We start from the raw sequence: 56,265 nt of genomic DNA, 5'->3' as shown, positions 1-56,265 counted from the left end.
AGCCTTGACCGTAACGAGGAATGTTGGACGACTGATGTCAGTGAGCAAGTCCTATTGCAGCAGACTATTTCGGGATAATGAATCGGATCCGTCCGAACCTGTAAACTGACCCCATGCATCGCATTACCGTCAGTGCTCGCGTCAATCTCGGCCACCTCTTCTGGTTGCGCAGCCTTGCCATTCTCGGCCAGCTCTGCACGATCGCTTTCGTGCAGTTCTTTCTGGGCGTGCATCTGCCCATTCCCGCCATGCTGTTCGTGATCGCCATGGAAGTGGCGTTCAACGGCGTCACGTGGATGCGCGTCGCGCAGGACCGTCCCGAATCGAATCTCGAACTGTGCGGCCAGATCTGGGTGGATCTCGCCGCGCTTTCCGCGCTGCTCTATCTTTCGGGCGGCACGACCAATCCGTTCGTCTCGCTTTATCTGCCGTCGCTTGCCATCGCGGCGGCCGTGCTGCCCTGGTATCTCACGGGCTGGCTCGCTACCTTCGCGGTGGCCTGCTACGTGTTGCTCGGCTTCGACAACGTGCCGCTCAACATGGAGAACCCCGCCAACCTGTTCATCTACTACCGCGCGGGCATGTGGGTGAACTTCATGGTGAGCGTGGGGCTGATCGTGTGGTTCGTCGCGCGTATGTCGCGCGCGCTGCGTCAGCGCGATACCGCGCTCGGCGACGCGCAGCAGCGCCTGCTGCGCGACGAGCGCGCGGTGGCGCTGGGCGTGCAGGCGGCGACCGTCGCGCACGAGATCGGCACGCCGCTCTCGACCATCGCGATGCTCTCCGAAGAACTGCGCGACATGGCGCGCACGGACAAGGCCCTCACCCCCTATAGCGCCGATCTCGACCTGCTCGAGCGGCAGATCTCGCTGTGCACGTCGGCGCTGGCGCGGCTGCGCAGCCGCGCGTCGTCGCAGGGCGGCCGTCAGGCAGTCGGCGAATGGCTCGGGCCGTTCGTCGAGCAGTGGCGGTTGCGCCATCCTCAGGTCAAGTTCGAGCAGATCGGCGATCCACCGGCCGAAGCGAGCCTCGACGATGCCGTCGCCGTCGGCCAGATTCTCACCATCTTGCTCGACAACGCCGCGCGCGCGAGCCGCGACCATGTCACGCTGCAGGCTTACCCGTCGCCGCGCGCGGGCTATATCGACTTCGAGGTGTGCGACGCAGGACCGGGGATTCCGGCCACGCTGCGCAACGCGCTCGGATCGGTGCCCGTGGAAAGCACCCAGGGCGGCCATGGCGTGGGCCTCTATCTCGCGTTTTCGTCGGCGGCGCGGCTCGGCGGCTCGATCGAGCTGACGGATGTGGCCGGGGCGGCTGGGGTAGCCGGCGAGAGCCGGGCGGCGGTCGCGGGCGATACGAGCGCGTCGGGCAACGCAGGCAGTGCGGCAAATACAGGCAGCGGGAGCGTAGCTGCCCGCGAGCGCAAGCCGCGCGGCACGCGTGCCGTGCTGCGCGTGCCGGTGAAGATGGGCAGAAGCGCGGCGGCGGTAACCGCGCGCGCGGACGACACGGCGGCGCACGACGCGGGTGCCGATAGCGGATCAGGCACGAGCCGGCCGGGCTCGGTGCCGCCTAACAACACGGAGAAGCAGGCATGAGCGAAATGAGTTTTCTGGTGATCGACGACGACGAGGTGTTCTCCGATATCCTCACCCGCGGTCTGACGCGGCGCGGCTATCAGGTGCAGCAGGCGCACAACGCGGAGGAGGCGATCCGTTTCGCGAACCAGCAGAAGTTCGCGCAGATCACGGTAGACCTGCATCTGGGCAGCGACTCGGGCCTGTCGCTCGTCGCGCCGCTGCGCGAGTTGCAGCCCGATGCGCGCATGCTCATCCTGACTGGCTACGCGAGCATCGCCACGGCGGTCCAGGCGGTGAAGGACGGCGCCGACAACTACCTCGCGAAGCCCGCGAACGTCGAGATGATTCTGGCGGCGCTGCAAAACGACGCGAGCGCGCTACAGGCGGACGCGGCCATCGAACATCCGGCGCCGCTCTCGGTGGCGCGGCTCGAATGGGAGCACATCCAGCGCGTGCTGGCCGAGCACGGCGGCAACATTTCCGCTACGGCGCGGGCGCTCAACATGCACCGCCGCACGCTTCAGCGCAAGCTCGCGAAGCGCCCGGTGCGCCAGTGAGTGTCAGTGAGCCGTGAGAAGCACTTCGCTTCCAGCATGAAAAAAGGCCCCGCAACCTGCGGGGCCTTTCGTAGGCATCGCGGCGAGGCCGCGCGCGTTACAGCACGTAGCGCGACAGATCTTCGTCCTGCGCGACTTCGCCGAGCGCGCGATCCACATACGCGGCATCGACCGTCACGCTTTGGCCCGCATGATTGCCGGCCGAGAACGACACTTCTTCCAGCAGCTTTTCGATGACCGTATAGAGGCGGCGCGCGCCGATGTTCTCGGTCTTCTCGTTCACCGAGAAGGCGATTTCCGCGAGGCGCCGGATACCGTCGTCGGCGAAGTCGATCTGCACGTCTTCGGTGGCGAGCAGCGCCTGATACTGCTTGACGAGGCTTGCGTCGGTGGCCACCAGAATCGATTCGAAGTCCTTCACGGAGAGCGAGTCGAGCTCCACGCGAATCGGGAAGCGGCCCTGCAGTTCGGGAATCAGATCGCTTGGCTTGGCGAGATGGAACGCGCCGCTCGCGATGAAGAGAATGTGGTCGGTCTTCACCATCCCGTACTTCGTGTTGATGGTCGTGCCTTCCACGAGCGGCAGCAAATCGCGCTGCACGCCCTGGCGCGAGACTTCGCCGCCGCCGCTGCCTTCGCTGTTGCGCGAGGCGATCTTGTCGATTTCGTCGAGGAACACGATGCCGTTCTGCTCGACGTTCTGCACGGCTTTCTGCTTGACCTCTTCGTCGTTGAGCATCTTGCCCGCTTCTTCGTCGGTGAGGACCTTGAGCGCTTCCTTCACCTTGAGCTTGCGGCGCGTCTTCTTGCCGCCGCCCAGATTGGCGAACATCGAACGGATCTGCTCGGTCATGTCTTCCATGCCCGGCGGCCCCATGATGTCCATGCCGACCTGCGGCAGCTCGACGTCGAGCTCGATATCCTTGTCGTCCAGCTGGCCTTCGCGCAGGCGCTTGCGAAAGGTCTGGCGCGTGACGTTCTCACTGTCGCCGTGGCTCGCGTCCGCGAAGCCCACCGGACGTGCCGTGGGCAGCAGGATGTCTAGGATGCGGTCTTCGGCGAGATCGGTCGCCTTGCTGCGCACCTTGCGCATTTCCGACTCGCGCGTCTGCTTCACCGAAATCTCGATGAGGTCGCGCACGATGCTGTCCACGTCGCGGCCCACGTAGCCCACTTCGGTGAACTTGGTCGCTTCGATCTTGATGAAAGGCGCATCCGCAAGCTTCGCGAGGCGGCGGGCGATCTCGGTCTTGCCGACACCCGTCGGCCCGATCATGAGAATGTTCTTCGGCGTGATTTCCTGGCGCAGCGGCTCGGCCACCTGCTGGCGGCGCCAGCGGTTGCGCAGCGCCACGGCCACGGCCTTCTTCGCTTTCGCCTGGCCGATGATGTGCTTGTCGAGTTCCGAGACGATCTCGGCGGGGGTCATGGTGCTCATCCTGATTCCTTCTCGTCTGTCCGGCGGGTTACTCGATGGTTTCGATCACGCGGTTGTGATTCGTGTAGATGCACATGTCGCCGGCAATCTCGAGCGACTTTTCGACGATCTCGCGCGGCGACAGGTCGGTGTTCTCGATGAGCGCGCGGGCCGCCGCCTGGGCGTACGAGCCGCCCGAGCCGATCGCGCAGATGCCGCCTTCGGGGTCGAGCACGTCGCCGTTGCCGGTGATGACGAGGGTCGTTTGCGCGTCGGCCGCGATCAGCATGGCTTCGAGGCGGCGCAGCATGCGGTCGGTGCGCCAGTCCTTCGCAAGTTCGACGGCGGAGCGGGTGAGGTTGCCCTGGTGCTTTTCGAGCTTGGCTTCGAAGCGGTCGAGGAGCGAGAACGCGTCGGCGGTGCCGCCGGCGAAGCCGACCATGACCTTGCCGCCGTAGATGCGCCGGACCTTCTTCGCGCCACCCTTCATGACGATGTTGCCGAGCGTGACCTGGCCGTCGCCGCCGAGCGCGACCTGGTCGCCGCGGCGCACGGAGACGATCGTCGTGCCGTGAAATTGCTCCATGTGGGTTCCTTTTACCGTTGATGCCGGGTGTGACGGACGGGCGCGGCGCCGGCGGGGCCGCAAGCCCCAGAAATCGGGAGCGCGCCGGGCAGCGCCTCTACGGGGCGAGCCTGCGACGCGTTGTCGGTAGAAGTTTAGGGCGCCCGCAGGCAGTTCAAGGGCCGGTTTCTCAGAAAAGCCGGCGCGACAAAAGCGATAAGAACGGTATGCCGGCTGCGCCGAAAAAGCGGCGGCGCAAAAACAAAAAAGCGCACGGGACTCCGTGCGCTTTCACGTGAAAGGCGGCAATGCCGGGCGCGCAGTCCGGGAGCGGGCGCGCCGGCGGATCGATCAGTCGCCGAACAGCTTCTGGCGCAGCTCGCGGCGCTCCTGCGCTTCGAGCGACAGCGTGGCCGTGGGCCGTGCGAGCAGACGCGGAATGCCGATCGGCTCGCCGGTTTCCTCGCACCAGCCGTATTCGCCCGAGTCGATGCGTGCGAGCGATTGCTGCACCTTCTTCAGCAGCTTGCGCTCGCGGTCGCGCGTGCGCAGTTCGAGCGCATGCTCTTCCTCGATGGTCGCACGGTCGGCCGGGTCCGGCACGATCACGGTTTCGCGCAGGTTCTCGGTGGTCTGGCCCGCATTGCGGAGGATTTCCGCCTGCAGCTGTTCGAGCCGGTTCTTGAAGAAAGCGAGCTGATCCTCGTTCATGTAATCCTTGTCGCTCATCTTCAGGATTTCGGCTTCAGTCAAGAGTCGTTTCGTCGTCATCTGGCTTGCTTCTTCAATGAGTGAGGCAAAACTTGCACATATTGCCTGCACTTTTGTGTTGCCCGCAATGGCCTTGTACCGCGCGCCTGTTTCGAGCCGTTGCGCTGGCGGACACGGACGATGTGCTGTCGTGATGCCCGAAGCGCCGCTGCGGGGCCGAACTCCTCTGGAAACCGGTCTTCAGATGCTCCTGAGGCATGTTTCGTACCGGCCGCGCGCCGCGCTGCGCCGCGTCGTGCTGCCGGTGGGGCCAGACCATCCGGACCGGATTTTCCGAAGGGCCGCCCGTCTTCCGTACTCGTTGTACTTTCCGCACTGTCGGCACGGCCGTACGCCCTTGCCTGCCCGGCCCCGGCGTGACGTCCCGGGACGGTGGCTGCCTGCTTTCCAGTGGGGCCGTATTGTAACTGAATCGCAAACTCGCGCCGCAAGCGGGAATTCCCGTGCTGTGAGCGCGTGCGTCAGTCGATATCCAGAAAATATAACGCGCCAATCGCGAAAAAGCGATGGTCGGGTACGTTATTTGGCCGGGTAGCCCACGTAGGCGGGCAGATACTAGCGGCGCGGCCGGCGGGATGATGCCGGCCGCATGTCGGGCGCCTAGACGAGGCAGGCGTCGAGGCCGTCGGTGATGAGGTCTTGCGGCAGTTCGATGCCGATGAACACCATCTTGCTGTTCTTCTTTTCGGCCGGCAGCCACTTCGCCGCGAGGTCGCTGCCCATCATCTGGTGGACGCCCTGGAACACCACCTTGCGGTCCACGCCCTTCATGTAGAGCACGCCCTTGTAGCGCAGCAGGTGCTCGCCGTAGATCTGCAGGATGCCGCCGAGGAAGTCCTCGAGGCGGTTCGGGTCGAACGGACGGTCGCTGCGGTACACGAACGACTTGATCTTGTCGTCGTGATGCGCGTGGTGATGGCCGTGGTCGTGGCCTTCGTGATTGCACTGGCCGTGATCGTGGTCGCACCCGGCGTGATCGTGATCGTGCGCGTGATCGTGCGCATGGTCATGATCGTGATGCGCGTGGTCGTGCTCGTCTTCCGCGAGGAAGTCCGGGTCGATCTCGAGCTTTGCGTTCAGATTGAAGCCGCGCAGGTCGAACACTTCCTTGATGTCCGCCACGCCGAAATCCACCTGGCGGATCTGCGCCTTCGGGTTCATGTGCAGCAGGCGGTGGCGCAGGTCGGCGAGTTCCTTTTCGTCGACGAGGTCGGCCTTCGTGATGAAGAGGCGGTCGGCGAAACCGACCTGGCGCTGCACCACTTCGTGTTCGTCGAGCTGATGGTTGCCGTGCTTGGCATCGACGAGCGTGATGATCGCGTCGAGCAGGAATTCGTCGGCGATCTCGTTATCCATGAAGAACGTCTGCGCGACGGGGCCCGGATTTGCGAGGCCCGTGGTCTCGATCACGACGCGGTCGAAGTCGAGCTTGCCGTCCTGCTTTCGCTGCGCCAGATCGCTCAGCACGCGCGCGAGGTCGCCGCGGATCGTGCAGCAGATGCAGCCGTTGCTCATCTGGATGATCTGCTCGTTGCTGTCCTGCACGAGGATTTCGTTGTCGATGTTCTCTTCGCCGAACTCGTTCTCGATCACGGCGATCTTCATGCCGTGGTTCTCGTTGAGGATGCGCTTGAGCAGCGTGGTTTTGCCGCTGCCGAGGAAGCCGGTCAGGATGGTGACGGGAATCATGGTTGCCATGCTGGATGCCTGTTCTGTGCGGTGCGTGGATCGGAACCGGCCGCTCTCGCTTTGCGTGTGCCTGCCGGGACGCGGCGGCCGTGGTCCGGTGTTACAAGATAACTCTGGCTATTGAAACATATCTGCGGGCCGGGCGCTTGCCGGGGCCAGGCGGCCTGGGCCGGCGGTTTGCCTCGCGGCGTCCGCGCCGGTTCGCTGCAGACGCAATACGGGGCGCGATCGCAGGCGCCGGGCGCCTGCGCGAACAAATGAGGCTGCTTACGCGATTTGCAACAACAGGCCCTTCAGGTACTCGCCTTCGGGGAACGCCGTGAGAAGCGGGTGATCGACGCCGGCGCCGAGGCGCTTGAGGATGCGGGCGTCCACGCGCGCGTCAGCGGCGGCGCCGGCGACGATCTTCTGGAACAGATCCGCGTCGATCGCGCCCGAGCACGAATACGTAAACAGCAGGCCGCCTGGGCGCAGCAGCTTGAGGCCCGTGAGGTTGATGTCCTTGTAGGCGCGCGCCGCGCGGTCCACGTGCTCGCGCGAGGCGGCGAACTTGGGCGGATCGAGCACGACGAGGTCGAAGCGCTCGCCCTCTTCGTGCAGGCGGCGCAGCGTCTTGAAGGCGTCGGCGTCGAGCCAGGCTGCACGCGCCGCGTCGAAGCCGTTCGCCTCGACGTTCTTTTGCGCGGTGGCGAGCGCGTCACCCGACGAGTCGATCGACACCACGCGCTGCGCGCCGCCCTTGAGCGCCGCGAGCGAGAAGCCGCCGGTATAGCAGAAGCAGTTGAGCACGTCGCGCTCGCGGGCGAAGGTCTGCACGAGCGCGCGGTTGTCGCGCTGATCGACGTAGAAGCCCGTCTTGTGGCCGTTGCGTACGTCGACGTGATAACGCACGCCGTTTTCGCTCGTGATGAGGGTCTCGGGCGGCTCGTCGCCGGCAAGCAGGCCCGTGATCTGCTCGAGCCCTTCCTTCTCGCGGATCGACACGTCCGAGCGCTCGTACACGTTCGGGCAGCCCGTGGCCGCCGTGAGCGCGCCGACGATCGCCTCCTTCCATGCCTCCACGCCCGCGGCCATGAACTGGCAGACCAGCTGGCCGCGCCCGCTGCCGCCGTCCTCGACATAGCGATCGACGATCAGGCCCGGCAGGCCGTCGGCCTCGCCGAAGATCAGGCGCACGGCGCCGGTGCCGCTCACCATGGCGTCGCGATGCGCGACGGCGCGTTGCACGCGGCGCTTGAAGAACGCGTGGTCGATGGGTTCGTTTTCGTCGAAGCTCCAGACGCGCGCGCGGATCTGCGAGTGCGGGCTGTACGCGGCGCGCGCGAGGAAGCGGCCGTCGTGCGCGCGCACGACGACGGTGGCGCCGACGGCGGGCTTGCCCTCGACGCGGTCGATCGCGTTGGCATAGACCCACGGATGGCGGCGCAGCAGGGATTTTTCTTTCGACGGTTTGAGCGTGACGATATTCATAACGGGTTCAGTACAGAAAAGCGCGGCGCGACGCGTTCGGTGTGGGACTGCCCCGGGCGGGGAGCCCCGGGCGGGTTGCCCTCGCGGGGAGCCCCGGCCCGCGCCGCAAGGCATCAATCGCGTTTTTTCGCGCGCGGATGCGCGGTGTCGTAGACCTTCGCGAGATGCTGGAAATCGAGCGACGTATAGACCTGGGTGGCCGCGATGCTCGCGTGGCCAAGCAGTTCCTGCACCGCGCGCAGGTCGCCGCTCGACTGCAGCAGATGGGTGGCGAACGAGTGGCGCAGCACGTGCGGATGGACGTTCGCCGGAATACCCGCCGTGAGCGCCGCGCGCTTCACGCGCTCGCGCACCACGCCGGGCGCCATGCGGTTGCCGCGCACGGAGAGAAAGAGCGGGGCGTCGTCGTGTTTGACGAAGGCATCGCGCACGCCGAGCCAGGCGTCGAGGGCGTCGAGCGCCTTGCGCCCCACCGGCACGACGCGGTGCCGGTTGCCCTTGCCGTGGACTTCGACTTCGGCGGCGTCGCGCTTGAGCCAGCCCGCGGATTCGTAGCCGTCGCGCCGCACGTAGCGCGCGTCGAGCCCGACGAGCTCCGCGAGCCGCAGCCCCGACGAGTAGAACAGTTCGAGCATCGCGCGGTCGCGCAGCGCCTCGGTGCTGGTGCCGTTCGCGCCGGCGGGCAGCGGCGCTTCCATCAGATGCTGGGCATCGTCGACGGAGAGCGCCTTTGGCAGCGTCTTGGCCTGCTTGGGCGCGCGCACGGCGGCCACCGGATTTGCTTCGAGTTCGATGCGGCCTGCAAGCCACCGGTAGAACGCGCGCCACGCCGAAAGCCGGTGCGCGATCGAGCGCGCCGACAGGCCGCCCGCGTGCGCGCGCGCCACGGCGCCGCGCACGTCGGCGGGAGCGATGGTCTCCAGCGCCCGGCCGTTCGCGAGTTTCTTCAACTCGTCGAGCTCGTGCGTATAGGCGCGCAGCGTGTGCGCCGAAAGCCGCCGCTCGTGCTCGAGGCTGGCGAGGTAGTCGGCAATCGGGTCGGTCGGGTTCACGGTGTCGGCGCCTGGGGCTTGAGCGGTGGGCCGGGCTCAGTGCGGCAGGAGGCGCGTGAGCGCCGCGCTCGCGAGCGCGCCGATCTGGGTGAGAAAGTCGGTGGCCATGCCGTCGTGAAAGCGCCGCGGATCGGGCGATCCCATTACCAGCAGGCCGAACACGTCGCCCTCGGGCTCGCTCTTGCCTTCGGCGTTGGGCGTGCGCAGCGCGATCAGCGCGACCGACTGCGGCGCGCCCTGCGCTGCGTCGAGCCACTGCGCTGCCTCGAAGCCCGAGTTCGCGCCGCAGTAGGGCACCGCGAGACTGCCGGCGAACAGACGCACTTCCTCGCCGGTATGGCGCGCGAAGTCGGCCTGGGTGTAGGCCTCGGCGACGTCCCAGATGCGCAGCGCCGCCTGCGGCACGTCGAAGACGTCAAGCAGGTTCTCCGTGATCGTGCGCGGCAGCGCGTACGGATCGCGCTCGGCGATCACGCGCTGGGTCCAGCGGCCGAACTTGGTCGCGATGCTGTCGTTCTCGTGACCGTAGCGCAGCAGCTCCGAAAGACGGCGCTCCAGATGCTTGTTCTTTTCGCGCAGCATTTCCATCTGCCGCTCCTGCAGCGACACGGCGGCCTTGCCGTGCGGGTTGCCGAGCTTGATCGTCGAGAGCAGTTCGGCGTGCTCGACGAAGAACTCGGGATTGGCAAGCAGGTAGTCGGCGACTTCGCGATCGTTCATGTTGTTGGCGCGTTGTGAGCAAAAGGCGCGCGGGGCGCACCGGCTGGACAGCGTGAAACGGTGAATCGGATGCCGGCCGCTATCAGCCCCTATACGCCGCCAAAGGCCGGCTCAGGTCGTAGCAAGCCGCAGCAGGTCAGTCGGCCAGTTCGATTTCGCCTTCGAAAACGGTGGCGGCGGGGCCGGCCATGGTGAGCGCGGCGGATTCGTCGCGCGCGCCGTCCCAGGCGATCGTCAGCATGCCGCCGTGCGTATGCACCTTGACGGGCGAATCGAGCAGCCCGCGGCGGATGCCCGCGGCCACCGCCGCGCAGGCGCCCGTGCCGCACGCGAGCGTTTCGCCCGCGCCGCGCTCATACACGCGCAGCTTCACTTCGTTGCGCGCGACGATCTGCATGAAGCCTGCGTTCACCTTGTGCGGAAAGCGCTTGTGCGCCTCGACGACGGGACCCTCGGCCAGCACGGGAAACGCCTCGACGCCGTCCACCACCTGCACCGCATGCGGGTTGCCCATCGAGACGGCCGAAATCCAGCGGGTCTGACCGTTCACGTCGAGCGGCCAGAGCGTGTCGTTGCCTTCGCGGCGGCCCTGCAGACCGCTTGCGTCGAACGGCACGCGCGCCGGCTCGAATACGGGGCTGCCCATGTCGACGATGACTTCGCCGTTCTCCTGCATCACGAGCGTAAGCGTGCCGTTCTGGACCTGGACGCGCACGCGGTTCGCGTCGGTGAGCTTCCGGTCGCGGACGAACTTCACGAAGCAGCGTGCGCCGTTGCCGCAGTGCTCGACCTCGCCGCCGTCGCAATTGAAGATGCGATAGCGGAAATCGACGCCCTCGACGGTGGGCTTTTCGACGACCAGCAGTTGATCGGCGCCGACGCCGAAGTGCCGGTCGGCGAGCGCGCGCACGCGCTCGGGCGTGAGCGCGAGGGGCTGGGTGTAGCCGTCGAGCACGACGAAGTCATTGCCGGCGCCGTGCATTTTGGTGAATTTGAGCTTCACGCTTTCCTTCTATTCCTTGCCGCATAAGGCTTCTGTGATTCACTAAAGCCCGGAAATTCCGTCTGGCTACCCGTCTGGCTACCCATTTGAGGTGCGCTGGGCTGGTATCGAATGATACACGGTGATAGTCCCGGTTTCGCGCTCGCGCAAGTGGGATATGCTGCGGCGGACCTGAACAAACCTGAACATCGGGGCAGCGGTCGGGTCCGGGATGCGTTGGGCCGAAGACGCACACCGGACTGCACGCGAGCAGGGCGGCGGCTGGCGGATCAGGCTCAAGACGCGGCCGACGCGTGCGATTGCCCCCGGCGGTGCTGCCTGTTCATCTGCCTCCCGTTGTCCGTCGGTTTTCCCGTCTAACCGTCGACTGTCCATAGCCGTGCGCCTCAGCTTCTTCATGGCCGTCCTCTCATCGGCCAGTGAACGGAACTTTGTTCAGAGGAAGCCCGAAAATCAGCTATCGCCCATTTCATACCCTTGTAGTCGCTTGTTAGCCTGGCCCCACTGTATGGGCCGGATCAACCTGATGGAGCACGAAGCGAAGGCTGGGAATCAGATCGGCGGCCATACGCTGTTGAAGCACGTTGGAAAAGATAAGGCATGGCTGCAAGCAAGACTGGCGCGCGAACCCCGGCTTGAAATGGTTACCTCATTCCATAATCGGGAAATGGCAGAGTGGGCTATTTCTCAGGTGATGCAGCAAAAGGCAGTGGAGATCAGGGCATGGGCACAAGCGAGCAATGGAGCAAAGAGGCTTCCCTTGGCTGGTGAGACTGGACGCGCTGCAGGCCACGGATTGGTCAGAGAGACGGGACAGATGATTGAACCAAGTAAGGTTCAGATGTTCTTGAGGAAAGAGCAATATAACGGTATGCCGTATTACCTCATCACCGCTTACTTGATTAAATAGGCTTTCATGGAGCAGGAAGACAAATACCCGGAATTATCAAATTTTATTCAGATTTATTTCGGAGAGGATTTCGACCTGTGGGGGAATACCATGGAGGAAATCCTTGCTTTATACAGAAGCGAAAGCGATCCGGTAGCGCGTGGAACGTTGCGAAGTGAAATCGATCACTTCCGTCACGACAATTCGTTCGACCTGGATGCTTCTTTTAAGGCTGCCTACGGACTTTTCGTTAATCCCGTATCGTGGGGCCACACGACTGCCTCGTTCCTTGACGAGCTAAAGCGTTTTTTGAGCGAGTAATCCACTTGTCACCAGGTCTGGACGGCCCCCGCAAGATGCAGAGATAGCGGGCACCGCGCTTTAGCACCGCGGCGCCTGCCCGCATCCCACCCCGCTCAATACACGCCCGGCTCCCCCGGTGGCCGCGTCTTGAACCGCTTATGCACCCAGTAATACTGTTCAGGAATACGCGGAATCTGCTCTTCGAGGAACGCGTTCATGCGCCGTGCGTCTTCCTCGTCATTGCCGGTCGGATAGTTGTCCCAGGGCTTGAACACCTTCAGCCGGTAGCCCTTGTAGTTCGGCAGCACCTCGCCGATGAACGGCACCACCTGCGCATGTCCCACCTTGGCGAGGCGCCCCACGGCCGTCAGCGTGCAGGCCGGCACGCCGAAGAACGGCACGAACGTCGAATTGCGCATGCCGTAGTCCATGTCCGCGCCGAGCATTACCGGCTTGCGGTCGCGCAGCCAGCGCAGCACGGCGCGCGCGCTATCGGCGCGGCTCACCATTTCGGCGCCGAAGCGGCTGCGCCCGGCCTTCGCGGCGCTCTCGAATTCGGGGTTCGAGAACGGTTGATAGAGCGAGCCGCAGGGCCGGTGCAGAGAGTAGTTGAGGAACATCGACCCCGCCTCGATCCCCACGAAATGCAGCCCGAGGAACAGCGTGGGCGGCAGGTCGGGATCGCTCAGATCGATTTCGCTGTCGAGCTGGACGATCTTTTCCAGCTTCTTTGCCGACCCGAACCACTGCACGCTGCGCTCCATATAGCTGCGGATCGCGTGGCGAAAGTGCTGGCCCGCCACTTCCTCGCGCTTCTCTTCGCTCCACTCGGGGAAGCACAGCTTGAGGTTGGTGTGCACGACGCGCTTGCGGCTGCTCGGAATCTGATAGAGCAGCCAGCCGAGGCCGTCGCCGAGGCGGGCGACGAGCCCGTAGGGCAGGATCGCGAACAGTTTGAGCAGGCCGATGGCGAAACGGGAACCGAGCTTGCCTAGCATGCGGCGCCTCCCGCGAACGTGACGACGGCAGCCGCGACTGCGGCCGGCGCCAGGACGGCGGCAAAGGCAGGAGGGGCGGAAACGGGGACGGTTGCGAAAGACAGCACGCGGCGGAACTCTGCGACAAATTAGGGAAGTCGCTATAATACGGGCTTCGCCGAGTTAATAGACAACTTGCGGGGCGAAGCCGGCAGCCGCCGATCCTGTGGATTCCTCCACGATCGTTGTGGCACCGGTCAGGAAATCCGCTAAAGCGTCGCCGCTTCAAGGCTCCCGAAGCTGGCTACGTGAACTCAACCGTCACCAGCTACAGGAGTTTCAAGCGTGGCAAACGATTATTTCTTCACCTCCGAATCCGTCTCCGAAGGCCATCCGGACAAGGTCGCCGACCAGATCTCGGACGCGATCCTCGACGCCATCCTCACCCAGGACAAGTACTCGCGCGTTGCAGCGGAAACGCTGTGCAACACGGGTCTCGTCGTCCTCGCCGGTGAAATCACCACGACCGCGAACGTCGATTACATCCAGGTCGCGCGCGATACGATCAAGCGCATCGGTTACGACAACACGGACTACGGCATCGACTACCGCGGCTGCGCGGTGCTCGTCGCCTACGACAAGCAGTCGCCGGACATCGCCCAGGGCGTGGACCGCGCGCACGACAACAATCTCGACCAGGGCGCCGGCGACCAGGGCCTGATGTTCGGCTACGCGTGCGACGAAACGCCCGAACTGATGCCGCTGCCGATCCACCTCTCGCACCGCCTGGTCGAGCGCCAGTCGAACCTGCGCCGCGACGGCCGCCTGCCCTGGCTGCGCCCGGATGCGAAGTCGCAGGTCACCGTGCGCTACGTCGACGGCAAGCCGCATTCGATCGACACCGTCGTGCTCTCGACGCAGCACGCACCGGACATCGACCTCGGCACGCTGCGCGAAGCCGTGATCGAAGAGATCATCAAGCCGGTGCTCCCGGCCGACCTCGTGAAGGGCGAGATCAAGTTCCTCGTGAACCCCACCGGCCGGTTCGTGATCGGCGGCCCGCAGGGCGATTGCGGCCTCACGGGCCGCAAGATCATCGTCGATACGTACGGTGGCGCGGCGCCGCACGGCGGCGGCGCGTTCTCGGGCAAGGATCCGTCGAAGGTGGACCGTTCGGCGGCCTACGCGGGCCGTTACGTCGCGAAGAACATCGTGGCCGCCGGCCTCGCCTCGCGCTGCCTGATCCAGGTGTCGTACGCGATCGGCGTGGCGCAGCCCACTTCGGTGATGGTCAACACGTTCGGCACCGGCAAGGTTTCGGACGCGACGATCACGAAGCTCGTGCGCGAGCACTTCGACCTGCGTCCGAAGGGCATCATCCAGATGCTCGACCTGCTGCGCCCGGTCTACGAGAAGACGGCCGCCTACGGTCACTTCGGCCGCGAAGAGCCGGAATTCTCGTGGGAAGCCACCGATCGCGCACTCGTGCTGGCCGAAGCAGCCGGCACCGAGCCGGTGGGCGCGCTGGCCTGATCGCCGTCAGGCATTGCCAGGGGCGGCGCATCGCCGCTCCCTGAAGCAAAAACCCCGCAGGGCCTCTGGCCCGTGCGGGGTTTTTTATTGCCGCTGTCCTTGCGGCTTAGCGCATCGCGAACGCAAACCACCCCGTGCTGCTCGCCGACGTGCGGCGCGGCCGGCGCGCGCCGCCGCTCGTGGTGCGGTTTGTGGCCGAGGCCGAGCCGGCGGCCGAGCTGCCGAGCGCGCGCAGCGGCGTATTCGGCCGGTACAGGAGCGTGCGCAGCGAGAAGTGGCGCGCGCCCGAGCGCACGCGCAGCACCGAGAAGAACGAATGGAACCACGCGCGCATGCCGTCGACGGGCTTCGCCTCGCGCACCTGCGAGGCCAGCGCGCGCGTGCGCGCCGCATGGTGCCGCAGCGCGCGCATCACGTGACGGCGGGCGGGGCGGGCGGCCTTCAGGGCGGCACGCGTGAGTCGACGGGTATCGAAAAGGGTAGGCATGGTGTGAGCAAAATCAGATGCGGAGGGCGCCTCGCGCGGCGCCTTGCTTGCAGCAGCAAACGTGCCTGTTTCGACCATGACGGGAAACGACAGTTGCCGCGCATCGCGTAATCGATGCGGCGAAGGAAGCAGCGGAACAGGTCTGCGTTCTGTGACGGGCCTCGCAGCGAGTGCGGGCCACCCGTCCGTGCGGGTGAGGGTGTGCAAAAACAAACGACATGCGCGCAGACTACACGCCTTCCGTGACGCACTGAAGTCGGTGAAACCCCGTCTCGCGTGCGCTTTTGACGCACGCGATCCCACCCTTTGACACATGCCGGTGCGCGCGCCCCAATGCCGTGCGCCGCTGTGGGATCGCGGCGCTTGCCCTCCGTTGGCATCGCGTTGATGTGGGAATGGTGACGGATCGCGTCGCACCGATAAAAGGCGCGAGCCGCTGCCTGCTTCGGCGCTCTCGCGGGGCCGCTGGCGGGCCCTTACGCGAACGTCAACTCGTTTTACAATCGAGCGACCGGGGTGCGCTTTTCCCTTTTCCGCCCCCGATGCCGAAGACATCGAACAACGGAAGTCCCATGTCAGTCCAGTCAAAGAAGGAACAGATCCAGGCGCTGCGCGAGCGTGGCTTCGTGGTGGTGCCGGGTCTCGTCTCGCCCGGGCGCTGCGAGGAACTGAAGCGTATCGCCCAAACCCAGCTCGAGGAAGCGGCCGCGCCCATCGAGTTCGAAGCGGATCTGCGCTATCCCGGCGCGCCGGTGTCGAAAGAGGCGCCCGGCGGCCATACGGTGCGGCGCCTGCTCGATGCGTATTCGCGCCATCCGTGCTTTCGCGAATGGGAAACCTCGCCCGAGATCGGCAACTGGATGGAGCTGTATTTCGGCGAAGCGCCGGTGCTGTCGCGCGCGCATCACAACTGCATGATGACGAAGCACCCTGCCTACGGCAGTCTCACGGGCTGGCACCGCGATGCGCGCTACTGGTCGTTCGAGCGCGACGACCTCGTTTCCGTGTGGCTCGCGCTCGGGCCCGAGACGATCGAGAACGGCGGCCTGTGGTTCGTGCCGGGCTCGCACGAGGCGCCTTTCACGTCGGAGCGTTTCGATGCCGCCAAATTCTTCCGCGAGGATCTGCCCGAGAACCAGGCGTGGATCGATCGCGCGGTGTCGCCCACGCTGCAGGCCGGCGACGTCGTGTTCTTCCACTGCAACACGCTGCACTCGGCGGGGCAGAACCAGAGCGATCAGGTGAAGTTTTCGCTCGTGTCGACCTATCACGGTGCGAGCAACGTGCCGCTGCCGGGTACGCGTTCGGCTTCGGTGCCCGAAGTGCCGTTCTAGGGCGCGCTTGCGGGGCACCGCCGCGGGCGGTGCCTCAGCGCTGCCGTCCCGAGGTGGCGAGCCCGGTCAGTCCCGCGATGGTCGCCGCCACGCCGCCCACGATCAACAGGATCGTGCGATTGGTGGGCGCGCCGGTGAAAAGCCGCGACATGTCGTTCGAAAACGAATGGAACGACTGGCCGCCGAAATACAGCAGCACGATGCCGCAGGCGATCAGTGCGAACGAAAGCGCCTTGACCATGGAAGACCTCTCGGATGGACGGACGCCGCAGTGTAGGCGAGCGGTGGCGCCGCGTCCATTGGGAGCCGGCGATGGCCGGCATGGCGCATCGGCCGTCCCATCGGACACCCCATCGGACGCCCCAGCGGACACCCCATCGGAGCATGTATCCGAACGCTCGGACGTCCCACATGTCGGGCCTCTGCACGGTACGTGCGGATTGGCTAACATAACAGGCTTCGCCCGCGCTGCGCGTGGCGGAGGCAAGGCGCTGCAGCCGCGCGCCCTGCGGCCATTGCGACCACGCTGGCTGCCCCCTTTCCCCCGTTATCGTCGAGGATTCAATCAATGGCCTACGAAGCAGCTTCTGAACGCTATTCGGAGATGCAATACCGTTTTTGCGGCAAGTCGGGACTCAAACTGCCCGCGCTGTCGCTCGGCCTGTGGCACAACTTCGGCGACACCACGCCGATCGCAACGCAGCGCGAGATCCTGCGTGCCGCCTTCGATCTCGGCATCACGCACTTCGATCTCGCCAACAACTACGGCCCCCCGTACGGCAGCGCCGAGACCAACTTCGGCCGCATCTTCAAGGACGACTTCCGCCCCTACCGCGACGAACTGCTGATCTCGTCGAAGGCCGGCTGGGACATGTGGCCGGGCCCCTACGGCCAGGGCGGCGGCTCGCGCAAGTACGTGCTCGCGAGCCTTGACCAGAGCCTGCAGCGCATGGGGCTCGACTACGTCGACATCTTCTACTCGCACCGCTTCGACGCGGACACGCCGCTCGAAGAAACCGCGGGCGCACTCGCCACCGCCGTGCAGCAGGGCAAGGCGCTGTACGTGGGCATCTCGTCGTATTCGCCGGCCAAAACGCGCGAGATGGCGAAGCTCCTCGCCGAATACAAGGTGCCGCTGCTGATCCACCAGCCGTCGTACAACATGCTCAACCGCTGGATCGAGCAGGGCCTGCTCGACACGCTCGACGAGATCGGCGCGGGCAGCATCGCGTTCACGCCGCTCGCGCAGGGCCTGCTGACCAACAAGTACCTCAACGGGGTGCCGGAAGATGCGCGCGTGAACCGTCCGGGCGGCGGCTCGCTCAAGGGCGACCACCTGAGCGCCGAGAACATCGGGCATGTGCGCAAGCTCAACGAGATCGCCCAGCGCCGCGGCCAGAGCCTCGCGCAGATGGCGATCGCTTGGACGCTGCGCGGCGGCCGCGTGACCTCGGCGCTGATCGGCGCGAGCCGCGCGGAGCAGGTGCGCGAGAACGTCGCCGCGCTGAAGAACCTGGAGTTCTCGAAGGAAGAACTCGCGGAGATCGACCGCTACGCGACCGAAGGCGGCATCAACCTGTGGGAGAAGCCGTCCACGGATCAGCACATCTGATTCGTATCCGGGTCTGCGCGGCCCGTTTGCTGTAGAGAACGCCTCGCGTCAGCGAGGCGTTTTTTTTGTGCTCACGGACGCCACATGGGCGTCTTCGCGCTGTCACGTGCCGCTGCTAACTTCGCCGCAGTCTGTGTCGCGAGGAGCGCCGATGGAGTCCACGATCGCCGGGCAGGCCGCCGCCCCCACCGCCCCTTCGCGGTCCGCGGCGCCGCAGCCGCAGCCCGGTCAGCCGTCCGCCCGGCAGTCCACCGGGCGGTCCGCCCAACAGCCCGATCCGCGCGCGAACGCCGCGATGCTTGCCTTCGCCGCTGTTGCGCTCGCCTGGGAACTGGTGGGATTGCCGCTCGCGCTGCATGCAGGGGGAGGGCCGTCGATCTGGCTGCTCGCCACGCTCGTGCCGGTCGTGCTCGCCACGCCGGTTCACTGGGGCCTCATACACGAAGGCATCCACGGCCAGTTGCTGCGCGGGCGGCGTGCGAACGAAGCGCTCGCGCGGTTGCTGGCCATCGGTCTTGCGATGCCGTTCGACGCCGTGCGTTTCGGACACCTGATGCATCACCGCTTCACGCGCGAGCCCTACGACCGACCCGACGTGGACGATGCCACCGCGCCGCGCTGGCGCCGGCGGCTCGCCTACTACGTCCAGTTGCTCGGTGGCCTCTACGCGGGCGAACTGCTGGTGCCGCTCGTCGCCTTCTTGCCGGCGGAGACGGCGCGCGCGCTGATTGCGCGCGGCGTGGGCGCGCACGGACCCGAGGGCGCGCAGGTGCAGCGGCTCTTCGCCAATCACGCCGGCGACGCCCAGAAGCGCCGCCGCGCGCGCCGCGACTGGCTGGGCTCCTGTGCGCTCTACGCGCTGGCCTTCGCGCTGTACGGGAAGGCGTGGTTCGTTCTGCTGGGGACGATGTGGCTGCGCGGCCTGTGGATTTCGATGGCCGACAACCTGCCGCATTACGGCGTGGCGCTCGACGAGCCCGGGCGGGCGCGGGACTTTCGCGTGCCGCGCGGCGTGGGGGCGTTGCTGATGAATCATCACCTGCATCGCCAGCATCATCTGCATCCCACGATGCCGTGGACGGCCTTGCCAGCGCTGGCGCGCGCAGGCGGCGAAGCGGTGCACGCGCGCCCCGCCTATTTCGGCGCGGCGCTGCGGCAGCTACGCGGGTTGCAGCCGGGGAACCGGGTCCACTGAGAAGCCGTGCGCCCGGTGCCGCCCGGGCGCTACATCAGCGCGGGCAGGGCTTCGACGAGCACGACGGCCACCAGCGCGCCGAGCAGTGCGCCGATCACGCGCAGGGTGTTGTGCCTGAATTCGGTTGCGCATGGCAGCGCGCCGAGGAAGAGCGCGCCTGCAAGGGCCATCGGGATGATCATCACGAAATCGCCGATCGTGAAGTAACCGTCCATGCTCGTCTCCTTATCGTGTCGGCGGGCGAGGGGGCTTGGCGATGCGTTGTCGTTGCCCTTTCGTTGCCCGTCGGGTGCCGGCCTTCACCGAGTATAGGTGAGGGTTTCGGAACGGGGTGGGCACGGTGCGCGCCATGCTGCTTGCCGGGGTGCCCCGGGCGCCGCGCCAGGCGGGGCTTGGCAGTGGCCCTGCGCGTCCACGTGTGCCGCGCGGGCCAGCCCGGCTTGAATTACGAAAGTCTTTCCATTTGTGGCCGGCGCAGCGGGTCAGGCGGCCCCGGCGCGCTCGCGCAAGCGCAGCGTCCACGCGCCGCCCATGCCCGCGATGAGCAGCGCGGCAACCAGCCCCGCCACGCCGCCCCAGCCGCCCGCGGCCCAGAAGTGCCCGCCGAGCGAGCCCATGATGCTGGACCCGAGGTAATACGCCAGCAAGTAGAGTGCCGCCGCCTGGCCCTTGGCTTCGCGCGCGAGCCGGCCCACCCAGCCGCTCGCCACGGCGTGCCCGGCGAAAAAGCCGATCGTGAGGCAGGCGATGCCGGCGGCGATCAGCGCAAGCGGCGAGAAGAGCGTGAGGACGACGCCCGCGAGCATGATCGCGAGGCTCGCGACGAGGACGCGTCCGCGCCCGAAGGTGTCGGCCATGCGGCCGGACCACGGCGAAGCGACCACGCCGGTCAGGTAGACCACGAAGATCGCGCTGATGGCCGCCTGGCTCATGTGGTAGGGCGCGGCGATGAGCCGGTAGCCGATGTAGTTGTAGAGCGTGACGAAGCTGCCCATCAGCACGAAGCCCATCGCGAACAGCACAGGCAGGCCGGGCCGCGCGAACTGCTTCATGAGCGCTGCGCGATGATGCGAGAAGCCGAGGCCCTTCTTCGGCACGAAGTGGCGCGAGGGCGGCAGCAGCGCGCGAAAGGCGAGCATCGCGCCGATGCCGAGCGCGCCGATGACGGCGACGGCCACGCGCCAGCCGAACAGGTCGGTGAGCACGCCCGTGATGACCCGCCCGGCCATGCCGCCGATGGCGGTGCCGCCCACGTAGAGGCCCATGGCGAGGCCGAGGCCTTCGGGATGCATCTCCTCGGCGAGCCAGGCCATGGCGACGGCGGGCACGCCGCCGAGCGCGAGGCCTTGGAGCGTGCGCAGCACGAGCAGTTCGTGCCAGTGCGGCACGAACGCGGCGGCGAGCGTGAGCACGGACGAGGCGGTCAGCGACGCCGTCATCATGGTGCGCCGGCTCCAGCCTTCGGAGACGAAACCGGCCACGAAGATCGCGCCCGCGAGCGCGGCGGTGGTGAGCGAGAGCGAGAGGCTGCTTTGCGCGGGGCTCACGCCGAAGGACTGCGAGAACGCCGGCAGGAGCGGCTGCACGCAGTAGAGCAGCGAGAAGGTGGCGTAGCCCGCGAAGAGGAGGGCGAGACACGCGCGCCAGTAGGCGCGTGTGCCGCGTTCGAGATACGGTTGGCTGGACGGCGAGGGGGCCGCGGTGGTGCGATCGGCGCCCGGTGAAACGGTCACGGCAGGATCTCCGGAGGATGACAAAGCCGCAACGATACGCGGGTTGGGCGAATCGGGGCGCCAAAACCGCAGGATGCGCCGCAACGACCACGCCTTCACGGCCCGCCCTTAGCCCGGCGCGGCGCTTCCAGCGCCTCCTGCCTGCTGCGGCGGATGCACGAGCTGATCGCCCGTGGGCAACGCCGCCGCGTTCCAGCCGCCGCCCAGCGCCTTGACCAGCGCGACGCTCGCCGCCATGCGCCGGCGCGCGATCGTCACCGCCTCGCGCTCGTTGGTGAGCGCCGTGGTTTGCGCGACCACCACGTCGAGATACGTGATCGCGCCGCTGCGATAGCGGTTATCGACGATCGCGAGCGTGCGCTGCGCCGCCGCCACCGCGCGGTCCTGCGCGAGCGCTTCCTGTTCGAGCACGCGCAGCGTCGCGAGGTTGTCCTCGACCTGGCCGAACGCATCGAGCACCGTCTGGCGGTACTGCGCGACGCTCTCGTCGTATTGCGCGCGCGCCTCGTCGCGCACCGCCGCGCGGCCGCCGAAGTCGAGCAGCGTGCCCGCGAGCTGCGGCCCGAGCGACCAGAACCGCGCGGGCGCCACGAGCCACTGGCTGTAGTTGGTCGCCTCCAGGCCGCCCGTCACGGCGAGGATCAGGTTCGGGAAAAACGCCGCCGTGGCCACGCCCACCTGCGCATTGGCGGCGGCCACGCGGCGCTCGGCCGCGGCGATGTCGGGGCGCCGCTCCAGCAGCGTCGAGGGCACGCCCGGCGGTGTGACCACCGGCTGCGCCGTGAGCGGCGCGCCGGGCAGCACGGGCAGCGTGAAGCCGGCCGGCGGCTGGCCGGTGAGGATTGCGATGGCGTGCTCGAGCTGGGCGCGCTGCACGCCCAGGTCGATGGCCTGCGCCTGGGTGGTTTCGAGCTGGGTCTGCGCCTGGCCGACGTCGGCGTCGGTGGCGATGCCGCCCGTGTAGCGGTGCTGCGTGAGGTCGAGCGACTCGCGATACGCCTTGATGGTGTCGTCGAGCAACTGGCGCTCGCGGTCGATGCCGCGCAGCTCGAAGTAGTCGGTGGCCAGTTCGGCCTGCATCGAGAGCAGCACGGCTTGCTCGTCCGCGGCGCTCGCCTGCGCGCCGGCCTTGGCGTTTTCGACGGTGCGCGCGACGCGCCCCCACACGTCCGGCTCCCACGACGCATCGACGCCCACGAGGTAGTCGTTGACCGTGAGGCCGGCCGTGGACTTGTACGCGATGTTCTGCGAGGTGCGCGTGCGGGCGACGTCGCCGCCCGCCGTCACGAGCGGAAAGAAGCTCGAACGCTGCTGCGCGACGTTGGCGCGCGCGGCGCGAAAGCGCGCCTCGGCGGCCGCGACGTTCTGGTTGGCGCTCGCCACCTGGGCTTCGAGCGCGTTCAGCTGCGCGTCGCCGTAGAGTTCCCACCAGGCGCCGCGCGGTGTCGTATCGGCGGGTTGCGCGGCGCTCCAGCCGGTGCCTTCGAGCTCCTTGTAATTCGCCGCGACGGGAGCCGCCGGCCGCACGTAGTCGGGCCCGACCGCGCAGCCCGCGAGCGCGGCCGCCGCGGTCAGCGCCAGGGAAAAGCGGGGAAAACGAGGAAAGCGCGCGCGTTTCATGAGCCCGAACCTCACGAGCCCGAACCGGCGTCGTTCTGCGCGGCGCCGGCCTTCGGCTGCGCCGGGGCCGGTGCATGGGCCTCGACGATGCGCACCGGCGTGCCGTCGATGATCGAATCCTGCGGATTCACGATCACGCGCTCATGGCCGGCGAGTCCTGCCGCGATGGCCACGCGCGTGCCGAAGTCGGTGCCGAGCGACACCTTCACGAGTTTCACGCGGTCGTTCGCATCGACGGTGGCGACTTTCACGCCGTCCGGGCGGAACAGGAAGGTGTTGCCGGGCAGCGTGAGCGGCGTGGCGTCGCCGCCGAGCGCGAAATGGACCTGCGCATAGGCGCCGGGCAGCAGTTCGCCGCTGCGGTTGTCCACGTCCACTTCCACGAGCATGGTGCGCTGCTGCGGGTCCACCGCGCCGGCCGTGCGTGCGATCACGCCGGGATAGTGCTTGCCCTGCGTCTCGTTGAGCGTGAGATACGCGCTCGCCTGCGGGCGGATCTGTTGCGCGTAGGCCTGCGGCACGTTCGCATAAACGCGCAGCCGGTCGGCCTGCGCGAGGTGGAACAGCTCCTTCTGCGCGCCGCCGGAACTGCCTGCGTCGATCAGCGCGCCCACGTCGACGTTGCGTGCCGTCACGATGCCGTCGAACGGCGCCGTCACCTTCTCGTACGACTGCAACTGGGCGAGGCGCGAGACGTTGAAGCGCGCGGCGTCGAGCGTGCCTTCCTTCGCGAGCATGTCGGCGGTTTTTTCGTCGGCGTCCTGCTTCGACACCGAGCGGTTTTGCAGCATCTCGCTCCAGCGTGCCGCCGTCGTTTTTGCGAGCGTGTAGTTCGCCTGAGCATTGGCGAGGTCGGCGCGCGCGGCGCGCAACTGGTCGTCCACTTCGGGCGCGTCGATTTCCGCGAGCAGCTGGCCGGCCTTCACGTGCGCGCCGATATCCGCGTACCAGCGGCGCAGATAGCCGTTGGTGCGCGCGTAGATCGGCGTGTCGAGAAACGCCTGCACGTCGCCGGGCAGCACGAGGTCGAGCGGGCGCGTCGAGCGCTGCGGGCTCACCACCTGCACGGAGAGCGTGCTCGCCGCCTGCGCATCGCGTTCGAGCGCCGCGTGCGCGCTATGGCGCGACCAGATGCCCTGCGCGGCGAGCGCGATCACCACGAGCGCGGCGACGACGATGGGCCAGCGGCGCCGGCGCGGCGTACCGTGCGGCGGCTCTGCGGGAGCGTGGGGCGGCGGCGTGTCAGCGTGCGGCTGCATGGCGCCTCCGCGTGAGCAGTGAGAGAAGAGTCGTCATGATTTCGGCACTACGTTTTCGAGAACCCGCTGGCGGCGTTCGCCGAGCTTGCGGTACACGAGCGAGAAGACCACCGGCACGAAGATCAGCGTGGCGAGCGTGCCTACCGCCAGACCGCCGATCACGGCGCGCCCGAGCGGCGCATTCTGCTCGCCGCCTTCGCCGAGGCCGATGGCCATCGGCACCATGCCGATCACCATCGCGAGCGCGGTCATGAGCACCGGGCGAAAGCGCGTGAAGCCCGCTTCGATGGCGGCTCGCGCGGCGTCGCCGTGCTCGCGCAACTGTTCGCGCGCGAAGCTGATGACGAGAATGGAGTTCGCCGTGGCGATGCCGATACACATGATCGCGCCCGTGAGCGCGGGAATGGAGAGCGTGGTGTGCGTGAGGAACAGCATCCAGACGATGCCCGCGAGCGCGCCGGGCAGCGCCGTGACGATGATGAACGGATCGAGCCAGGACTGGAAGTTCACGACGATCAGCAGGTACACCAGTACGATTGCGAACACGAGGCCGCCGAACAATCCGGAGAACGAATCGTTCATCGTCTGCACCTGGCCGCGCAGCACGATGCTCGAGCCGCGCGGCAGTTCGGCGCGCGCTTCGTCGATGATCTTGCCGATGTCGTCGGAAACGGCGCCCAGGTCGCGTCCGTCCGCCGTGCCGTAGATGTCGATGGTGGTCTGCGCGTTGTAGTGCGTGACGACCGCATTGCCCGCCTCGCGCCGCATGTTGGCGAGCGCGCCGAGGATGTTGCTGCGCCCGTTCGCGGTGAGCGGAATGTTGGCGAGCGACTGCAGCGAATCGATCGTGTACTGCGGCGCCTCCGTGACCACGTTGTAGCTCACGCCGTTGATGGGATTGAGCCAGAACGTGGGCGTGGTCTGCTGGCTGCCCGAGAGCGTGATGAGCAGATCGTTCGCCACGTCCCTTTGCGTGAAGCCCGCCTGCTGCGCGCGGGTGCGGTCCACGTCGATGAAGATGCGCGGCAGGTCGGCGGGCTGCTGGATGCGCGCATCGGCAAAGCCGGGCACGCCGCGCATGCGCGCGAGCAGCCTGGCCGCGAACGCGCGGTTGCCGGCCACGTCGCGGCCTACGATCTGCACGTCGATGGGCGAGGGCATGCCGAAGTTGAGCGTCTGGCTCACGATGTCGGCGGGCAGGAACGCGAACTCCACGCCCGGGAATTCGTCGCTCAGCGTGCGGCGCAAGAGGCGCACGTAGTCCGCAGTGGGGCGATGGTCCTCGTTCAGCGAGATCAGCACGTCCGCATCGGAGGTGCCGATGGTTCCGGTGTTGCTGTACGAGAGGTTGATGCCCGAGACCGGCAGGCCGATGTTATCGATGATCGAATGCAGCTCCTTCGCGGGAATCAGCGTGCGAATGCGTTTGTCGATGCGATCGGTGAGCACGGCGGTTTCCTCCACGCGCATGCCGGTTTTCGCGCGCAGATGCAGGGCGATGGTGCCCGCATCGACCTGCGGAAAGAAGTCGCGGCCGAGGAACGGCAGCAACAGCAGCGAGGCGCCGCAGCACACGAGAAACGCAACGACGAACCACACCGGGTGCGCCACGCGCGCTGCGAGGAACGCGCGATAGCGCACGCGCAGGCGCTCGAAGCCGCGCTCGAACGCGAGGTGCAGGCGCATGAACGGATTGCGCGTGTTCGCATGCGTCTCCGCCGTCTTGTGATGATGGCGCATCAGGTACATCGCGAGCGTGGGCACGAGCGTACGCGAGAAGAAGTACGACGCGAGCATCGCGAACACCACGGCTTCGGCGAGCGGAATGAAGAGGTAGTGCGCGACGCCCGTGAGCAGGAACATCGGCACGAACACGATACAGATGGAGAGCGTGGAGACCAGCGTGGGGATGGCGATCTGGTGCGCGCCGTCCAGAATGGCCTGCTCCAGTGTCTTGCCCTGTTCGAGCTGCTGGCTGATGTTCTCGATGGCGACCGTTGCGTCGTCAACGAGTATGCCGACGGCGAGCGCGAGGCCGCCGAGCGTCATGATGTTGATGGTTTCGCCGAGCGCGGAGAGCGCGATGATCGAGGTGATCATCGAGAGCGGGATCGACACCGCGATGATGAGCGTCGCGCGCCAGTTGCCGAGGAACAGCAGGATCATGAGCGCGGTGAGGGCGGCCGCGATCAGCGCCTCGCGCAGCACGCCCTGCACCGCGGCGCGCACGAACAGCGACTGGTCCGCCACCGGATCGATGTTCAGCGACGAAGGCACGAGATTGCGCAGCGTGGGCATCATCGCCTTGATGCGGTCCACGATTTCGAGCGTGGAGGTGTTGCCGCTCTTGTTGATGGTGAGGAGTGAGGCGCGCTGCCCGTCCACGCGCACGATATTGGTCTGCGGCACGAAGCCGTCGCGCACGTGCGCCACGTCGCGGATATAGATCGTGCCGTTCGCCGTGGTTTTCACCGGAATGTCGTTCAGACCGGCTAACGTATCGGGACTTGCATTCATCAGCACCGAATATTCGGTCGAGCCGATCTTGGCGGTGCCGGAGGGCAGGATCAGGTTTTGCGCGCTGATGGCGTTGACGACATCGGTGGGCGCGAGGTTGTGCTGCTGGAGCGCGCGCTGGTCGATATCCACCATGATCTGGCGCTGCTTGCCGCCATAGGGCAGCGGCGCGGACGCGCCCGGCACCGTCGCGAGCTGCGTTTTCAGGAAGTTGTTGCCGTAGTCGAACAGCTCCTGCTCGGTGAGCTGCTGCGAAGAGAGCGACAGGCGCAGGATCGGCACCGTCGAAGCGTTGTAGCGCAGGATGTTCGGCGGCGTGATGCCGGGCGGCAGCGAGCGCAATTGCGTCTGCGAGAGCGCGGTGACTTCGGCGAGCGCTTCCTGGATATTGGCATGCGGCTGGAAGAAGATCTTCACCACCGCAATGCCGTTGAGCGAGGTGGATTCCGTGTGCTCGATGTCGTTCACGGCCACCGAAAGCCCGCGCTCGTAGTTGAGCACGATGCGCTTTTCCATCTCGTCGGCGGGCAGGCCCGTGTAGGTCCAGATGACCGAGAGCACGGGAATGTCGATGTTCGGGAAGATGTCCGTGGGCGTGCGCAGGATCGTCAGCGGCCCGACGATGAGCAGCAGCAGCGCGAGCACGACGAACGTATACGGGCGCCTGAGCGCCAGTCGGACGATCCACATGGAACGGCGGGTTCCTTGGCTGAAAGAGTGCTCGCGCGCGTGGCTGGTCTGGCCTTGGGCGGCGAGCGTTGTCGATTGAGGTCCTTGGCGCCGGGCGGTGGCCCGTTGCCCGTCGTACGGACGCGACAGGACTATAGCGCCTTGCACTGGCCCACAGCGTACTTTTTCAGCAGGTGCTGAGGCAAGCGTTGGGACAATGGGGTTTACCACTTGTTATAGTCGGCGTTTCGTAAGCTATAGCGCTGCGCTGCGCGGGCGCACCGGCAGGAACGAACGTGGGGCCGTTGCTTCACCCCCTAATTTTTTACTTTCCGTGTTCGCTCAAACAGGCAACAATGGAACGACCGGTCGGCGCGGCGCGCGTGAAAACGCGCAACGGCAGGCCGCCGGGCAGCAGGTATGGATGTGGGCACAACCGTTGGTGCGCACAGGCTTTGATCAGCACGTTGACCGGCGCTTCACGAAACGAAAGCCGGCATAGAGAACGGGGAAACATCATGCAAGTCGGTTCTATTGTCCGCTCGGTTCATATCGCCGTACCTCAGGGTGCACGCGGCATCGTGATGCGCATTCTCGGCGACATGGCCATGGTCACCTGGTACGTCGGCGAGCCCGGCGCGTCGAAACAGCTCGCTACCGAGCCCTTTTTTCTGGAAGACCTGATCGACACGGGCGAGCACGTCCTGCCGGCGGGTGCGGTGGTTCACTAACCCTTCATTCACTCACCCGTTCATCGCGACACGGAGCACGAGGAGACCCGCCCCTGCGCGCGGCGCACACGCGCCGCGCCGCATGACTCGCCCGCGCGGCCCGCAGGAGGCACAATTGCGGGTATGAACCACGATCTTTCTTCCCAGCCGCCCGCACCTTCCGGCGACGACGAGTCCTCCGCGGATCCCGCACGAGCGGCCGCTCCCTACGCGCGCCTTACGCCCGAATGCGTGCTCGACGCGCTCGACAGCGTGCTGATCCCCGCTGGCCGCCGCACCGACGGCCGCATGCTCGCGCTCAACAGCTACGAGAACCGCGTCTACCAGGTGGGCGTGGAGGACGGCCCGCCCGTCGTCGCGAAGTTCTACCGGTCCGAGCGCTGGTCGGACGAAGCGATTCTCGAAGAGCATGCCTTCGTCGCCGAACTCGCCGCGCGCGAGATTCCGGCGGTGCCCGCGCTCGCCCTCGAAGGCCGCACGCTGCACAGCTACGAGGGTTTCCGCTTCTCCGTGTTCGAGCGGCGCGGCGGCCGTGCCCCCGATCTGGACCGCAGCGACACGCTCGAATGGATCGGCCGTTTCATCGGACGCATTCACGCGGTGGGCGCGCTCACGCCGTATCGCGCGCGCCCGACGCTCGACATCGAGACCTTCGGCTACGAGCCCCGCGCGTATCTGCTCGAACACGGCTTCGTGCCTGCCGACGTGCGCAGTGCGTGGGAGGCGGCCGTGAATCTCGCGCTCGAAGGCGTGGAGGCCGCATTCGAGCGCGCGGGCGACGTGCGCAATCTGCGCCTGCACGGCGACTGCCACCCGAGCAACGTGCTGTGGACCGACGCCGGCCCGCACTTCGTCGATTTCGACGACAGCCGCATGGGCCCCGCCATTCAGGATTTGTGGCTGCTTTTGCCGGGCGATCGCGAGGGCGCGTCGCGCGCACTCGCCGATCTGCTGGCGGGCTACGAGGATTTCGCCGAATTCGAGCCGCGCGAGCTGCACCTGATCGAAGCGCTGCGCACGCTGCGGCTCATCCACTACTCGGCGTGGCTCGCGCGGCGCTGGCACGATCCGGCGTTTCCGGCCGCCTTCCCGTGGTTCAACACGCAGCGCTACTGGGAAGAGCGCATTCTCGAACTGCGCGAGCAGATCGGCGCCATGCAGGAAGGGCCGCTCTGGCCTGTCTAGGCGGCGCTCGCCGTGGCGTTCACGCGGCTCGCTGCACGCCTCGCAGCGCCGCTCGTTGTGCCGCTCGTTGCGCCGCTTATTGCGCCGCTCATTGCGTATTCGCCGCATGCACCGGCTGCGCGCTCGCGGCGGTCGCATTCGCTACCGGCTTGACGATCCATTGCGCGCGCAGGTCGCGCGACATGGTTTCGAACGCGGGCCGCATCTGTGCGAATTCGTCAGGTGTGCAGACATCGCTCGCGAAGTGCGTGCGGCCCGTGCGCGTCACGCGCAGGACGTTGGCCGCCGGATCGAGTGTGTACTGCGAACTGAACTCCACATAGGCGTTCTCCGCGTGCTGCGGCGCGGGCACGTCCAGCACGCGGATGCCCGGCGGCAGCGCGATGCGGGTGCGCTCGGTCGAGACGAAATTGCGGCAGACGAAGGGTTGCGTGCGGCGCGGTTCGCCGAGCCAGTAGCGCAGATTCGCGTCGAGGCCGCCCACGAAGCTCGTGAGTGCGGGGACGGGCGTGGTCATGTCCGGATCGACGAAGCCGTCCAGCTGGCCCGAAAGCGTGAGCACGAGCGGCCCGCTCGTCGCATCGAGCGGGCTTGTCGCGATCGTGGCCGTGCCGCGCAGGTTTGCGTTGCGCAGCTCCCATTGCAGCGATTCCTCGCGTTGCGCCGGGGTTTGCAGGCGCAGCACGCTGCGCGTCTGTTCGGCGGCCCAGCCGTCCGCGTGCAGGCGGAATGTGAAGTGCGCGGAGCCGTCGGGCGCGACGGCGATGTCGAGGTCGCTGTCGCGCGTGGTCGAGGCCGTGGCGGGCGTGCGCAGGCGCGTGCCGTCCCCGGCCAGCACGGCCACGCGGTCCATGTCGGTGGCGGGCAGGAAGCCGAACTCGATGTTGCCGGCCGTGGAGTCCGCGAACATCTGCAGGTCGGGCAGCCACGTGATGACGTGGTTGATCACGCCGAATCCCGGCACGTCGGGCAACGTATAGACCGTGCCGCTGTTGATGAGCGCCGGCTCGCTCTTCACGCCGACCGCCGCGAGCAGCGCGCCGTAGAGCGCCACGTGATCCTTGCAGTCGCCGTAGCGGTTGGCGAGCACGTCGGCCGCGCGGTGCGGCACGATCTCGCCGCGCCCGATGTTGATCGCCACGTAGCGGATATTGCGGCGTACCCAGTCGTAGAGTGTCTGCGCTTTCGCGCGCGGCGTGGTGTCGTGTTCGGTGAGCTGCTTCGCGAACGCGACGAGCGCGGCGTCGTGCGCGCCCGGGTCCGCCGCCGAGGCGCGATACACCGACGCGAAGGCCGCATAGTCGGGGAAGGTGGAGACCATCAGCCGGTCTCCGTAGCTTACGTAGGAAACCGAACCGTATTCGAGGCGCTCGAAATTCGCCTTGTCGTAGCGGAATTCGTAGCGCGTGCGGCCGCCCGAAGTCTGCGGCGGCAGCGCGGTGAAGCCGCGCGCGTCGGCGTAGAGCGGCTCGGAAGCCGGCATGTCGTAGATCACGCGGAAGTTGTGCGTGGGCGCGAGGTCGGGCGGCGTGAAGTCGCTGAACCAGCCCGGCACCACCGGCACGCGCTGGGTCTTGCGATAGGTGAGGTGCACGCGCGCGCCGGGTTCCACGGCCGGAAACACGATCACCTTGTCCTGCACGTCCTGGAACATGGGGGCGTCGAACGAGCGCAACTCCTGCACGTCGCGGATCTGTTCGGCGCCGACGTCGTGGCGGTGCCCCTGGGCGTCTTCGGTCCAGGCTTCGAGGATATCCACGTCGGCCATTTCGCGGTTGAACCACACGTAGTACTGGCCGGCGCGCGCAATGCCCGCTTCCGTGTTCACGCGCAGGGTGAGCGTGTCGAGCTTCGTGAACGAGCCGTCCTGGTTGACGGTGAAGGTCTGCGTCTCCGACTCGTTGGTGTAGGGCGCGAGCGATGCGTCGCCGGGCGCCGAGGAGTTGGCCGAGCCGGTTGCGTGAACGCCTGCGGCCGCGCCGGACAGGGCAATGCACAGCGCGATCAGAGGAGCGGGGCGCATGACGGCCTTGGTGTATTGAGGGGCAACGGATCGTGGGAACGCAGCACTCGAGCGCAACATTCCCACTTAAAAGTGACCGAATTCGCTTGTCAAGCGGGTGCCCCGCACAGAACCCAAGGTCGATGCCCGCGCGCCTCGATTGAGTAAACCTTTCAATTGTGTAATGATGGGCATTCTCATCTGCAAGCCCCGACGCGCCTGTCTCCTGCCCTCCCGTCGCCGATTTCATGTCCGATTCTCTTCGTACCGCCACGCCGCTCGACGCGGGCGAACTTGCCGCGCGCCGGCAGCGTTCGCGCCGTGCCGCCTTCATCAAGTGGCTGCGCAAGGTGCACGGCTGGGTGGGCTTGTGGGGGGCCGTGCTCGGCTTGCTGTTCGGCGTGACGGGCTTTTTGCTGAATCACCGCGCGGGGCCGATGAAGGTGCCCACCGGCGAGCCGCAGGTCGAGCAGATGCAGATCGCCCTGCCCGCCGAGGCGCCCGCCACACCCGAAGCGATGGCGCACTGGCTGCAACGCGAACTGGGCTTCGACGGCAAGCCTGGGCGCATGAAGCGCGAACGCGCGCATCCGGTTGCGTGGGGCGATCGCAGCATCGTGCAGCCGGAGTTCTGGCAGCTGGCGCTCATGGGCCCGCATCAGGGCCTGCAGGCCGAGTACTGGGTGGGCAACGGCTACGTTTCGGTCAGGCGCACGCAGAACACCGTGCTCGCCACGCTCAACAATCTGCACAAGGGCGTGGGCCTCGGCATCGGCTGGGTGCTGCTCATGGACACCATCGCCGGCAGCCTGATCCTGCTCTCGCTCACAGGCGTGCTGCTGTGGACCGAACTCAACCGGCGCCGCACCGTGGGCGTGCTGCTCGTGGCCGGTTCGGTGGGCGCGGCCATCGCGGCGGGACTCCTGTAACGCGCTGCTTCGTTTTCCGATTCGTTCTCCGATCTTTCGGAAATCGATAGCGAGCAAAGCAACGATTGGGAATCGCCCGCGGCCCGCTGCCGTATATGCAGCGCCGTTGCATATCCCATATGCATCGCTGTCTCATATTGCAAAGGCTTCTTGCGGGGACTAAGGTTCCGGGCAGTCGCCCTGCGACATTTAAGCGCACCGTACAGACAGACCAGACAGACACGATCTGCCTGCCCTTTACGCTGCGCGATTCGATGCACCCACGCCTTGCCCCAAGAAGGAGACCTCATAATGAGCAGCGTTGCGGATTCAACGCGCGGTCAAGCTGCCGCACCATTCTTTTCCAAAGAAGCTACCGTTGCGCCGCCCGGCTTTTCACGCTGGATGGTGCCGCCCGCCGCGCTTGCCGTGCATCTGTGCATCGGCGAGGCTTACGCCTTTTCCGTTTTCAACGCGCCGCTCACGAAAGTGATCGGCATCACGCAGTCCGCGCCGGGCGACTGGTCGCTCACCACGCTCGGCTGGATCTTTTCGCTCGCCATCGTGTGCCTCGGGCTCTCCGCGGCATTTGGCGGCAAGTGGCTCGAACGCGTGGGCCCGCGCCGCACGATGTTCACGGCGGCCTGCTGCTTCGGCGGGGGCTTTCTCGTCGCCGCGCTCGGGGTGTGGACGCACGAGATCGGGCTGTTGTATCTGGGCTATGGCGTGATCGGCGGCATCGGCCTCGGGCTCGGCTATGTCTCGCCGGTGTCCACGCTGATCCGCTGGTTCCCCGACCGCCGCGGCATGGCCACGGGCCTCGCGATCATGGGCTTCGGCGGCGGCGCGATGATCGCCGCGCCGCTTTCCGTCGCGCTGATGAAGCACTTCGCGAGCGACACCAGCGTGGGCGTGGCGCAAACCTTCGTCGTGCTGGGCGTGGCGTATTTCATCTCGATGTCGATCGGCTCGCTCGCCATTCGCGTGCCACCGCCCGGCTGGCAGCCCGCGGGCTGGACGCCGCCCGCGGCCACGGGCAAGCTCGTTTCGCGCGCGCACGTGCATATCGATCAGGCGCTCAAGACGCCGCAGTTCTACCTGATCTGGCTCGTGCTGTTCCTCAACGTGACGGCCGGCATCGGCATCCTGGGCCAGGCTTCGGTGATGATCCAGGAAAGCTTCAAGGACACCGTGAGCGCGGGCGCGGCTGCGGGCTTCGTGGGCCTGCTCTCGCTCTTCAACATGGGCGGGCGTTTCGTGTGGGCCTCCGCTTCGGACTGGGTGGGCCGCAAGAACACCTACTTCATCTTCTTCGTGGCCGGCGCGGTGCTCTACTACGCGGTGCCGCAGTTCGCGCAGAGCGGCAACATCGTGCTCTTCGTGCTCGCGTACTGCCTGATTCTCTCGATGTACGGCGGCGGCTTTTCGACCGTGCCCGCGTATCTCGCGGACATGTTCGGCACGGCGTTCGTGGGCGGCATCCACGGGCGTCTTCTGACTGCCTGGGCCGCGGCCGGCGTGGCCGGCCCGGTGCTCGTGAACTACGTGCGCGCCTACGAGGTGGCCCACGGCGTGGCCAAGGCCGATGCCTACACGATGACCGTGCACATCATGGCCGTGCTGCTGGTGATCGGTTTCGTCTGCAACCTGCTCGTGGCGCGTGTGCACGAGAAGCATCACATGAGCGAGTCGCAGCTTGCGGCTGGAAAATAAGGAGAAGGCAATGAGCACGACCGTTGCGACGAAGTCATCGAACAAGCTGCTGATGGCGGTTTTCTGGCTCTACGTGCTGGTGCCGCTCGCGTGGGGGGTGACCAGCACGCTCGCGCAGGCGATGAAGCTGTTCGGTTGAGGCAGCACGCGGCACCAAGCACCAGACCGCACCAGACCGCACCAGGCGGCACCCCGCGGTGCCGCAGGCAAGACCCTCGATGCGGGCCGCCGACGCAAGTCGCGGCCCGCCTGTCTTTTGTGCTCGCCCACGCGCAGTTGCGAGACTGCGCCCGCAGGGCCGGCAGCGAGTCTGGGCGCCGGACGTAGTCTCTGGCGCTATACCTGGCAGGTCGAGCCCGCGCCTGCTGCGATCTCGCGCGCGGCCTTCGCGCCTTCGACCTGGAGCAGGGTGGGCAGCGAGACGCCGTTCTTCGCGGCGGTCACCTCGGCGAGGATCGACACGGCGATCTCGGGCGGCGTGCGGCTGCCGATGTAGATGCCCACGGGCCCATGCAGGCGCGCGAGTTCCGCGTCGCTCAGATCGAACTCCTTGAGCCGTTCGCGCCGCGCCGCGTTGTTGCGCCGCGAGCCGAGCGCGCCCACGTAGAACGCGCGTGTCTTGAGCGCTTCCATGAGCGCGAGGTCGTCGAGCTTCGGGTCGTGCGTGAGCGCGATCACGGCGCACCGTTCGTCGAGCTTCATGTCGAGCACGGTGTCGTCGGGCATGGTGCGCACGAGCGTCGTGCCCGGCACGGCCCAGGTGTCGGTGTATTCCTCGCGCGGGTCGCACACCGTCACCTGGTAGTCGAGCCCCACGGCGATCTGGCACAGGTAGCGCGAAAGCTGCCCCGCGCCGATCACCAGCATGCGATAGCGCGGCCCGTGAATGGTGAGGAGCTGCGCGTCGTCGAAATAGACGCCGTCGGTGGCGCTCGCGGGGCCGAGCGTGGCGACACCCGTGGCCATGTCGAGCGTGCGCGCCACGAGCTCGCCGCGCTCCACGGCGTCGAGCAGCGTACGAATGCCGCCCGCTTCGCTGAGCGGCTCCAGCGCGAGCTGGATCGTGCCGCCGCACGGCAGTCCGAAGCGATGCGCTTCTTCCGCCGTGATGCCGTATTTCACCGCCTCGGGCTTCTCGATGCCGATGCCTTCGCGGCGCACGCGGTCGATCAGATCGTCCTCGATGCAGCCGCCCGAGACCGAGCCCGCCACGAGCCCGTCGTCGCGCACCACCAGCATCGCGCCTTCAGGGCGCGGCGAGGAGCCCCACGTTTTCACCACCGTCACCAGCAGGACGCGGTGGCCCTCGTCGAGCCAGCGCACGCTGGATTTCAGGACCTCGAGATCCACGCTGTCCATGATCGTTTCCCTTTCTTTCCTTCGTCGCCCGATGCCTCTGCGGCGGCGTTGTCGCTGTCTGTCCGGGCCTCGGCCGCGCCTTCGGCTTCGGCGGTTGCCGCAACGCCCGGAGTCGTTGCCGCTTCGCCCGCGCCCAGCTGCTCGCCGAAGCGTTTGAAAAATTCTGCCGCGATTTTGCGCGCCGCGCCGTCCACGAGCCGCGAACCGATCTGCGCGAGCTTGCCGCCCACCTGCGCACTTGCCGTATAGGTGAGCGTGGTGGCATCGTCGCCTGCCGGTTCGAGCTTCACCTGGGCGCTGCCCTTGCCGAAACCCGCGGCGCCGCCCTGGCCTTCGAAGAGGATCGTGTAGTGCCTCGGCGCGTCGATATCGGCCAGTTCCATGCGCCCCTTGAAACGCGCCTTCACCGGGCCCACGGCCGCGGTGAGCGCGACCGCGTAGCCGGTTTCGCCTTCGGGCTCGATGCTCTCGCAGCCCGGAATGCAGGCCTTGAGGATCGCCGTGTCGTTGAGCGCCTCCCAGGCGCGCTGCTGCGGCACCGGCAGCGTGTGGCTTTCGGTCAGCTCCATCGTGCTCCTCCTTGCCGTGACATGCACTGCGGCGATCGGTCGGGCCGCGATTGGTCGGGCGGCGCTTCGCCGAGACTGCGTCCGAACGCTTCGAGACTCTCGAGGTTGTGGACGGGGTAGTGGGCGTCCACGTGCGGCAGCATCGCCTGCACGCCGCGCGCTTTCGGGGTGAAGTCGCCGTAGCGCAGCAGCGGGTTGAGCCACACCACGCGGTGCGCGAAGCGGGCGAGGCGCGCCATTTCGACGCCGAGCGTCTCGCTGGCTTCGTGATCGAGCCCGTCGGTGACCATCAGCACGGTGGCACGACCGCCGAGCATGCGGCGCGCCCAGCGGCGATTGAACTCGCCGAGCGTCGCGCCGATGCGCGTGCCGCCCGACCAGTCCGCCACCTGTGCCGCGATCTGCGCGAGCGCGATATCGGGATCGCGTTCGCGCAATGCGCGCGTGGCATGCGTCAGGCGCGTGCCGAACAGGAAGACCTGAAGGCGCTCGCGAGAATGCAGTAACGCGTGGCAGAAGTAAAGCACTGCGCGCGAATACGCACTCATCGATCCGCTTATATCGAGCATCAGCACGAGCGGCGGCTTGCGCTCCACAGGGGCGCGGTATTTCCACACGGTCCAGTCGCCGCCCGCGCGCACGGCGTGACGCGCGCTCGCGCGCAGGTCGGCATGCGTGCCGTGCGAGGCCGCCTTGAGCCGCCGCGTGCGCTCGGTGGCGAGCGGCAGGCGGCGCGCGCGGATCAGGTGGCGCAGCGCGCGCCATTCGTCGGCGGTGAGCGTGTCGAAGTCGCGGTGACGCAAACGCTCCTCCGCGCTGAAGCTAGCGCGGGCGCGCAGTTCGTGCTCTTCCTCGCGCGACTGCGGCTGGTGGGTGCCGCGCGGTTTGGCCGTGCGCGCGGCGAGCGCATCGGCGAGACGGTTGTTGCGGCGCGGCGGCGGCAGGCCGCCCTGCACCTTGGGCAGCAGCAGCGCGCGCAGCTTGCCTTCCCAGTCGGGGTCGCGCCAGAAGAGATCGAAGGCCGCGTCGAAGATCTCGCGCTCGTCGGGGGCGGATGTGAGGAGCGCGGCCAGCGCGGCGCGCACGTCGTCGCGGCGCGCGAGGTCGATGAGGTTCAGCGCTTCGAGCACGTCGGCGGCTTGCGCGGACGACATCGGCAGACCCGCGCCGCGCAGGATGCGCACGAAATGCACCACGTTGCGCGCGAGCATGGGCGGTGCGGCGACGGAGGGTGTGGAAACTGCGGGTGCGGCATCCATCGGCTCAATCCTCCGCGGCGAGCGCTTCGGCGATCCGCCGCGTGTCGAGTTGCGCGAGGTCGTCCTGATACTTGAGCAGCACGCCCAGCGTGTCCTGCACAGATTGCGGGTCGAGCTCCGTGACCGACAGCGCCGAAAGCGCACGGCACCAGTCGATGGTTTCCGCAATGCCGGGAGCCTTGAAAAGATCCATCGTGCGCAGCCGATGCACGAACGACACCGCGCGCTGCTGCAGCGCCGCCGAGGTTTCCGGCGCGCGCGCCGCCACGATCGCGAGTTCCCGCTCGCGGTCCGGGTAGCCCAGCCACTGGTAGAGGCAGCGTCGCTTGAGCGCGTCGTGCACTTCGCGCGTGCGGTTCGAGGTAATGACGACGAGCGGCGGCACGTCGGCGCGCACTGTACCGTATTCGGGAATCGATACCTGGAAGTCCGAAAGAAGCTCCAGCAGGAAGGCTTCGAACGGTTCGTCGGCGCGGTCGATCTCGTCGATCAGCAGCACGCGCCGCGCCAAAGGGTTGTGCGGATCGGGCTGCAGGGCTTGCAACAGCGGCCGCTTGAGCAGGAATTCGTCGCGATAGAGCGTGTCGTTGCGCGGCTTCTCGCCCGCGGCTTCGGCAAGGCGCAGCGCCATGATCTGGCGTGGATAGTCCCATTCGTAGAGCGCGCTTGCAGTGTCGAGCCCTTCGTAGCATTGCAGCCGCAGCAGCGTCGTGCCGAGCATCGCGGCCGCGGATTTCGCGAGTTCGGTCTTGCCGACGCCCGGTTCGCCTTCGAGAAAGAGCGGGCGCTGCATGGCGAGCGCGAGAAAGAACGCCGTGGCGAGTTCACGGCTCGCGAAGTAGCCGCGCGACTGGAGTTGCGCGAGGGTGTCGTCGATCGAGGCCGGTTGCATGGCGTGCCTGAATACGGTGATGCGCCGAAGCCCGCCTGGTTCGTCTTTCACCCGCGCCGGGGCGCGGGTGAAACAAGTGGGGCGGGTGGGGCGGTTCTAACCGTTGGCCTTCGTCACCGCGCGCGCCGCGAGCACCGGAATCAGGTGCGCGCGGTACGCGGCGCTGGCGTGCAGGTCGGTGTTGAGGTCGTCGGCGGCGAGCGTCACGGCGCGTGCGGCGGCCGGCGTGAAGTTCGCCGCGAGCGCCTGCTCCAGCGCCTGCGCGCGGAACACCGAAGGCGCGGCGCCCGTGACCGCGACGCGCACCTTGCCGTCGGCGGACTTCGCGACGAACACGCCCGTGAGCGCGAAGTGCGAGGCCGGGTTCTTGAACTTCTCGTAGGCCGCGCGCTCGGGCACCGGGAATTCGACGGCCACAATCAGCTCGTCGGGTGCCAGCGCCGTTTCGTACATGCCGAGAAAGAAGTCGTCCGCCGCAATGCGACGCCGGTCCGTGACGACGGTCGCGTTCAGTGCGAGCACGGCGGCGGGATAGTCCGCCGCCGGGTCGTTGTTCGCGAGCGAGCCGCCCAGCGTGCCGAGCGCGCGCACCTGGCGATCGCCGATGCCGGCCGCGAGCTGCGCGAGTGCAGGCAGCGCGTTCTGCACTTCGGCGTTTTCGGCGACGTCCGCATGGCACACCGCCGCGCCCACTTTCACCACCCGGCCGTCGACGAACAGCGCCTTCAGGTCGGGAATGCGCGTGACGTCCACGAGCGTGGAGGGCTGGGCGAGGCGCAGCTTCATCGCCGCGAGCAGGCTCTGGCCGCCGGCCAGGTATTTCGCGTCGGCGTCGCCCGAGAGCGTTTTCACCGCGCCTTGCGCGTCGCTTGCGCGCTGGTAGTCGAATGCATACATGGTGCGCCTCCGCTCAAGGTTGGGACGTCGCGCCGGACTGGCCGGCGGCCGCGATGGCCGACCACACGCGATGCGGCGTGGCCGGCATCTGCAGGTCTTTCACGCCGAGCGGCGCGAGCGCATCGAGTATCGCGTTGATGACGGCGGGCGGCGAGCCGATCGCACCCGCCTCGCCGCAGCCCTTCACGCCGAGCGGATTGTGCGTGCAGGGCGTGCCCTTCGCGGTTTCCACGCTGAACGACGGCACGTCCGCCGCATGCGGCATCGCGTAGTCCATGTACGAGCCCGAGAGCAGCTGACCGGTCTCCTTGTCGTAGATGCACTGCTCGAGCATCGCCTGGCCGATACCCTGGCCTAGACCGCCATGCACCTGGCCTTCGACGATCATCGGATTGATGACGTTGCCGAAATCGTCCACGGCCGTGAAGCGTTCGATGCGCGTTTCGCCCGTCTCGGGATCGACTTCCACTTCGCAAAGGTAGGCGCCCGCCGGATAGGTGAAGTTGGTCGGGTCGTAGAACGCGCTTTCGTCGAGGCCCGGTTCGAGCTTGTCGAGCGGATAGTTGTGCGGCACGTAGGCCGCGAGCGAGATTTCGGCGAAGCTCCGGGTGCGGTCGGTGCCGGCCACGCGGAACACGCCGTTGGCGAACTCGATGTCTTCCACGCCCGCTTCGAGCATGTGCGCCGCGATCTTCTTCGCCTTGCTCTCGATCTTGTCGAGCGCCTTCATGATCGCCGAGCCGCCCACGGCAATCGAGCGCGAACCATACGTGCCCATGCCGAACGGAATGCGGCCGGTGTCGCCGTGCACGATCTCGATCTGCTCGATCGGCACGCCCAGTCGGTCGGACACCACCTGCGCGAAGGTCGTTTCGTGCCCTTGCCCGTGGCTGTGCGAACCGGTGAAGACGGTGATCGAGCCCGTGGGGTTCACGCGCACTTCGCCCGCTTCGAAGAGACCCGCGCGCGCGCCGAGCGCGCCCGCAATGTTCGAGGGCGCGAGGCCGCACGCTTCGATGTAGCACGAGTAGCCGAGCCCGCGCAGCTTGCCTTGCGCTTTCGAGGCGTCGCGCCGTGCTGCAAAGCCCTTCACGTCGGCGATTTCGAGCGCACGCGAGAGGCAGGCCTCGTAATCGCCCGTGTCGTAGGTGAGGCCCACGGGCGTCGCGTACGGGAACGACGTGATGAAGTTGCGGCGGCGGATCTCGGCCGGATCGAGGTTCATCTCGCGCGCGGCGGTTTCCACGAGGCGCTCGACCACGTAGGTCGCCTCGGGGCGTCCCGCGCCTCGGTAAGCATCCACGGGCACCGTGTTCGTGAACACGGCCTTCACCTCGGCGTAGATCGCGGGCGTGGTGTACTGGCCCGCGAGCAGCGTGGCGTAGAGAATGGTCGGCACGCTCGACGCGAAGGTCGAGAGATAGGCGCCCATGTTCGCGATGGTGTGCACGCGCATGGCGAGGAACTTGCCGTCCTTGTCCATGGCGAGTTCGGCCTTCGTGACATGGTCGCGGCCGTGCGCGTCGGAAACGAAGGATTCGCTGCGCTCGGCCGTCCACTTCACCGGGCGGCGGATCTTCTTCGCGGCCCACGTGAGCGCGACGTCTTCGGCATAGAGGAAGATCTTCGAGCCGAAGCCGCCGCCCACGTCCGGCGCCACGATGCGCAGCTTCGTTTCGGGCAGTCCGAGCACGAATGCGGCCATCAGGAGCCGTTCGACGTGCGGGTTCTGGTTCGCCACATAAACCGTGTAGCTGTCGTCGTGCAGCGAGTAGCTCGCGTTCACGGCCCGCGGCTCGATCGCGTTCGGTATGAGGCGGTTGTTCACGATGTCGAGCGTCGTGACGTGCGCGGCCTGCGCGAACGCGGCGTCGGTGGCGGCTTTATCGCCGTGGCCCCACGTGTAGCAGGTGTTCCCGGGCACGCCGTCGTGCACGAGCGCCTGGCCGGCGTCGGCGGCGTGCGCCGTATCGACGACGGCGGGCAGTGCCTCGTAATCGACTTCGACGAGCTCGGCGGCGTCCTTCGCGGCCTTCACCGAATCGGCGATCACGAGCGCCACCTGGTCGCCCACGTGACGCGCCTTCTCGTGCGCGATCACAGGATGCGGCGGTTCGTGCATGGGCGTGCCGTCGATGCTGTGGATCAGCCAGCCGCACGGCAGGCCGCCCACGTTTTCGGCGGCGAGGTCCGCGCCGGTGAACACGGCCACGACGCCGGGCGCGGCTTTCGCCGCGTTCGTGTCGATGCTCTTGATGCGCGCATGCGCATGCGGCGAGCGCACGAAGACAGCGTAGGTCTGGGCCGGGAGGACGACGTCGTCGGTGTACTGGCCGGCGCCGGTGAGGAAGCGGTAGTCTTCCTTGCGCTTGATGGCCTGGCCGATCATGCGGTTGGGTTCGGGTGCGTTCATGGCGGGCTCCCGTTCAAACCGTTGCGGCCGCATTGGCCACATTGGCCGCAGCGGCAGGCGTGCCGGCGCGCATGCCCTCGGCGCCCACGAGCACGGCCTTCACGATGTTGTGATAGCCCGTACAGCGGCACAGATTGCCGTCGAGGCCCGCGCGCACCGCGGCTTCGGTGAGGTCGGGGTTCTCGCTCGCCAGCGCTGCCGCGCTCATCACCATGCCCGGCGTGCAGAAGCCGCATTGCAGGCCGTGGCATTCGCGAAACGCGGTCTGCATGGGATGCAGCTCGCCGTTCTGCGCGAGGCCCTCGATGGTGGTGACGTCCATGCCCTCGCACTGCACCACGAGCTGGTTGCACGACTTCACGGCGCGTCCGTTCAGATGGACCGTGCAGGCGCCGCACTGCGCCGTGTCGCAGCCGACATGAGTGCCGGTGAGACGCAATTGCTCGCGCAGGAACTGGACCAGAAGCGTGTGAGGTTCGACTTCGGCGGTCACGGGCTGGCCGTTGACCGTGAGGCGGATACTGATCGCCATTGACTGTCTCCTGTCGATCGGAGCGGGAGTTCGAACTCCTGACTCCGATCCCATACAGCGTAGGGATAGAGACCTGCCTGGGCCCGCATACACCATCATGCCCCGAAATTGCCGTTTGCTTGCGTGCCTGCCGTCCGATGTCTGCCGCACGTGATGGCGGCGCGGAGGGAGGAGTGGGGGCGAGGGTCCGGCTGGTGCTTTGCTCTTCAGTGATGCCAGGGGGTAACGCTCGGGACAGTAAAGCACAAATCGCTGCTTTGCGCTGCGCGGGCTTTTACTCTTTTACCCACAATCGGCGTGCATGAAAAACGGCCCGTCCCAGTGTCTGGGACGGGCCGTTCGTGCGCGTCTGTGCCGGTTTGTGCAGTGCGACGAAACGCGCTGCGCGAGATTCAATGCTCGCCGTGCGGCGCGTGCGCGAGGCGCGAATGACGGCGCGAGTAGCCGAAGTAGATGACCATGCCGATCACGAGCCACACCACGAACGCGACCCACGTGAGCGGCTGCAGGTTGATCATGAGAAAGAGGCACGAGGCCACGGCGAGAACCGGCACCACGGGCACGCCCGGGCAGCGGAACGCGCGCGGCAGGTCCGGGTGGGTCTTGCGCAGCACCAGCACGGCGATCGAGACCATCGAGAAGGCCGCGAGCGTACCGATGTTGATGAGCTCGGCGAGCACGTTGAGCGGCACGAGCGCGCCGATCAGCCCGAAGAAGATGCCGACGAGCCAGGTGGTGAGGAACGGCGTGGCGAAGCGCGGATGTACGCGCGAGAGCGCGGCGGGCAGCAGGCCGTCACGCGACATCGCGAAGATGATGCGGGTCTGGCCGTAGCTCATCACGAGAATCACGGTGAGCATGCCGAGCACGGCGCCGAGATCGATGAAGCCCGCCACCCACTTTTCGCCGGCCACCTGCAGCGCGTACGAAACCGGGTGCCCGATGTTGGCGAACTGCGCGGACGGCACGATGCCGGTCACGACCGCCGCGACGGCCACGTACAGCACGGCGCACACGACCAGCGAGGCGATGATGCCCACGGGCAGATCGCGTTTCGGATTCTTGACTTCCTCGGCAGCGGACGAAACCGAATCGAAGCCGATGAAGGCGAAGAACATCACGGCGGCGGCGCCGAACACGCCGTGCCAGCCGTTGGGCATGAACGGATGCCAGTTCCCGGGCTTGACGTGGAACACGCCGACCGCGATCACGAGCAGCACCACCGTCACCTTGATGGCGACCATGACGTTGTTGATGCGGGTGGACTCGCGCACGCCGATGGAGAGCAGCGCCGTGATCACCATCATCACGAGGAACGCCGGCAGGTTGAAGAGCGTGTGCACGCCCGGCAGGGCGCCGGGGGCGGCCGTGAGCGCCGCGGGCAGGCTGACGCCGAAGCCCGCGAGCAGCGATTGCAGGTAGCCCGACCAGCCCACCGAAACGGCCGAGGTGGCGAGCCCGTATTCGAGCATGAGGTCCCAGCCGATCACCCAGGCGGCCAGCTCGCCGAGCGTCGCGTACGAATAGGTGTAGATCGAGCCCGCGACGGGAATGGTCGAGGCGAATTCGGCGTAGGCGAGCGCGGCGAAGCAGCAGGCCACGGCGGCGATGAGGAACGCGATCGTCAGGGCGGGACCGGCCTGCACGGCGCCCGTGCCGGTGAGCACGAAAATGCCGGTGCCGATGATCGCGCCGATGCCGAGGAAGGTGAGGTCCAGTGCGCCGAGTGCTTTCTTCAGGCCGGCGCCCTGGGCGCTTGCCTGCAACATGTGCTCGACGTTCTTTTTTCGAAAGAGGGACATTGGGCGGGGAACTCCTGGTTTGCGCGCAGCGCGCCTCGCCAGCATGGCCTGCGAAAGCTGCACACGGAAAATCGGGTGAAACCGGAAATTTTAGCGGATGTGGGCGCCGAAACCGACTGAGCCGGGTGGGAAATGCGGCTATCCCACGGGCGAATCTGCCGCAAACGCCGATGCGCGCGCGCAATCCTTGCCGGCGCGCGCGCTATCGGAATAATTCATTTCGAGATCAAGGGGTTATGGCGAGAAGGCCGCCTTAGTAGGGCGACCCCTGCGGCAAAACGTGCGAGAACCCCCGCCGCTACCCTCAGGCGCCGACGGCCGGCGCGAGATCGACGAGCCGGTTGCTCATCACATAAAAGGTGAGCTCGGCGTTGTTGCTGAGCTTCATCTTTTCGAGCAGGCGCGTGCGGTACACGCTCACGGTCTTCACCGAAAGCGAGAGCGTGCGGGCGATGTCGGTGAGGCGCTTGCCCGAGGCGAGCATGCACAGCGTCTGGTATTCGCGGTCGGAGAGCTTTTCGTGCGGCATCTGCTCGCCGTCGACGAGCACGTAGTCGGCGAGCGCATCGGCCATCGCCGGGCTCACGTACTTGCGGCCGCTCGCGACCTGCTGGATCGCGGCCACCATCTGCGCGGCATCCACGGTCTTCGAGAGATAGCCCGAGGCGCCCGCCTTGAGCGCGCGCACCGCGTACTGGTCCTCGCGGTACATCGAGAACATCAGTACCGGCAGGCGCGGCGCCTTGCGCTTCGCGCGCTTGAGCACCTCCACGCCGTTCATGTCGGGCAGCGAGATGTCGAGCAGCACCACGTCGCAGGCGTGCTTCGCGATCGTCGCGAGGGCCTCGGCGCCGGTTTGCGCCTCGATCACTTCGCTGGCGACGCCGCGGTCGATGAGCAATTGCCGTACGCCCTGGCGCACGACGGCATGGTCGTCGACGAGCAGGATGCGAGGGGTCATGAGCGAGCGCCTTTCACCAGGTTGGGGGTGGAGTCGGGAGCGGAGACGGCGAGCAGCGCGTCCCACGCGAAGCGGGCGCGCACGGCAGTGCCGGGGACGGTGTCGCGGCCAGTGGTGCCGCTGACGGTGCGCAGCGAGCCGCCGAAGGCGGCGCAGCGCTCGCGCATGCCGGCGAGGCCATACTGATTGCGGCGCTTGCCCGCGTTGTCCGCGCGCCGGACCTTGGCGGCACGATTCGGCAGGCCGATGCCGTCGTCGCTGACGGTGAGCGTGAGATGGCGCGCCGTGCAGTCGATGCGCACGTCGGCGTGGGCTGCGCGTGCGTGCCGCGCGACGTTGGCGAGCGCTTCCTGGGCCACCCGGAAGACGGCGAGCGCCGACTCGGCGGGCAGGTGCGCAAGCCGCACGTCGGCGGCGCAGACGAAGCTCGTGGCAAGGCCCGTGCGGGTGCCGAAGCTGCGCGTCCAGTCGGCCAGCGTCGGCACGAGGCCCGCGTCCAGATGCGGCGCGGCGAGCCCGTCGAGCGCCTGGCGCAGCGCCGCGCCGGCGGCGTCGAGCGAGCGCGCGACGAGCGCGAGCGCTTCGGCGCATTGCGGCGGCGCGTCGGCGGGCAGCCAGGTGTGGACGTTGGCGAGGGCGAAATGAGTAGCGGCGAGTTCGGCGCCCACGCTGTCGTGCAGTTCGTGGGCGATCCGGCGGCGCGCGGCTTCATCGGCTTCGATGCGCCCGGCGCGGGCCGCGGCGGCCTGCTGCTGCAACTGGTCCAGATAGTTCAGCTCGCGCAGCGTGTCGTCGGCATTGCGGGCGCGATGAACCGGGGCTGAACGGGCCGACGCCAACGCGCCGACGCCCGACGTCAGGGCGTCATGAGCGAGCGCGATCATCGCGGCGTGATTCGACGTGTCCATCCATTCCCCGTTCTGGAACCGGTTCGCCGTGCCGTGTCTGTCCGGGCTTCAGAGTCCCGGTGCGACGGATAATGGCACGGCGCAGCGTAACGATATTTACATTCGGTAACAGCCTGGATTGACCCCTTGTGGGGGCGCCAGTGCGGCCGTCACTGCGCCGCGATCATATCTCAAAAAAAGAAAAAATTCAGTCTGGACAAGGTTTAGCGGCGCAAGCTGAGAGTTCGCTTGAAGTTCCGCCACACCATTTTTGTCAGAAAAATGCTGACACGGAAATTACCGGAAATTCGTTAAATATGTAACCGCCGCTTGCCCGCCCTGTCGCAAAAAAGAGAAATGAAAGGTGTGAGGGGGGCCGAGCCAAAATGGCGGACGAAAAAAAACCGGAGCGCGAGGCTCCGGTTTTCGATGCTAGGGCTGTCCTAAACGGGCCGTCCCAAACGGGCCGACCCACAGCGGATGGCGCGCGGCTTAGCCGACGAAGGCCTTTTCCACGACGTAGTGACCCGGCTCGTTGTTGCTGCCTTCCTTGAGGCCGGCCTTTTCGAGCAGCTCGACCGTGTCGCGCAGCATGTGCGTGCTGCCGCACAGCATGATGCGGTCGCGTTCCGGCGAGAACGTCGGCAGGTCGAGGTCGGCGAACAGCTTGCCCGTATCGATCAGTTCGGTGATCCGGCCGCGGTTGTCGAACACTTCGCGCGTGACGGTCGGGTAGTACACGAGCTTTTCGCGCACGATCTCGCCCAGGTACTCGTGCTCGCGCAGCTCTTCGGTGATGTACTCCTTGTACGCGAGTTCATCGACGAAGCGGCAGGTGTGCGTGAGGACGATCTTGTCGTAGCGGTCGTAGATGTCCGGGTCCTTGATGATCGACATGAACGGCGCGAGGCCCGTGCCGGTCGAGAGCAGCCACAGCACCTTGCCGGGCAGCAGGTTGTCGGCCACGAGCGTGCCCACGGGCTTCTTGCCGATCAGAACCTTGTCGCCGACCTTCAGATGCTGCAGGCGCGACGTGAGCGGGCCGTCCGGCACCTTGATGCTGAGAAACTCGAGATGCTCTTCGTAGTTCGCGCTCGCGAGCGAATAGGCGCGCATCAGCGGCTTGCCGTCCACTTCGAGGCCGACCATGGTGAACTGGCCGTTGTCGAAACGCAGGGCCTGGTCGCGCGTGCAGGTGAAGCTGAAAAGCGTGTCGGTCCAGTGGTGGACGCTCAGAACGGTTTCTTCGGTGTGTTTGCTCATGGTTCCTGATGGTGCAATACAAGGGCCGCCAGGTTGGACGCTGCCCGCGCCGTGCTAAGGCTGTTCCCGTTTAAAACGAGGCGCAAACCGCCATTTTACCGCGACCGCGCCGCGAGGGCCGGGTGCCCCGGGAGACGCGCGGCCTGCGCTTCGTGCGGTCGTGCCGCTTGGGGTATGCCGTACCGGTCGTGCTGCCCGGGTTGTGCCACACATCGCGCGGCGCAACGCTGGCACCCGCACGGCTCGTGTGGCGGGCAAGGCTGGCATCGGTCATGGCGGCGCGCGCTTTGGCCGCGCGTTCCGGCCGCTGCGGCTCTCGCCGCGGGTTCGGGCAGAGGCTGCCGCCCGTTGCGCGGACACGGCTGAAGGTCGTTCATCCGGGCGCGCGTGCGAGTGTTCGCACGGATTGGGCAGGATTTTACCGGAAGCCCTGCTGGATCGCAGCAGAGACCCTGGTGGCGGGGCAGTTACGGGATTGGCGCGCCGCTTCTACCGGTCGGCCGCGAGCTTCACGCCGAGGCCCACGAGCGCCACGCCGCAGAAGGCGTCGATCGGCCGGCGCAGGCGCCGGTAGCCGCGCTGGGTGCGGTCGTCGGCGAACAGGAATGCGATGCTGCAATGCCAGCCGAACGACATGGCCGCGACCGTCGCGAGCACCGCGCCGTAGAACCACAGCGGCGGATGCGCGGGCAGCATCGCCGCGAACACGCTGGTCCAGAACACGCAGCCCTTCGGGTTGGTGAGGCAGGTGAAAAGGCCGGCGCGCCAGGTGCGCAGATAGTCGAGGCGGCTGGCGGGCGGCAGGGCTTCGGCGACCACGGGTGCCGCGACGGCCGGGTCGCGGCGTGCGCCCGAGCGCACGAGCTTGATGCCGAACCACACCAGATAGAGCGCGCCCGCAATGCGCACGCCGTTGTACACCCAGTCGATCCGCTGCAGCACGGTGGCGAAGCCGAGCATGGCGAGCGCGGCCCACAGCGTCGACCCCACTCCCACGCCGAATGCCGATGCCACGCCAAGCGTGCGCCGTCCGGCGAGCGACAGCTGGGTGACCATGAAGAAGTTCGGGCCGGGGCTCACGAGCGCGAGCGAATAGACCGCGGCGATCTGGATTAGCGTGATGAAGAAATGCATGACGAGGGGCCAACGAGCGGGAGTGGGCGAAATACGGTGCGATAGACGTTGCGAAATACAGTGCGAAATACAGACGGCGCAAAAAACAGGGCCGCCCAAGCGGCGGCGCGCAACGCGCAATCTTAACGCGTTGCGGCGGATCGCCGCAGGTTCGTCGGGAGTTCGAAACAGATGCGGCGGCCGCCGTTAGTCGAGCCGCAGCCGCGCCATATACGGCAGGTGATCGGACAGCCACGCCGTTTCCTGCGCAGGCTGGATCAGCTCGACGGGCTGCAGGCCGCGCACGAACATCTTGTCGAGCGCGAGCGCCGGCGAAAACGCCGGGAAGGTGCGCGCGGGCTCGCCCAGCAGCGTCGCCACTTCCTGCATGCCGTGCTCGGCGAAGATCGGCACCGAATCGTTGCGCCAGTCGTTGAAGTCGCCCGCCAGCACGAGCGGCCCTTGCGGCGCCTCCTTGGCGATCCAGTGCGCGATCCAGTGCATCTGGCGCATGCGCGCGCTGCGCGTGAGCGCGAGGTGCGCGCACAGCAGCGTGACCGAGTGCCCCGCCACGCTCGCGCGCGCCACCAGCAGGCCGCGCCGCTCGAACCGGTGCGCGGAAATGTCCCAGCGGCCGCCCAGGTCGAGCGGATGCGGCGAAAGGATGGCATTGCCGTGCCGCCAGGATGGCTTGAACACGTTGGGGCCGAGGGCGATCTGCAGTTCGAGCGCGTGAGCGATCTCGGTCGCCTGGCAGTGCCAGACGTCTTCGAGCGGATCGCCGAGCGGCGCGCCGAAGGTGGAGGCGAGCACCGGCTGCGGCAGGCGCCGCGCCATGGCTTCCTGGAGGAAATAGGCGTCGGCGTGGGTGGACTGCACCCAGCGCCGCATGGCCTGCCAGGCCTGAAAGCCCAAGGGCGAGCGGCCCTTGTGCAGGTTCCAGCTCACCGCGACGAAGTCCTTGCGATGGCCGGTGTCGATGAGCGCTTCTTCTGGGTTTCGCATTAGCGGGTATTCGGTGGGGGCGCCGCGCCGCTCAAGGCTGGGGCGGGGGCGCGAGGCTCGCGCTGATCCGGTAGGCGAGCGAGGGATCCTTGTCGACGATCTGCCAGCTCACCGTTTCGCCTGCGGGCACGCGCAGCCCCGGATGGCTGGCGCTGATCTGGCGCGGCTGCGGCGGAAGCTGGCAGCCTTCGGCGGTTTGGGGATGATCGTCGGATTCGAGTGTTTCTTGTGCGTCGATGGCGAGTATCGTCTCGCTCGCGCTGGCTTGCAGCGGCGAGACGGTCACGGTGCGCTGCAGGTCGATGCTGCCGGCCGGCTGGTCCTTGCAGCCGACGTCGTGGCGCACGACCTGGTGATGCGTATCGGTGCGCGCCTGGCCCACCGTGGTCGTGCCGTCGAACTGGTCGATCTGCTGGCCGTCGCGTATCACCTGCAAGGTCCATTTCACGACCGGCTGCTCCGTGCTCTGCGCCTGTGCATGCACGGCGGCCGCACCGGCAGCGGTGACGAACAGCGTGGCGGCGAGGCAGCGTTTCCACAACGTCATAGGGGTGACTCCGTACAGGCTCGCCGCGCGGGGGCGCGGCGGGCAGGGCTGGCTCTTTCTGACCTCCGATCCTATACCGGGTTCGCAAAAACCGAGCCGTCGCGTTCTCGACGTGTTCTATCAGATAGGGGTGAGGCGTGAGGGTTCAACGCTCAGATGGCGGACCGCGAGTTCACCGCGGGCGCAGATTGGTGCCATATCGGCAACGAAGCAATTTTTGTTCACGGTTATCGCCCGATATTGTTGTCCGCTCGGCAACGCACACTTGCTCTCAATCGGGATGTGTTTTCGATAGTCGGTGATTACACTAGGTTCCACGTCATCGACGAAACGCTGGCCGGGCCCGCTGAACGGTTTGCCGACTTTCAGTCTCTTTCAGCCTTTTCCCTGCTTTTACGCCCGCTGTGCCCGCGTGCCCCAACCCGCATCGAGGAATTGCCATGAAGACCGCCACGCTTGCTGCCCTGCTGATGACCGCCGCCGGTTTTGCCGCCGCGCCGGCCTTTGCCGACGATACCGGCGCCGCCCCGACCGCCGTTGCCCAGCAGGCTCCCGCCCATGGTCCGCTGACCCGCGCCGAAGTGAAGGCCGAACTGGCCCGCGCCCGCGCGGCCGGCGAACTGGACAACCCGAACACCCCGGGCTACCCGTCGCAGCTGGCCACCGGCGGCTACACCGTGCCGCGCGTGCAGATCCAGACGGCGGGCTTCTTCCACACCTCCCGCCCGGCCGACCCGGCTGTTACGGCCGCGACGACCGCGCTGAACTGACCGCCCACCGGGCGCTCCACGCCCCCCGCCGTGCGCCGGCCCGCGTTGGCCGTGCGCACCGCGCTTTGCTGCGCCGCCACAGAGCGTACAATTTTCCTCGAAGCGGCGGCGCGCCTTGCGCGCCGTCACCCGGACAGAGGATCGCGGCGCCCGGCCGAATCCAGGCTGGTGCCGCAGGGGCGGACGTGGAGACATGGATCAGATCGACTGTGTAGTCATCGGCGCGGGTGTGGTCGGGCTGGCGGTGGCGCGCGCGCTCGCGGCGCGCGGGCGCGAAGTGATCGTGCTGGAAGCCGCCGACGCCATCGGCACCAGCACCAGCTCGCGCAACAGCGAAGTCATCCACGCGGGGCTCTACTACCCGCGCGGCTCGCTCAAGGCCACGCTGTGCGTGCGCGGCCGCGAGATGCTCTACGAGTATTGCGCCTCGCGCAATGTCGCGCACTCGCGCTGCGGCAAGCTGCTCGTGGCCACGGCGGCGAACCAGATTCCGCAACTCGAATCGATCCTCGCGCGCGGCAAGGAAAACGGCGTGTTCGACCTTACGCGCATCAGCGGGGCCGAGGCGCTGGCGCTCGAACCGGCGCTCGAATGCGTGGCGGCCGTCTATTCGCCGCAAACGGGCATCGTGGACAGCCATCAGCTCATGCTCGCGCTAGAGGGCGACGCCGAGCGCGACGGCGCGGTCGTCGCGCTCAAGTCGCCGGTCGAGGCGATCGACGCGACGGCGAACGGCTTCGTCGTCAAAGTGGGCGGCGAAGCGCCCACCGAACTGCGCGCGGCCTGCGTCATCAACAGTGCGGGTCTTGCCGCCAACAAGCTCGCGCGGCGCATTCGCGGGCTCGACCCCCGCCACGTTCCGCCGCTCTACCTCGCGCGCGGCAACTACTTCAGCGTCTCGGGCCGCGTGCCGTTCTCGCGTCTCATTTATCCGATGCCGAACGAGGCCGGGCTGGGCGTGCATCTCACGCTCGATCTGGGCGGCCAGGCGCGCTTCGGTCCCGACGTCGAATGGATCGATTCGATCGATTACGACGTCGATCCCCATCGGGCCGATGCGTTCTACTCACAGATCCGCAGCTACTGGCCCGCCTTGCCCGACGGCGCGCTGTTGCCGGCCTACGCGGGCATCCGGCCCAAGCTCTCGGGCCCGGGCGAGCCGGCCGCCGACTTTCTGATTCAGGGCGCCGCCGCCCATGGCGTGCGAGGGCTCGTCAATCTCTTCGGCATCGAATCGCCGGGGCTCACGGCGTCGCTCGCCATCGCCCAGCGGGTGTGCGAAATGGCCGGTGCGGCTTGAGCGGGCACGGAAAGGCGCACTGAGGAATGCATCGGGGAACGCCCTCCGGGGCGATTCTCATTTCCGATTGATGCGGGTCTCTTATCTCCGGAATTGCAACGAAAATCCGCTGTGCTTCGTTGCTATGCTTGCGCGACGCCGTCGTCAGAACGGTGTAGCCCTACATACTGGAGTGAGTCCCATGAAATCGTCCCGCCGCAGCTTTCTGATCACGAGCATTGGTGTTGCCACGACGGTCGCCCTGTCCCGTCAGGCATTCGCCGATGCGCCGAAGGCCAGCGAAACCGATCCCACCGCCCAGGCACTCGGCTACAAGGCCGACGCCACCAAGGTCGACAAGGCGAAGTTCGCGAAATACGCCGCTGGTCAGGACTGCAGCAACTGCACGTTCTACCAGGGCAAGGCTGCCGACGCGTGGGCGCCGTGCCCGATGTTCGCCGGCAAGCAGGTGGCAGGCAAGGGCTGGTGCAGCGCCTATAACAAGAAGGCCTGATTGCCCGGATCTGTTGTTGAAGATGAGTGGGCCGCGCCCGCGAGGCGCGCGGCATGAAAGACAGGGCGTGCGCTAGCGCGCTTGCAAGAGCGGCGGCCGGCGCCCGAACCACGGGCGCGCCGCTTCGAGTTGCGCCGCGAGACGCAGCAGCAACGCATCGTGGCCCTCGCGCGCCGCGAATTGCACGCCGATCGGCAGCCCGCGCGCGCTCCATGCGAGCGGCACCGTCATCGCCGGCTGTCCCGTCAGATTGAAAAGCTCGGTGCAGCCCGCCCACGCGAACGCCTTGTTCGACGCCTCCGTCAGCAGTTTTCTCATCAGCGCTTCCATCGGCATTGCCGTGACCGCGCGCATCTGCATGCGCTCGGTCTGCGAAGGCTTCAGTTCGCCGATTTTCACCGGCGCAGCGGCGAGCGTCGCGCACAGGATCACGTCGTAGCGCGTCATGAGATCGGCGAGTTGCGCCGTGATGCGTTCCTGCAACGCGAGCGCCGCCGGCAGCTCGCGTTCGCCCAGCTTGCGACCGATGTGGGCCATCGCCCACGTCGCGATCTCGAAGTCCTGGCGGCGCGGCGGGGTGCCCGTGATGGTGTCCGCGTTCAGCACCATCTGCTCCGCCACCACCGACCAGAGCATCAGGAACGCCTCGCGTGCGGCGGCGAAATCGACCGGCAGCGAGACCGGCTCGACGCGATGCCCGAGCGAGGTGACGAGCGCCGCCGCGTCGTCCACGGCGGCGCGCACTTCGGGCGAAAGCTCGAACGCAAAGAGCGGATCGGTGATGAGCGCGATGTTCAGCGGTTTTTCGAAGGGCGCCGGATCGCGTGCCGCCGCGAGAAAAGTGCCCGGTGCGCCGGGGGCGAGCCCGGGATCGCCCGCGATCAGATCGAGCATCAGCGCGGAATCGCGCACGCTGCGCGAGATGGCCAGATCGACGCCGAGCGCGCCGGGCGCCGGTGCGACATTCGACGGCACCTGGCGCGAGCGCGAGGGTTTCAGGCCGAAGAGGCCGCAGCACGAAGCCGGAATGCGGATCGAGCCGCCGCCGTCCGACGCATGCGCGAGCGGCACGATGCCGGCGGCCACCGCGGCCGCGGCGCCGCCGCTCGATCCGCCCGGCGTGTGATCGAGGTTCCACGGATTGCGGCACGGACCGAAGAGCTCCGGCTCGGTGTAGGGCATTTGCCCGAGCTCCGGCGCGCTGGTCTTGCCGAAGATGTTGAGGCCCGCTGCGCGCAGGCGCTCGACCACGGGAGCGTCGGCCGTGGGCACGTAATGGCGATAGTGCCGGCTGCCAAAGGTCATGCGCAGGCCGGCCACCGCCGCGCCGAGATCCTTCACGAGAAACGGGACGCCCGCGAGCGGGCCGTCGGCCAGCGTGTCGGCGCCGTTGCCGCCCGCTTCGATGGCGCGCGCGCGCCGGCGTGCGGCGTCGTAGTCCTTGAGCACGATCGCGTTGATCGCGGGGTTGGCCGCTTCCGCGCGCGCGATGGCCGTGTCGACCAGTTCGCGCGCGCTCGCGTCGCCGCGCTTCACGAGTTCGGCGAGGCCGATGGCGTCGTACTCCAGGTAGTCGGACTGCAAGGCGCGGCCTCCTGCTCCAGGTGAAGATGCGTGGGGTGACGACAGGGGCGGCGGGTGCCCGCTGTATAAGACTGCGTATGAGGCAGTGTGACAGCAGCGCCGGCCGCGCGCGCCGATGACGCGCAGCCGGCGTGCGGTGCCGCGCTTACAGGCGCCCGGCGAGGAACGTCAGCGTACGGCCGTGGGCGAGTCCCGAGGCGTGCTGGTTGTACGACGCGCGCACCGAGCAGTTGAAGCCGTGCTCGGCGTTCTGATACAGGTGGAACTCGGCGTTGTCGCGGCCCGCGAAGCGCTCCTTCACCTGGCCTACCGCGTCGAGCGGAATGCCGTGATCGTTTTCGGCGTAGTGGAACTGGATCGGCACCGTGACCTTGTCGGCCACGTCGAGCGCGTTCTGGATGCCGCCGCCGTAGTAGGCCACCGCCGCGTCGACCGAGCCTTCCGCCGCCGCCAGATACGCGAGACGGCCGCCGAAGCAGTAACCGATCGCCGCGACCTTGCCCGTACACTCGGGCAGCGTGCGCAGGGCTGCAGCCGTCGCGCCGATGTCCTGCACGGCGAGTTTCACGTCGGTCTTCTGCATCAGTTCGATGCCCTTGTCGCGGTCGGCGCCCACGTAGTCCAGTTCGACGCGCGGCTGCGTGCGCCAGAAGATGTCCGGCGCAATGGCGACATAGCCGTCGAGCGCGTACTGCTCGACCACGTCGCGGATATGGCCGTTCACGCCGAAGATTTCCTGAATGATGACGATGCCCGGGCCCTTGCCGCCCCTGGGCAGCGCGAGGTAGCCGCCGAAGCTGTCGTTGCCGGCGGGAATGTCGATCCATCGAGTTGATACGCTCACGTTGCTCTCCTTCTTGATCATGAGATTGCGTTGCCGCGAAATTCGGGGGCCAGTTTGCCATGCCTCCTCGCTGCCTGCAGCGTCCCTCGTTCTCATCCGCGGATCGGAACGATCTCGATTATTCATTTTTCGCGTGAAGGACGCTCGGCTAGATTCGGAAGCCATGGGGGCGCACGGGTGGTCGCGGGGACCGCACGGCGCGCCCCGCTCGCCCGCAAGGATGCCGACATGACCGCCAGTACCGCCCAGCCCACCGCTTTTTCCACCGCGTTTTCCACCCCCTCGTCCACATTCTCCACGCCATTCTCGCAGCGCTTCGGCCTGCGCCTGCCGCTCGTCCAGGGGCCGATGGCGGGCGGTCCCACTTCGCCCGCGCTGGTTGCCGCCGTGGCCAATGCGGGCGCGCTCGGTTTTCTCGCCGGCGCGGCGCTCGCACCCGCGAAGATCACGAGCGAAGTCGCGGCGATCCGCGCGCTCACCAGCAAGCCGTTCGGCGTGAATCTCTTCGTGCTCGATCCGGCGCATCCGGACGAGGCCACCGTGCGGCGCGCGCTCGAAGCGATCGACCCGCTGCGCGCCCGCTTCGACCTGCCGCCGGGCGAGGCGCTCGAACGCTACGCGCCCGACTTTCGCGAGCAGCTCGACCTGCTCGTGGAATTGCGCCTGCCGGTGGTGAGCTTCACCTTCGGACTGCTCGCGAAAGCCGATGTCGCGCGGCTGAAGGCGGCAGGCAGCTACGTGATCGGCACGGCGACGCACGTGGCCGAAGGCCTCGCCTGGCGCGACGCCGGCGCCGACGCCATCGTCGCCCAGGGCGCCGAGGCGGGCGGCCATCGCGGCACCTTCATCGGCGCAGTCGAGCACGCGCTGGTGGGCACCATGGCGCTCGTGCCGCAACTCGTCGATGCGACGGGCCTGCCCGTGCTCGCGGCGGGCGGCATCATGAACGGCCGGGGCATCGCGGCGGCGCTCGCGCTCGGCGCGCAGGGCGTGCAGATGGGCACGGCCTTTCTGACCTGCGCGGAAAGCGCGATTCCCACTGACTGGAAAGCGCGCGTGCGGGCTTCGTCGGATACGGACACGTCGGTCACGCGCGCGATCACGGGGCGCCACGCGCGCGGTATCCGCAATCCGCTGATGCAGGCACTCGAAGCGCAACCCGGCAGCGTCGCGCCGTACCCGGTGCAAAACGCGCTCACCCAGGCGCTGCGCCAGAGCGCGGCGCGCGCCAACGACGGCGATTACCTCTCGCTCTGGTCGGGGCAGGGCGCGCCGCTCGGGCGGGCGCGCGAAGCGGGGCTCGGCGCGGCGCAACTGGTCGATGCGCTCGATGCCGAATGGCGCGCCGCGCTCGCTGCGCTCACGCGCGCGGCATAGCGCGCGCAAGACCTTGCCGGGTTGCTGCCTGACGGGTGATGCAATGCAGCAACGCGCACCTCATGACGGGCAATTAACCGAATGCTTACTTGAACGCACGCCGTTTCGCGCGGCTGCGTTTCATGCAAACGTTCCCGCTTTCGAAGAGCCTGCGGTCGCTTCCGACAAGATCTTCAGAATTAATCCGTCAGGGCTTCCGGGAAGCTTTCCATATCATTTCATATGCCTTCTCGAATCCTTGCGGCACCGGGCGTGCGCCCGAATATTCAGGGGCTCGAAGCGATCCCGTAGAAAGCCTATTGGTACTCGCACCAATATCTGAAAAAAGTCCCCCAAATTAATTTGATCACCTACACTTGCGCGCAAGTATGACCGGGCAGCCCGCCATGAACGGGCTCGAAGGCATGCTGGCCAGGTGCATCAAGGATGCATCCTGCGTGGTCGTCCGCACGGGGAGCGACACGTTCGGGGCGCGGGAGCACCAGGGCGATTACGTTGCTTTTGGGTTCGAAACTGGAGACTTACATGAATATCAAGCTTCAAAAGCTGTTGCCGATCAGCGCTGCCGTCATGATGTTCGGTGCGTTTGCTACGGCATCGTTCGCAGATGAAGTGGTCAAGATCGGTCACGTCGCTCCGCTGACGGGTGGCATTGCCCACCTCGGCAAGGACAACGAAAACGGCGCGCGTCTCGCCGTTGAAGAAATCAACGCGAAGGGCCTCGTGATCAACGGTCAGAAGGTCACGCTGCAACTCGACGCACAGGACGACGCGGCTGACCCGCGTACGGCCACCCAGGTTGCGCAGAAGCTCGTCGACGACAAGGTCGTCGCCGTGGTCGGCCACCTGAACTCGGGCACCTCGATCCCGGCTTCGAAGATCTATAGCGATGCCGGCATCGTGC

52 protein-coding genes (1 of these 52 running past the window's edge) are annotated in these 56,265 nt (G+C 67.1%); 19 read left to right on the top strand and 33 right to left on the bottom strand.

What is annotated here, in order from left to right:
• Window positions 1-113: 113 nt before the first annotated feature.
• A complete protein-coding gene (locus U5760_RS07020; RefSeq protein WP_415914055.1) occupies window positions 114-1,601 on the top strand; it encodes an ATP-binding protein in 1,488 nt (495 codons plus the stop codon).
• A complete protein-coding gene (locus U5760_RS07015) occupies window positions 1,598-2,140 on the top strand; it encodes a response regulator transcription factor (RefSeq protein ID WP_322010612.1) in 543 nt (180 codons plus the stop codon). Before U5760_RS07020 ends, U5760_RS07015 begins: the two co-directional genes overlap by 4 nt.
• A gap of 97 nt (window positions 2,141-2,237) precedes the next feature.
• Here U5760_RS07015 and hslU read toward each other — a convergent pair whose 3' ends face one another.
• The 8 genes from hslU to dapF all read right to left on the bottom strand — a co-directional run bounded on the left by hslU (window position 2,238) and on the right by dapF (window position 10,827).
• Window positions 2,238-3,578, bottom strand: coding sequence for an ATP-dependent protease ATPase subunit HslU (gene hslU / locus U5760_RS07010; protein WP_322010610.1), 1,341 nt, complete (start codon window positions 3,576-3,578; stop codon window positions 2,238-2,240).
• Window positions 3,579-3,606: 28 nt separating this feature from the next.
• Complete coding sequence (gene hslV, locus U5760_RS07005) at window positions 3,607-4,143, bottom strand: ATP-dependent protease subunit HslV (RefSeq protein WP_322010609.1); 537 nt, start codon at window positions 4,141-4,143, stop codon at window positions 3,607-3,609.
• Between the two features lie 330 nt (window positions 4,144-4,473).
• Window positions 4,474-4,893, bottom strand: coding sequence for an RNA polymerase-binding protein DksA (gene dksA / locus U5760_RS07000; protein ID WP_027793241.1), 420 nt, complete (start codon window positions 4,891-4,893; stop codon window positions 4,474-4,476).
• A gap of 600 nt (window positions 4,894-5,493) precedes the next feature.
• Entirely contained in the window at window positions 5,494-6,582 is a 1,089-nt protein-coding gene (locus tag U5760_RS06995; protein WP_322011077.1) for a GTP-binding protein, read from the bottom strand.
• 267 nt (window positions 6,583-6,849) lie between these two features.
• Window positions 6,850-8,052 (bottom strand): class I SAM-dependent rRNA methyltransferase, encoded by a 1,203-nt coding sequence (locus U5760_RS06990; protein ID WP_322010605.1) that lies wholly within the window; start codon window positions 8,050-8,052, stop codon window positions 6,850-6,852.
• A 113-nt stretch (window positions 8,053-8,165) separates the two neighbouring features.
• Window positions 8,166-9,104 carry a tyrosine recombinase XerC gene (gene xerC / locus U5760_RS06985; protein ID WP_322010603.1) on the bottom strand — a complete coding sequence of 313 codons (939 nt, stop codon included), beginning with the start codon at window positions 9,102-9,104 and terminating at the stop codon, window positions 8,166-8,168.
• 36 nt (window positions 9,105-9,140) lie between these two features.
• Entirely contained in the window at window positions 9,141-9,824 is a 684-nt protein-coding gene (locus U5760_RS06980; protein WP_322010602.1) for a DUF484 family protein, read from the bottom strand.
• 136 nt (window positions 9,825-9,960) lie between these two features.
• Entirely contained in the window at window positions 9,961-10,827 is an 867-nt protein-coding gene (gene dapF, locus U5760_RS06975) for a diaminopimelate epimerase (protein WP_322010600.1), read from the bottom strand.
• Window positions 10,828-11,353: 526 nt separating this feature from the next.
• Here dapF and U5760_RS06970 point away from each other — a divergent pair.
• Both U5760_RS06970 and U5760_RS06965 read left to right on the top strand, forming a co-directional pair.
• A complete protein-coding gene (locus tag U5760_RS06970; RefSeq protein ID WP_322010599.1) occupies window positions 11,354-11,737 on the top strand; it encodes an RNase A-like domain-containing protein in 384 nt (127 codons plus the stop codon).
• Window positions 11,738-11,743: 6 nt separating this feature from the next.
• Window positions 11,744-12,037 carry a contact-dependent growth inhibition system immunity protein gene (locus tag U5760_RS06965; RefSeq protein WP_322010598.1) on the top strand — a complete coding sequence of 98 codons (294 nt, stop codon included), beginning with the start codon at window positions 11,744-11,746 and terminating at the stop codon, window positions 12,035-12,037.
• Between the two features lie 95 nt (window positions 12,038-12,132).
• Here U5760_RS06965 and U5760_RS06960 read toward each other — a convergent pair whose 3' ends face one another.
• Window positions 12,133-13,017: a lipid A biosynthesis lauroyl acyltransferase gene (locus U5760_RS06960; RefSeq protein WP_322010597.1), complete on the bottom strand. Its 885-nt coding sequence runs from the start codon at window positions 13,015-13,017 to the stop codon at window positions 12,133-12,135.
• Between the two features lie 324 nt (window positions 13,018-13,341).
• Between U5760_RS06960 and metK the strand changes: the two genes are divergently transcribed.
• Entirely contained in the window at window positions 13,342-14,529 is a 1,188-nt protein-coding gene (gene metK / locus U5760_RS06955) for a methionine adenosyltransferase (protein WP_322010595.1), read from the top strand.
• A 106-nt stretch (window positions 14,530-14,635) separates the two neighbouring features.
• On the opposite strand, the gene U5760_RS06950 is transcribed toward metK, so the two are convergent.
• Window positions 14,636-15,016, bottom strand: a complete 381-nt coding sequence (locus tag U5760_RS06950) for a hypothetical protein (RefSeq protein WP_322010593.1) — start codon at window positions 15,014-15,016, stop codon at window positions 14,636-14,638.
• A gap of 572 nt (window positions 15,017-15,588) precedes the next feature.
• On the opposite strand from U5760_RS06950, the gene U5760_RS06945 reads away from it, so the two are divergent.
• Window positions 15,589-16,350, top strand: coding sequence for a phytanoyl-CoA dioxygenase family protein (locus tag U5760_RS06945; protein WP_322010592.1), 762 nt, complete (start codon window positions 15,589-15,591; stop codon window positions 16,348-16,350).
• Window positions 16,351-16,384: 34 nt separating this feature from the next.
• Here the strand turns inward: U5760_RS06945 and U5760_RS06940 are convergent, their stop codons facing one another.
• A complete protein-coding gene (locus U5760_RS06940; RefSeq protein ID WP_322010591.1) occupies window positions 16,385-16,591 on the bottom strand; it encodes a DUF3185 family protein in 207 nt (68 codons plus the stop codon).
• A 327-nt stretch (window positions 16,592-16,918) separates the two neighbouring features.
• Between U5760_RS06940 and mgrA the strand changes: the two genes are divergently transcribed.
• A complete protein-coding gene (gene mgrA / locus U5760_RS06935) occupies window positions 16,919-17,962 on the top strand; it encodes an L-glyceraldehyde 3-phosphate reductase (RefSeq protein WP_322010590.1) in 1,044 nt (347 codons plus the stop codon).
• Between the two features lie 151 nt (window positions 17,963-18,113).
• Window positions 18,114-19,157, top strand: a complete 1,044-nt coding sequence (locus tag U5760_RS06930; protein WP_322010589.1) for a fatty acid desaturase — start codon at window positions 18,114-18,116, stop codon at window positions 19,155-19,157.
• 29 nt (window positions 19,158-19,186) lie between these two features.
• Here the strand turns inward: U5760_RS06930 and U5760_RS06925 are convergent, their stop codons facing one another.
• The 5 genes from U5760_RS06925 to U5760_RS06905 all read right to left on the bottom strand — a co-directional run bounded on the left by U5760_RS06925 (window position 19,187) and on the right by U5760_RS06905 (window position 26,976).
• Window positions 19,187-19,372 (bottom strand): hypothetical protein, encoded by a 186-nt coding sequence (locus U5760_RS06925; RefSeq protein ID WP_322010588.1) that lies wholly within the window; start codon window positions 19,370-19,372, stop codon window positions 19,187-19,189.
• 267 nt (window positions 19,373-19,639) lie between these two features.
• The gene (locus tag U5760_RS06920) at window positions 19,640-20,890 is read right to left on the bottom strand and encodes an MFS transporter (RefSeq protein ID WP_322010587.1); all 1,251 of its coding nucleotides are present in this window, start codon (window positions 20,888-20,890) and stop codon (window positions 19,640-19,642) included.
• A 108-nt stretch (window positions 20,891-20,998) separates the two neighbouring features.
• Entirely contained in the window at window positions 20,999-22,510 is a 1,512-nt protein-coding gene (locus U5760_RS06915; protein ID WP_322010586.1) for an efflux transporter outer membrane subunit, read from the bottom strand.
• 11 nt (window positions 22,511-22,521) lie between these two features.
• Window positions 22,522-23,769 (bottom strand): efflux RND transporter periplasmic adaptor subunit, encoded by a 1,248-nt coding sequence (locus U5760_RS06910; RefSeq protein WP_322010585.1) that lies wholly within the window; start codon window positions 23,767-23,769, stop codon window positions 22,522-22,524.
• 33 nt (window positions 23,770-23,802) lie between these two features.
• On the bottom strand, window positions 23,803-26,976 hold the full coding sequence (locus U5760_RS06905; protein WP_322010584.1) for an efflux RND transporter permease subunit: 3,174 nt from the start codon (window positions 26,974-26,976) through the stop codon (window positions 23,803-23,805).
• Between the two features lie 497 nt (window positions 26,977-27,473).
• Between U5760_RS06905 and U5760_RS06900 the strand changes: the two genes are divergently transcribed.
• Together U5760_RS06900 and U5760_RS06895 are read left to right on the top strand one after the other, a co-directional pair.
• Window positions 27,474-27,686 (top strand): hypothetical protein, encoded by a 213-nt coding sequence (locus U5760_RS06900; RefSeq protein ID WP_322010582.1) that lies wholly within the window; start codon window positions 27,474-27,476, stop codon window positions 27,684-27,686.
• A gap of 123 nt (window positions 27,687-27,809) precedes the next feature.
• Entirely contained in the window at window positions 27,810-28,871 is a 1,062-nt protein-coding gene (locus U5760_RS06895; RefSeq protein WP_322010580.1) for a serine/threonine protein kinase, read from the top strand.
• A gap of 88 nt (window positions 28,872-28,959) precedes the next feature.
• Here U5760_RS06895 and U5760_RS06890 read toward each other — a convergent pair whose 3' ends face one another.
• Window positions 28,960-30,894 carry a DUF3857 domain-containing transglutaminase family protein gene (locus U5760_RS06890; RefSeq protein WP_322010579.1) on the bottom strand — a complete coding sequence of 645 codons (1,935 nt, stop codon included), beginning with the start codon at window positions 30,892-30,894 and terminating at the stop codon, window positions 28,960-28,962.
• Window positions 30,895-31,121: 227 nt separating this feature from the next.
• On the opposite strand from U5760_RS06890, the gene U5760_RS06885 reads away from it, so the two are divergent.
• The 3 genes from U5760_RS06885 to U5760_RS06875 all read left to right on the top strand — a co-directional run bounded on the left by U5760_RS06885 (window position 31,122) and on the right by U5760_RS06875 (window position 33,633).
• Window positions 31,122-31,802, top strand: a complete 681-nt coding sequence (locus U5760_RS06885) for a PepSY-associated TM helix domain-containing protein (RefSeq protein ID WP_322010578.1) — start codon at window positions 31,122-31,124, stop codon at window positions 31,800-31,802.
• 291 nt (window positions 31,803-32,093) lie between these two features.
• Window positions 32,094-33,494, top strand: coding sequence for an OFA family MFS transporter (locus U5760_RS06880; RefSeq protein WP_322010577.1), 1,401 nt, complete (start codon window positions 32,094-32,096; stop codon window positions 33,492-33,494).
• A gap of 10 nt (window positions 33,495-33,504) precedes the next feature.
• Window positions 33,505-33,633: an MFS transporter small subunit gene (locus U5760_RS06875; RefSeq protein ID WP_322010575.1), complete on the top strand. Its 129-nt coding sequence runs from the start codon at window positions 33,505-33,507 to the stop codon at window positions 33,631-33,633.
• 197 nt (window positions 33,634-33,830) lie between these two features.
• Here U5760_RS06875 and U5760_RS06870 read toward each other — a convergent pair whose 3' ends face one another.
• From U5760_RS06870 to U5760_RS06805, 14 genes are all read right to left on the bottom strand, one after another.
• Window positions 33,831-34,853, bottom strand: coding sequence for an XdhC family protein (locus U5760_RS06870; RefSeq protein ID WP_322010573.1), 1,023 nt, complete (start codon window positions 34,851-34,853; stop codon window positions 33,831-33,833).
• Entirely contained in the window at window positions 34,826-35,422 is a 597-nt protein-coding gene (locus U5760_RS06865) for a carbon monoxide dehydrogenase subunit G (RefSeq protein ID WP_322010572.1), read from the bottom strand. The genes U5760_RS06870 and U5760_RS06865 overlap by 28 nt, the downstream gene beginning before the upstream one ends.
• Entirely contained in the window at window positions 35,413-36,681 is a 1,269-nt protein-coding gene (locus U5760_RS06860) for a VWA domain-containing protein (RefSeq protein ID WP_322010571.1), read from the bottom strand. The genes U5760_RS06865 and U5760_RS06860 overlap by 10 nt, the downstream gene beginning before the upstream one ends.
• Window positions 36,682-36,685: 4 nt before the next feature.
• Window positions 36,686-37,573 carry a MoxR family ATPase gene (locus U5760_RS06855; RefSeq protein ID WP_322010570.1) on the bottom strand — a complete coding sequence of 296 codons (888 nt, stop codon included), beginning with the start codon at window positions 37,571-37,573 and terminating at the stop codon, window positions 36,686-36,688.
• Between the two features lie 96 nt (window positions 37,574-37,669).
• A complete protein-coding gene (locus tag U5760_RS06850) occupies window positions 37,670-38,470 on the bottom strand; it encodes a xanthine dehydrogenase family protein subunit M (protein WP_322010568.1) in 801 nt (266 codons plus the stop codon).
• Window positions 38,471-38,483: 13 nt separating this feature from the next.
• Window positions 38,484-40,883 carry a xanthine dehydrogenase family protein molybdopterin-binding subunit gene (locus U5760_RS06845; RefSeq protein ID WP_322010567.1) on the bottom strand — a complete coding sequence of 800 codons (2,400 nt, stop codon included), beginning with the start codon at window positions 40,881-40,883 and terminating at the stop codon, window positions 38,484-38,486.
• A 13-nt stretch (window positions 40,884-40,896) separates the two neighbouring features.
• Window positions 40,897-41,415 (bottom strand): (2Fe-2S)-binding protein, encoded by a 519-nt coding sequence (locus tag U5760_RS06840; protein ID WP_322010566.1) that lies wholly within the window; start codon window positions 41,413-41,415, stop codon window positions 40,897-40,899.
• Between the two features lie 392 nt (window positions 41,416-41,807).
• On the bottom strand, window positions 41,808-43,217 hold the full coding sequence (locus U5760_RS06835) for an amino acid permease (protein ID WP_322010565.1): 1,410 nt from the start codon (window positions 43,215-43,217) through the stop codon (window positions 41,808-41,810).
• Window positions 43,218-43,521: 304 nt separating this feature from the next.
• Window positions 43,522-44,178 (bottom strand): response regulator transcription factor RqpR, encoded by a 657-nt coding sequence (gene rqpR, locus U5760_RS06830; RefSeq protein WP_322010563.1) that lies wholly within the window; start codon window positions 44,176-44,178, stop codon window positions 43,522-43,524.
• Window positions 44,175-45,086, bottom strand: coding sequence for a sensor histidine kinase (locus U5760_RS06825; protein WP_322010562.1), 912 nt, complete (start codon window positions 45,084-45,086; stop codon window positions 44,175-44,177). The genes rqpR and U5760_RS06825 overlap by 4 nt, the downstream gene beginning before the upstream one ends.
• Window positions 45,087-45,557: 471 nt before the next feature.
• Window positions 45,558-46,328, bottom strand: a complete 771-nt coding sequence (locus tag U5760_RS06820) for a ferredoxin--NADP reductase (protein ID WP_322010561.1) — start codon at window positions 46,326-46,328, stop codon at window positions 45,558-45,560.
• A 489-nt stretch (window positions 46,329-46,817) separates the two neighbouring features.
• The gene (locus U5760_RS06815) at window positions 46,818-47,462 is read right to left on the bottom strand and encodes a LysE family translocator (RefSeq protein ID WP_322010559.1); all 645 of its coding nucleotides are present in this window, start codon (window positions 47,460-47,462) and stop codon (window positions 46,818-46,820) included.
• Window positions 47,463-47,648: 186 nt separating this feature from the next.
• A complete protein-coding gene (locus tag U5760_RS06810; protein ID WP_322010558.1) occupies window positions 47,649-48,446 on the bottom strand; it encodes an endonuclease/exonuclease/phosphatase family protein in 798 nt (265 codons plus the stop codon).
• A gap of 31 nt (window positions 48,447-48,477) precedes the next feature.
• Window positions 48,478-48,987: a hypothetical protein gene (locus U5760_RS06805; protein WP_322011076.1), complete on the bottom strand. Its 510-nt coding sequence runs from the start codon at window positions 48,985-48,987 to the stop codon at window positions 48,478-48,480.
• A 162-nt stretch (window positions 48,988-49,149) separates the two neighbouring features.
• On the opposite strand from U5760_RS06805, the gene U5760_RS06800 reads away from it, so the two are divergent.
• The 4 genes from U5760_RS06800 to U5760_RS06785 all read left to right on the top strand — a co-directional run bounded on the left by U5760_RS06800 (window position 49,150) and on the right by U5760_RS06785 (window position 51,556).
• Window positions 49,150-49,437, top strand: a complete 288-nt coding sequence (locus tag U5760_RS06800; protein ID WP_322010556.1) for a hypothetical protein — start codon at window positions 49,150-49,152, stop codon at window positions 49,435-49,437.
• Entirely contained in the window at window positions 49,434-49,763 is a 330-nt protein-coding gene (locus U5760_RS06795) for a DUF4148 domain-containing protein (RefSeq protein ID WP_322010555.1), read from the top strand. Before U5760_RS06800 ends, U5760_RS06795 begins: the two co-directional genes overlap by 4 nt.
• Window positions 49,764-49,956: 193 nt before the next feature.
• Window positions 49,957-51,063 carry an NAD(P)/FAD-dependent oxidoreductase gene (locus tag U5760_RS06790; RefSeq protein ID WP_322010553.1) on the top strand — a complete coding sequence of 369 codons (1,107 nt, stop codon included), beginning with the start codon at window positions 49,957-49,959 and terminating at the stop codon, window positions 51,061-51,063.
• 181 nt (window positions 51,064-51,244) lie between these two features.
• Window positions 51,245-51,556: a high-potential iron-sulfur protein gene (locus U5760_RS06785; protein WP_322010551.1), complete on the top strand. Its 312-nt coding sequence runs from the start codon at window positions 51,245-51,247 to the stop codon at window positions 51,554-51,556.
• Between the two features lie 72 nt (window positions 51,557-51,628).
• Here the strand turns inward: U5760_RS06785 and U5760_RS06780 are convergent, their stop codons facing one another.
• Both U5760_RS06780 and U5760_RS06775 read right to left on the bottom strand, forming a co-directional pair.
• Window positions 51,629-53,140 carry an amidase gene (locus U5760_RS06780; protein ID WP_322010549.1) on the bottom strand — a complete coding sequence of 504 codons (1,512 nt, stop codon included), beginning with the start codon at window positions 53,138-53,140 and terminating at the stop codon, window positions 51,629-51,631.
• A gap of 145 nt (window positions 53,141-53,285) precedes the next feature.
• Complete coding sequence (locus tag U5760_RS06775) at window positions 53,286-53,984, bottom strand: dienelactone hydrolase family protein (protein WP_322010548.1); 699 nt, start codon at window positions 53,982-53,984, stop codon at window positions 53,286-53,288.
• Window positions 53,985-54,212: 228 nt separating this feature from the next.
• Here U5760_RS06775 and U5760_RS06770 point away from each other — a divergent pair, with 228 nt between their 5' ends.
• Window positions 54,213-55,361, top strand: a complete 1,149-nt coding sequence (locus tag U5760_RS06770) for a nitronate monooxygenase (protein ID WP_322010547.1) — start codon at window positions 54,213-54,215, stop codon at window positions 55,359-55,361.
• 525 nt (window positions 55,362-55,886) lie between these two features.
• On the top strand, window positions 55,887-56,265 hold the start of the coding sequence (locus tag U5760_RS06765; protein WP_322010545.1) for a branched-chain amino acid ABC transporter substrate-binding protein. Its footprint extends 767 nt past the window's final position; only the first 379 of its 1,146 coding nucleotides appear in the window; its start codon is at window positions 55,887-55,889; its stop codon lies off the right edge, out of view.

Origin of the sequence: Paraburkholderia sp. J12, assembly GCF_905220215.1 — a bacterium.
Taxonomy (GTDB): domain Bacteria; phylum Pseudomonadota; class Gammaproteobacteria; order Burkholderiales; family Burkholderiaceae; genus Paraburkholderia.
This window is presented reverse-complemented; position numbering and strand designations above follow the sequence as displayed.

Bases quoted from the DNA above. Each gene is read 5' to 3' on its own strand.
- U5760_RS06910 (WP_322010585.1), bottom strand. From the start codon at position 23,769: ATGCAGCCGCACGCTGACACGCCGCCGCCCCACGCTCCCGCAGAGCCG.
- U5760_RS06770 (WP_322010547.1), top strand. From the start codon at position 54,213: ATGACCGCCAGTACCGCCCAGCCCACCGCTTTTTCCACCGCGTTTTCC.
- U5760_RS07020 (WP_415914055.1), top strand. From the start codon at position 114: ATGCATCGCATTACCGTCAGTGCTCGCGTCAATCTCGGCCACCTCTTC.
- U5760_RS06960 (WP_322010597.1), bottom strand. From the start codon at position 13,017: ATGCTAGGCAAGCTCGGTTCCCGTTTCGCCATCGGCCTGCTCAAACTG.
- U5760_RS06945 (WP_322010592.1), top strand. From the start codon at position 15,589: ATGTCAGTCCAGTCAAAGAAGGAACAGATCCAGGCGCTGCGCGAGCGT.
- hslU (WP_322010610.1), bottom strand. From the start codon at position 3,578: ATGAGCACCATGACCCCCGCCGAGATCGTCTCGGAACTCGACAAGCAC.
- U5760_RS06875 (WP_322010575.1), top strand. From the start codon at position 33,505: ATGAGCACGACCGTTGCGACGAAGTCATCGAACAAGCTGCTGATGGCG.
- U5760_RS06925 (WP_322010588.1), bottom strand. From the start codon at position 19,372: ATGGACGGTTACTTCACGATCGGCGATTTCGTGATGATCATCCCGATG.
- U5760_RS06855 (WP_322010570.1), bottom strand. From the start codon at position 37,573: ATGCAACCGGCCTCGATCGACGACACCCTCGCGCAACTCCAGTCGCGC.
- U5760_RS06970 (WP_322010599.1), top strand. From the start codon at position 11,354: ATGGAGCACGAAGCGAAGGCTGGGAATCAGATCGGCGGCCATACGCTG.
- U5760_RS06795 (WP_322010555.1), top strand. From the start codon at position 49,434: ATGAAGACCGCCACGCTTGCTGCCCTGCTGATGACCGCCGCCGGTTTT.
- U5760_RS07015 (WP_322010612.1), top strand. From the start codon at position 1,598: ATGAGCGAAATGAGTTTTCTGGTGATCGACGACGACGAGGTGTTCTCC.
- U5760_RS06790 (WP_322010553.1), top strand. From the start codon at position 49,957: ATGGATCAGATCGACTGTGTAGTCATCGGCGCGGGTGTGGTCGGGCTG.
- U5760_RS06915 (WP_322010586.1), bottom strand. From the start codon at position 22,510: ATGAAACGCGCGCGCTTTCCTCGTTTTCCCCGCTTTTCCCTGGCGCTG.
- U5760_RS06840 (WP_322010566.1), bottom strand. From the start codon at position 41,415: ATGGCGATCAGTATCCGCCTCACGGTCAACGGCCAGCCCGTGACCGCC.
- U5760_RS06785 (WP_322010551.1), top strand. From the start codon at position 51,245: ATGAAATCGTCCCGCCGCAGCTTTCTGATCACGAGCATTGGTGTTGCC.
- U5760_RS06825 (WP_322010562.1), bottom strand. From the start codon at position 45,086: ATGGACACGTCGAATCACGCCGCGATGATCGCGCTCGCTCATGACGCC.
- rqpR (WP_322010563.1), bottom strand. From the start codon at position 44,178: ATGACCCCTCGCATCCTGCTCGTCGACGACCATGCCGTCGTGCGCCAG.
- U5760_RS06900 (WP_322010582.1), top strand. From the start codon at position 27,474: ATGCAAGTCGGTTCTATTGTCCGCTCGGTTCATATCGCCGTACCTCAG.
- U5760_RS06880 (WP_322010577.1), top strand. From the start codon at position 32,094: ATGAGCAGCGTTGCGGATTCAACGCGCGGTCAAGCTGCCGCACCATTC.
- U5760_RS06800 (WP_322010556.1), top strand. From the start codon at position 49,150: ATGGCGGACCGCGAGTTCACCGCGGGCGCAGATTGGTGCCATATCGGC.
- U5760_RS06890 (WP_322010579.1), bottom strand. From the start codon at position 30,894: ATGCGCCCCGCTCCTCTGATCGCGCTGTGCATTGCCCTGTCCGGCGCG.
- U5760_RS06965 (WP_322010598.1), top strand. From the start codon at position 11,744: ATGGAGCAGGAAGACAAATACCCGGAATTATCAAATTTTATTCAGATT.
- mgrA (WP_322010590.1), top strand. From the start codon at position 16,919: ATGGCCTACGAAGCAGCTTCTGAACGCTATTCGGAGATGCAATACCGT.
- U5760_RS06850 (WP_322010568.1), bottom strand. From the start codon at position 38,470: ATGTATGCATTCGACTACCAGCGCGCAAGCGACGCGCAAGGCGCGGTG.
- dksA (WP_027793241.1), bottom strand. From the start codon at position 4,893: ATGACGACGAAACGACTCTTGACTGAAGCCGAAATCCTGAAGATGAGC.
- U5760_RS06895 (WP_322010580.1), top strand. From the start codon at position 27,810: ATGAACCACGATCTTTCTTCCCAGCCGCCCGCACCTTCCGGCGACGAC.
- U5760_RS06990 (WP_322010605.1), bottom strand. From the start codon at position 8,052: ATGAATATCGTCACGCTCAAACCGTCGAAAGAAAAATCCCTGCTGCGC.
- U5760_RS06940 (WP_322010591.1), bottom strand. From the start codon at position 16,591: ATGGTCAAGGCGCTTTCGTTCGCACTGATCGCCTGCGGCATCGTGCTG.
- U5760_RS06950 (WP_322010593.1), bottom strand. From the start codon at position 15,016: ATGCCTACCCTTTTCGATACCCGTCGACTCACGCGTGCCGCCCTGAAG.
- hslV (WP_322010609.1), bottom strand. From the start codon at position 4,143: ATGGAGCAATTTCACGGCACGACGATCGTCTCCGTGCGCCGCGGCGAC.
- U5760_RS06815 (WP_322010559.1), bottom strand. From the start codon at position 47,462: ATGCATTTCTTCATCACGCTAATCCAGATCGCCGCGGTCTATTCGCTC.
- U5760_RS06930 (WP_322010589.1), top strand. From the start codon at position 18,114: ATGGAGTCCACGATCGCCGGGCAGGCCGCCGCCCCCACCGCCCCTTCG.
- U5760_RS06810 (WP_322010558.1), bottom strand. From the start codon at position 48,446: ATGCGAAACCCAGAAGAAGCGCTCATCGACACCGGCCATCGCAAGGAC.
- U5760_RS06835 (WP_322010565.1), bottom strand. From the start codon at position 43,217: ATGTCCCTCTTTCGAAAAAAGAACGTCGAGCACATGTTGCAGGCAAGC.
- U5760_RS06995 (WP_322011077.1), bottom strand. From the start codon at position 6,582: ATGATTCCCGTCACCATCCTGACCGGCTTCCTCGGCAGCGGCAAAACC.
- U5760_RS06870 (WP_322010573.1), bottom strand. From the start codon at position 34,853: ATGGACAGCGTGGATCTCGAGGTCCTGAAATCCAGCGTGCGCTGGCTC.
- U5760_RS06865 (WP_322010572.1), bottom strand. From the start codon at position 35,422: ATGGAGCTGACCGAAAGCCACACGCTGCCGGTGCCGCAGCAGCGCGCC.
- U5760_RS06980 (WP_322010602.1), bottom strand. From the start codon at position 9,824: ATGAACGATCGCGAAGTCGCCGACTACCTGCTTGCCAATCCCGAGTTC.
- U5760_RS06905 (WP_322010584.1), bottom strand. From the start codon at position 26,976: ATGTGGATCGTCCGACTGGCGCTCAGGCGCCCGTATACGTTCGTCGTG.
- U5760_RS06885 (WP_322010578.1), top strand. From the start codon at position 31,122: ATGTCCGATTCTCTTCGTACCGCCACGCCGCTCGACGCGGGCGAACTT.
- U5760_RS06845 (WP_322010567.1), bottom strand. From the start codon at position 40,883: ATGAACGCACCCGAACCCAACCGCATGATCGGCCAGGCCATCAAGCGC.
- U5760_RS06860 (WP_322010571.1), bottom strand. From the start codon at position 36,681: ATGGATGCCGCACCCGCAGTTTCCACACCCTCCGTCGCCGCACCGCCC.
- U5760_RS06820 (WP_322010561.1), bottom strand. From the start codon at position 46,328: ATGAGCAAACACACCGAAGAAACCGTTCTGAGCGTCCACCACTGGACC.